Annotated in this window: 51 protein-coding genes and 2 pseudogenes (1 of these 53 running past the window's edge); 27 read left to right on the forward strand and 26 right to left on the reverse strand. The window is 69.5% G+C overall.

What is annotated here, in order from left to right; translation table 11 throughout:
* Positions 1-301 precede the first annotated feature (301 nt).
* Positions 302-2,395 (forward strand): M23 family metallopeptidase, encoded by a 2,094-nt coding sequence (locus MSPGM_RS04525; protein WP_003605295.1) that lies wholly within the window; start codon positions 302-304, stop codon positions 2,393-2,395.
* A 22-nt stretch (positions 2,396-2,417) separates the two neighbouring features.
* Here MSPGM_RS04525 and MSPGM_RS04530 read toward each other — a convergent pair whose 3' ends face one another.
* Genes MSPGM_RS04530 through MSPGM_RS04540 form a run of 3 tightly spaced genes read right to left on the reverse strand, consistent with a single transcriptional unit; the run spans position 2,418 to position 4,219 of the window.
* Entirely contained in the window at positions 2,418-2,978 is a 561-nt protein-coding gene (locus tag MSPGM_RS04530) for a lysozyme inhibitor LprI family protein (protein WP_261926177.1), read from the reverse strand.
* An 18-nt stretch (positions 2,979-2,996) separates the two neighbouring features.
* Positions 2,997-3,890, reverse strand: a complete 894-nt coding sequence (gluQRS, locus tag MSPGM_RS04535) for a tRNA glutamyl-Q(34) synthetase GluQRS (RefSeq protein ID WP_012752205.1) — start codon at positions 3,888-3,890, stop codon at positions 2,997-2,999.
* A 29-nt stretch (positions 3,891-3,919) separates the two neighbouring features.
* Entirely contained in the window at positions 3,920-4,219 is a 300-nt protein-coding gene (locus MSPGM_RS04540; protein WP_003605292.1) for a hypothetical protein, read from the reverse strand.
* 223 nt (positions 4,220-4,442) lie between these two features.
* Between MSPGM_RS04540 and MSPGM_RS04545 the strand changes: the two genes are divergently transcribed.
* Positions 4,443-4,661 carry a hypothetical protein gene (locus tag MSPGM_RS04545; RefSeq protein ID WP_003605291.1) on the forward strand — a complete coding sequence of 73 codons (219 nt, stop codon included), beginning with the start codon at positions 4,443-4,445 and terminating at the stop codon, positions 4,659-4,661.
* 22 nt (positions 4,662-4,683) lie between these two features.
* Here MSPGM_RS04545 and htpG read toward each other — a convergent pair whose 3' ends face one another.
* On the reverse strand, positions 4,684-6,564 hold the full coding sequence (htpG, locus tag MSPGM_RS04550; protein WP_003605290.1) for a molecular chaperone HtpG: 1,881 nt from the start codon (positions 6,562-6,564) through the stop codon (positions 4,684-4,686).
* 154 nt (positions 6,565-6,718) lie between these two features.
* Positions 6,719-7,033, reverse strand: coding sequence for a hypothetical protein (locus MSPGM_RS04555; RefSeq protein ID WP_003605289.1), 315 nt, complete (start codon positions 7,031-7,033; stop codon positions 6,719-6,721).
* A gap of 315 nt (positions 7,034-7,348) precedes the next feature.
* Here MSPGM_RS04555 and MSPGM_RS04560 point away from each other — a divergent pair, with 315 nt between their 5' ends.
* The 7 genes from MSPGM_RS04560 to MSPGM_RS04590 all read left to right on the forward strand — a co-directional run bounded on the left by MSPGM_RS04560 (position 7,349) and on the right by MSPGM_RS04590 (position 15,827).
* Positions 7,349-8,944: a gamma-glutamyltransferase family protein gene (locus MSPGM_RS04560; protein ID WP_012752207.1), complete on the forward strand. Its 1,596-nt coding sequence runs from the start codon at positions 7,349-7,351 to the stop codon at positions 8,942-8,944.
* A 102-nt stretch (positions 8,945-9,046) separates the two neighbouring features.
* Positions 9,047-10,684: a dihydroxyacetone kinase subunit DhaK gene (locus MSPGM_RS04565; RefSeq protein WP_012752208.1), complete on the forward strand. Its 1,638-nt coding sequence runs from the start codon at positions 9,047-9,049 to the stop codon at positions 10,682-10,684.
* An 8-nt stretch (positions 10,685-10,692) separates the two neighbouring features.
* Positions 10,693-11,541, forward strand: coding sequence for a class I SAM-dependent methyltransferase (locus MSPGM_RS04570; RefSeq protein ID WP_012752209.1), 849 nt, complete (start codon positions 10,693-10,695; stop codon positions 11,539-11,541).
* A 55-nt stretch (positions 11,542-11,596) separates the two neighbouring features.
* The gene (gene oxlT, locus MSPGM_RS04575; RefSeq protein ID WP_003607325.1) at positions 11,597-12,889 is read left to right on the forward strand and encodes an oxalate/formate MFS antiporter; all 1,293 of its coding nucleotides are present in this window, start codon (positions 11,597-11,599) and stop codon (positions 12,887-12,889) included.
* A gap of 119 nt (positions 12,890-13,008) precedes the next feature.
* Positions 13,009-14,244, forward strand: a complete 1,236-nt coding sequence (locus MSPGM_RS04580; protein ID WP_012752211.1) for a bifunctional cobalt-precorrin-7 (C(5))-methyltransferase/cobalt-precorrin-6B (C(15))-methyltransferase — start codon at positions 13,009-13,011, stop codon at positions 14,242-14,244.
* Positions 14,223-14,648 carry a cobalamin biosynthesis protein gene (locus MSPGM_RS04585; RefSeq protein WP_012752212.1) on the forward strand — a complete coding sequence of 142 codons (426 nt, stop codon included), beginning with the start codon at positions 14,223-14,225 and terminating at the stop codon, positions 14,646-14,648. Before MSPGM_RS04580 ends, MSPGM_RS04585 begins: the two co-directional genes overlap by 22 nt.
* 87 nt (positions 14,649-14,735) lie before the next feature.
* Positions 14,736-15,827, forward strand: a complete 1,092-nt coding sequence (locus MSPGM_RS04590) for a GGDEF domain-containing protein (RefSeq protein WP_003600438.1) — start codon at positions 14,736-14,738, stop codon at positions 15,825-15,827.
* 74 nt (positions 15,828-15,901) lie between these two features.
* Here MSPGM_RS04590 and MSPGM_RS04595 read toward each other — a convergent pair whose 3' ends face one another.
* Positions 15,902-16,810: a LysR family transcriptional regulator gene (locus MSPGM_RS04595; protein WP_003600439.1), complete on the reverse strand. Its 909-nt coding sequence runs from the start codon at positions 16,808-16,810 to the stop codon at positions 15,902-15,904.
* 109 nt (positions 16,811-16,919) lie between these two features.
* Between MSPGM_RS04595 and MSPGM_RS04600 the strand changes: the two genes are divergently transcribed.
* The 3 genes from MSPGM_RS04600 to MSPGM_RS04610 all read left to right on the forward strand — a co-directional run bounded on the left by MSPGM_RS04600 (position 16,920) and on the right by MSPGM_RS04610 (position 19,566).
* Positions 16,920-17,363: a PACE efflux transporter gene (locus tag MSPGM_RS04600; protein WP_003600440.1), complete on the forward strand. Its 444-nt coding sequence runs from the start codon at positions 16,920-16,922 to the stop codon at positions 17,361-17,363.
* 80 nt (positions 17,364-17,443) lie between these two features.
* Complete coding sequence (gene cobM / locus MSPGM_RS04605) at positions 17,444-18,244, forward strand: precorrin-4 C(11)-methyltransferase (RefSeq protein ID WP_003600441.1); 801 nt, start codon at positions 17,444-17,446, stop codon at positions 18,242-18,244.
* Complete coding sequence (locus MSPGM_RS04610) at positions 18,241-19,566, forward strand: cobyrinate a,c-diamide synthase (protein WP_003600442.1); 1,326 nt, start codon at positions 18,241-18,243, stop codon at positions 19,564-19,566. Before cobM ends, MSPGM_RS04610 begins: the two co-directional genes overlap by 4 nt.
* 265 nt (positions 19,567-19,831) lie before the next feature.
* Here MSPGM_RS04610 and MSPGM_RS04615 read toward each other — a convergent pair whose 3' ends face one another.
* Positions 19,832-20,260 (reverse strand): helix-turn-helix domain-containing protein, encoded by a 429-nt coding sequence (locus MSPGM_RS04615; protein ID WP_261926178.1) that lies wholly within the window; start codon positions 20,258-20,260, stop codon positions 19,832-19,834.
* Between the two features lie 450 nt (positions 20,261-20,710).
* On the opposite strand from MSPGM_RS04615, the gene MSPGM_RS04620 reads away from it, so the two are divergent.
* Positions 20,711-21,046, forward strand: a complete 336-nt coding sequence (locus MSPGM_RS04620; RefSeq protein ID WP_003600446.1) for an antibiotic biosynthesis monooxygenase family protein — start codon at positions 20,711-20,713, stop codon at positions 21,044-21,046.
* A gap of 163 nt (positions 21,047-21,209) precedes the next feature.
* Here the strand turns inward: MSPGM_RS04620 and MSPGM_RS04625 are convergent, their stop codons facing one another.
* Entirely contained in the window at positions 21,210-22,457 is a 1,248-nt protein-coding gene (locus MSPGM_RS04625) for an MFS transporter (RefSeq protein WP_003600447.1), read from the reverse strand.
* 430 nt (positions 22,458-22,887) lie between these two features.
* Between MSPGM_RS04625 and MSPGM_RS04630 the strand changes: the two genes are divergently transcribed.
* Entirely contained in the window at positions 22,888-24,393 is a 1,506-nt protein-coding gene (locus MSPGM_RS04630; protein WP_012752213.1) for a sugar transferase, read from the forward strand.
* 3 nt (positions 24,394-24,396) lie between these two features.
* On the opposite strand, the gene MSPGM_RS04635 is transcribed toward MSPGM_RS04630, so the two are convergent.
* The gene (locus MSPGM_RS04635) at positions 24,397-24,990 is read right to left on the reverse strand and encodes a Fur family transcriptional regulator (RefSeq protein ID WP_003600449.1); all 594 of its coding nucleotides are present in this window, start codon (positions 24,988-24,990) and stop codon (positions 24,397-24,399) included.
* A gap of 219 nt (positions 24,991-25,209) precedes the next feature.
* On the opposite strand from MSPGM_RS04635, the gene MSPGM_RS04640 reads away from it, so the two are divergent.
* From MSPGM_RS04640 to MSPGM_RS04660, 5 genes are all read left to right on the forward strand, one after another.
* Entirely contained in the window at positions 25,210-25,341 is a 132-nt protein-coding gene (locus MSPGM_RS04640; RefSeq protein ID WP_003600450.1) for a hypothetical protein, read from the forward strand.
* Complete coding sequence (locus MSPGM_RS04645; RefSeq protein WP_003600451.1) at positions 25,338-26,237, forward strand: metal ABC transporter ATP-binding protein; 900 nt, start codon at positions 25,338-25,340, stop codon at positions 26,235-26,237. Before MSPGM_RS04640 ends, MSPGM_RS04645 begins: the two co-directional genes overlap by 4 nt.
* The gene (locus MSPGM_RS04650; RefSeq protein WP_003600452.1) at positions 26,234-27,121 is read left to right on the forward strand and encodes a metal ABC transporter permease; all 888 of its coding nucleotides are present in this window, start codon (positions 26,234-26,236) and stop codon (positions 27,119-27,121) included. The genes MSPGM_RS04645 and MSPGM_RS04650 overlap by 4 nt, the downstream gene beginning before the upstream one ends.
* 555 nt (positions 27,122-27,676) lie before the next feature.
* Positions 27,677-31,198: a DNA polymerase III subunit alpha gene (dnaE, locus tag MSPGM_RS04655; protein WP_003600454.1), complete on the forward strand. Its 3,522-nt coding sequence runs from the start codon at positions 27,677-27,679 to the stop codon at positions 31,196-31,198.
* A gap of 322 nt (positions 31,199-31,520) precedes the next feature.
* Complete coding sequence (locus MSPGM_RS04660) at positions 31,521-32,306, forward strand: lytic transglycosylase domain-containing protein (RefSeq protein WP_043707287.1); 786 nt, start codon at positions 31,521-31,523, stop codon at positions 32,304-32,306.
* A 118-nt stretch (positions 32,307-32,424) separates the two neighbouring features.
* On the opposite strand, the gene MSPGM_RS04665 is transcribed toward MSPGM_RS04660, so the two are convergent.
* The gene (locus MSPGM_RS04665; protein ID WP_003600459.1) at positions 32,425-33,120 is read right to left on the reverse strand and encodes a gamma-glutamylcyclotransferase; all 696 of its coding nucleotides are present in this window, start codon (positions 33,118-33,120) and stop codon (positions 32,425-32,427) included.
* A gap of 244 nt (positions 33,121-33,364) precedes the next feature.
* The gene (locus MSPGM_RS04670; protein ID WP_003600460.1) at positions 33,365-33,757 is read right to left on the reverse strand and encodes a hypothetical protein; all 393 of its coding nucleotides are present in this window, start codon (positions 33,755-33,757) and stop codon (positions 33,365-33,367) included.
* 128 nt (positions 33,758-33,885) lie between these two features.
* Here MSPGM_RS04670 and recO point away from each other — a divergent pair, with 128 nt between their 5' ends.
* Both recO and parC read left to right on the forward strand, forming a co-directional pair.
* Positions 33,886-34,626 carry a DNA repair protein RecO gene (recO, locus tag MSPGM_RS04675; RefSeq protein ID WP_003600461.1) on the forward strand — a complete coding sequence of 247 codons (741 nt, stop codon included), beginning with the start codon at positions 33,886-33,888 and terminating at the stop codon, positions 34,624-34,626.
* A 121-nt stretch (positions 34,627-34,747) separates the two neighbouring features.
* Complete coding sequence (parC, locus tag MSPGM_RS04680; protein ID WP_003600462.1) at positions 34,748-36,994, forward strand: DNA topoisomerase IV subunit A; 2,247 nt, start codon at positions 34,748-34,750, stop codon at positions 36,992-36,994.
* A 76-nt stretch (positions 36,995-37,070) separates the two neighbouring features.
* Here parC and infA read toward each other — a convergent pair whose 3' ends face one another.
* The gene (gene infA / locus MSPGM_RS04685; RefSeq protein ID WP_003600463.1) at positions 37,071-37,346 is read right to left on the reverse strand and encodes a translation initiation factor IF-1; all 276 of its coding nucleotides are present in this window, start codon (positions 37,344-37,346) and stop codon (positions 37,071-37,073) included.
* Positions 37,347-37,663: 317 nt separating this feature from the next.
* Positions 37,664-38,776, reverse strand: coding sequence for a branched-chain amino acid ABC transporter substrate-binding protein (locus MSPGM_RS04690; protein ID WP_003600464.1), 1,113 nt, complete (start codon positions 38,774-38,776; stop codon positions 37,664-37,666).
* Between the two features lie 169 nt (positions 38,777-38,945).
* Here MSPGM_RS04690 and MSPGM_RS04695 point away from each other — a divergent pair, with 169 nt between their 5' ends.
* The 4 genes from MSPGM_RS04695 (at position 38,946) to MSPGM_RS04710 (ending at position 41,659) form a co-directional block, all read left to right on the forward strand.
* Positions 38,946-39,269, forward strand: a complete 324-nt coding sequence (locus tag MSPGM_RS04695) for an XdhC family protein (protein ID WP_261926179.1) — start codon at positions 38,946-38,948, stop codon at positions 39,267-39,269.
* A gap of 66 nt (positions 39,270-39,335) precedes the next feature.
* Entirely contained in the window at positions 39,336-40,064 is a 729-nt protein-coding gene (locus tag MSPGM_RS04700; protein ID WP_003600466.1) for an XdhC family protein, read from the forward strand.
* A gap of 4 nt (positions 40,065-40,068) precedes the next feature.
* Entirely contained in the window at positions 40,069-41,079 is a 1,011-nt protein-coding gene (locus MSPGM_RS04705) for a molybdopterin-binding protein (protein ID WP_012752219.1), read from the forward strand.
* Complete coding sequence (locus MSPGM_RS04710) at positions 41,066-41,659, forward strand: NTP transferase domain-containing protein (RefSeq protein ID WP_209687950.1); 594 nt, start codon at positions 41,066-41,068, stop codon at positions 41,657-41,659. The genes MSPGM_RS04705 and MSPGM_RS04710 overlap by 14 nt, the downstream gene beginning before the upstream one ends.
* Before the next feature lie 21 nt (positions 41,660-41,680).
* Here MSPGM_RS04710 and MSPGM_RS04715 read toward each other — a convergent pair whose 3' ends face one another.
* On the reverse strand, positions 41,681-41,842 hold the full coding sequence (locus tag MSPGM_RS04715; RefSeq protein ID WP_003598158.1) for a DUF2256 domain-containing protein: 162 nt from the start codon (positions 41,840-41,842) through the stop codon (positions 41,681-41,683).
* Between the two features lie 4 nt (positions 41,843-41,846).
* Positions 41,847-42,713: a methionyl-tRNA formyltransferase gene (locus tag MSPGM_RS04720; protein ID WP_003598159.1), complete on the reverse strand. Its 867-nt coding sequence runs from the start codon at positions 42,711-42,713 to the stop codon at positions 41,847-41,849.
* 164 nt (positions 42,714-42,877) lie between these two features.
* Here MSPGM_RS04720 and MSPGM_RS04725 point away from each other — a divergent pair.
* Positions 42,878-43,578: pseudogene (locus tag MSPGM_RS04725) on the forward strand (SDR family NAD(P)-dependent oxidoreductase).
* 52 nt (positions 43,579-43,630) lie between these two features.
* Here the strand turns inward: MSPGM_RS04725 and bcsS are convergent.
* On the reverse strand, positions 43,631-44,392 hold the full coding sequence (bcsS, locus tag MSPGM_RS04730) for a cellulose biosynthesis protein BcsS (RefSeq protein ID WP_261926180.1): 762 nt from the start codon (positions 44,390-44,392) through the stop codon (positions 43,631-43,633).
* Positions 44,393-44,643: 251 nt separating this feature from the next.
* On the opposite strand from bcsS, the gene MSPGM_RS04735 reads away from it, so the two are divergent.
* The gene (locus MSPGM_RS04735; RefSeq protein WP_256371270.1) at positions 44,644-45,276 is read left to right on the forward strand and encodes an exopolysaccharide biosynthesis protein; all 633 of its coding nucleotides are present in this window, start codon (positions 44,644-44,646) and stop codon (positions 45,274-45,276) included.
* 203 nt (positions 45,277-45,479) lie between these two features.
* Here the strand turns inward: MSPGM_RS04735 and MSPGM_RS04740 are convergent, their stop codons facing one another.
* From MSPGM_RS04740 to nuoL, 10 genes and pseudogenes are all read right to left on the reverse strand, one after another.
* Positions 45,480-46,190, reverse strand: coding sequence for an ABC transporter ATP-binding protein (locus tag MSPGM_RS04740; RefSeq protein ID WP_003598168.1), 711 nt, complete (start codon positions 46,188-46,190; stop codon positions 45,480-45,482).
* Between the two features lie 15 nt (positions 46,191-46,205).
* Positions 46,206-47,525 (reverse strand): lipoprotein-releasing ABC transporter permease subunit, encoded by a 1,320-nt coding sequence (locus tag MSPGM_RS04745; protein WP_003598170.1) that lies wholly within the window; start codon positions 47,523-47,525, stop codon positions 46,206-46,208.
* 12 nt (positions 47,526-47,537) lie between these two features.
* Positions 47,538-48,863 (reverse strand): proline--tRNA ligase, encoded by a 1,326-nt coding sequence (gene proS / locus MSPGM_RS04750; RefSeq protein ID WP_003598172.1) that lies wholly within the window; start codon positions 48,861-48,863, stop codon positions 47,538-47,540.
* 475 nt (positions 48,864-49,338) lie between these two features.
* Positions 49,339-49,680 (reverse strand): DUF1467 family protein, encoded by a 342-nt coding sequence (locus tag MSPGM_RS04755; protein ID WP_012752224.1) that lies wholly within the window; start codon positions 49,678-49,680, stop codon positions 49,339-49,341.
* A gap of 65 nt (positions 49,681-49,745) precedes the next feature.
* Positions 49,746-50,150 carry a methylmalonyl-CoA epimerase gene (gene mce, locus MSPGM_RS04760; RefSeq protein WP_003598176.1) on the reverse strand — a complete coding sequence of 135 codons (405 nt, stop codon included), beginning with the start codon at positions 50,148-50,150 and terminating at the stop codon, positions 49,746-49,748.
* A 150-nt stretch (positions 50,151-50,300) separates the two neighbouring features.
* Positions 50,301-51,974, reverse strand: a complete 1,674-nt coding sequence (locus MSPGM_RS04765; protein ID WP_261926181.1) for a ribonuclease J — start codon at positions 51,972-51,974, stop codon at positions 50,301-50,303.
* A 19-nt stretch (positions 51,975-51,993) separates the two neighbouring features.
* The gene (locus MSPGM_RS04770; RefSeq protein ID WP_003598178.1) at positions 51,994-52,833 is read right to left on the reverse strand and encodes a biotin--[acetyl-CoA-carboxylase] ligase; all 840 of its coding nucleotides are present in this window, start codon (positions 52,831-52,833) and stop codon (positions 51,994-51,996) included.
* A gap of 19 nt (positions 52,834-52,852) precedes the next feature.
* A complete protein-coding gene (gene nuoN / locus MSPGM_RS04775) occupies positions 52,853-54,292 on the reverse strand; it encodes an NADH-quinone oxidoreductase subunit NuoN (RefSeq protein ID WP_003598179.1) in 1,440 nt (479 codons plus the stop codon).
* Positions 54,289-55,872 carry an NADH-quinone oxidoreductase subunit M gene (locus tag MSPGM_RS04780; RefSeq protein WP_003598180.1) on the reverse strand — a complete coding sequence of 528 codons (1,584 nt, stop codon included), beginning with the start codon at positions 55,870-55,872 and terminating at the stop codon, positions 54,289-54,291. The genes nuoN and MSPGM_RS04780 overlap by 4 nt, the downstream gene beginning before the upstream one ends.
* 7 nt (positions 55,873-55,879) lie before the next feature.
* Positions 55,880-55,947 (reverse strand): annotated as a pseudogene (nuoL, locus tag MSPGM_RS04785) (NADH-quinone oxidoreductase subunit L); its annotated part runs 2,035 nt beyond the window's last position; the annotation flags it as partial.

Here is a 55,947-nt window from a genome sequence, read left to right on the forward strand (position 1 = left end):
CCAACCGGTGGACCGCGGCGCCCCTTCGGTGAGGCAGCTTCTATGGGGTGACCGATCCGGCGTCAACGGCCAAATTGAGAAAAGTTCCGCATCCCATCACGCGGGCATTACAGCCGTACGACAGCATCCTCGGGACGCATCTGCGGCGAGGGTCCGGCCGCCTCAATCTGGACATGCTGGCCCCGGACATCGGTCGCGTCGGCTAAGCGTCGTACCGCGAAGTCCCATGTCGCTCGCCCAGTGCGAGTCTGGTAGGACAGAGCGGGAGAACCGGTCCGAAGCGCCGACGCAGAGGAAGTCCGTGACGCGCGAGCGACTGAAGATCGGGGGAACGGCGGCGACGGCGAAGCCACGCCCGCCGACTCTGCCGCGCGGTGTCGAGCCGCCGCTCAACCTCCTGGGTGCGGATGCCCGGCAGATCGACCGGCGCGACGTCAACCTGCGCTGGCTCTGCGCCAGCGCGCTCACCGGCATTACCGGCGCGCTGCTAATGGGCGCGGCCATCCATGTCTCTCTTCAGGGGGATGCCTCGCTCGCGGCTGTCTCGGATCGGCCGAACCTCGGACCCCGTCCGCAGACGCAGGCCCCCGCCATCGAGGAGCCCGGCATCGCCTCCGCGCATAAGGGCGACCGCCTCGTCCGCAATCTGATGATCGCTTCGGCCAAGCAGAGCTATCGCACCCCGGTTACGGTGCGTCTCGGCGACCGTGAGATCATCAAGGTCCGGCCCTTCGTCCGGATTTCGTCCAACCTGTCGATGTCGACAGGCGTGTTCGCCAGCGACATTCCGCGCTTCGATCCGATGAAGTTCGTCTCCGACGAGCCGCAGGAGCGCGCGCCTGATCCCGGCGCGGCGGACGCGCCGGGCGCCGAGGTCACGGTGGTGAAACGCGATCTTGCCGAGATCGCCGTCGATCCCGGCGCACCAGCGCTCTCGGACGAGGACGTGACGGCGCAGATCGAGGAGGAGCGGCGCCTCGCGGCGGAAGCCGGGCGCCGCACCGCCCTACCGCTGGCGCCCCAGATCCTGCTCTCGCGCACCCTGCAGCAGGGCTCGGCCTTCGCCGGGTTCGGCGAGGGTGCCGGCCAGGGGAAGGGCAAGCTCGGCGAGGACACCAGCCCGTTCAAGTCGATCGAGGTGCTCGTCGTCCCCGAGAACGTGACGAAGCTCGCCAAGGTGGAGCTGCGCCCCGGCGAGGCACCGCTGGTCGAGGAACGCGACCTTGCGCTCAAGCGCGGCGAAACCCTCGACGGCGCCCTCAAGGCGACCGGGCAGGCCTCCGATCCGGCGATCGCGGGCATCGTCGCAGCGCTCGGCGGGAAGGCCAAGGTCGCGGCCCTGTCGGAGGGTCAGCAGTTCCGCGTGCAGTTCGCGCCCGGCCCGAAACCCGGCGACGGGCGGCAGGTGACCCGCGTGGTGCTGTTCGGCGAGACCGGCGTCCAGGCGATCGCGGCGATCAACGATCACGGGGCGTTCGTGCCCGTGGCGCCGCCGGTGGACGAGACGCGGGGGCGCAACCGGGAGCAGGCCCAGGCCGAGACGCCGGACGATGATGAGGAGGACGAGGGCAGCGGTCCGCGGCTCTACCAGAGCCTCTACGAGACCGGAGCGCGCCACGACGTGCCGCGCCCGACGATCGAGGATATCATCCGGATCTTCAGCTACGACATCGACTTCCAACGCCGGATCTCTTCGGGCGACGGGATCGATCTGTTCTACACCTACGACGAGGAAGCCGGCCCCGCCGCCGCCGAGCGGCCGGAACTGCTCTACGCCGCGCTCAATCTCGGCGGCGAGTCGCGCAAGGTCTACCGCTTCCAGTCACCGGATGACGGCTCGATCGATTATCTCGACGAGCAGGGCCGCTCGCTGAAGAAGTTCCTGATCCGCAAACCTATCGCCGACGGCATCATGCGTTCGGGCTTCGGCTACCGGCGTCACCCGATCCTCGGCTATGCCAAGCTCCATACCGGCGTCGATTGGGCCAACCCGATCGGTACGCCGATCGTGGCCGCCGGCAACGGCACGGTGATCAAGGCCGAGTGGGATTCGGGCTATGGCCGCCGCGTCGAGGTCCAGCACATCAACGGCTACGTCACGACCTACAACCACATGTCCCGCTTCGCCCGCGGGGTCAGCGCGGGCAGCCGCGTCCGGCAGGGGCAGGTGATCGGCTATGTCGGCTCGACCGGCCTCTCCACCGGCGCGCACCTGCACTACGAGGTGATCATCAACGGGCACTTCGTCGATCCGATGAAGATCCGCGTACCGCGCGGTCGCGAGCTCGACGGCCGGCTGCTCGCCGAGTTCAAGCGCCAGCGCGACCAGACCGAGGCGACGATGCAGAAATCGAAGACTGCCACGGCGATGGCGCAGCGCGACGCGATGCGGTGAGGCCGGACAACGGCCCGCATCCTTACCTCTGCTCGAGCGAATCCCGGATCGTCATGAGATCGAGCGCCCGCAGAGCCGTCTGATCCATGATGCACTCAGCCGAAAGCGGACCGCCGATGGTGCCGCCTGGGTAGACCCGCCCCGGCCATTCGCAGGCCTGCGCGCGAAACTTCAGCCAGGTCTGCTGGACGCCCTTGAGGTCAGTTTTGCCGGCCTCGTCGAAGCCGGCCATGGCCTCGCGGTAGGCGCGGTTCAGGAGCGTATCCCAAACCGTGTGCTCCCGGTCGAAGCAGGTCATCATCCCCACCGTACTGGAGCCGTCGGGCGTCTCCTGGCAGGGCCCCGACACCCGGCCGATGCAGGTGCGCCGTTGGGCGGACGTCTCCTTGCCCGTGAGGCACGCCTCGATCACCGCCGCATCCTTCGCAGGCGAGGCGGGGCGATCCGTTTCCTGCGCGAGGGAGGGTGCGGCGAGCGCCCAGGCCGACAAAATCAGGATCGCGCGAAACGATCGCATCGTGCCCAGCCCCCTCATGGTCGCTCGCCGCTCCTCACGAATTCCCGATGGGTCGCTGCGGCACAAGCCCCGTGAGACGCAGGATCAACACAACCGTGAGAACCCAAGCCGCGCCCGCACATCTTCAGCGGTAACGCCACGGGCGCGCAGATCGGCGAGCGACTCGGAGTCCTTCGACTTAGCAAGCTTCTCGCCGTCCTCCGCCCGGATCAACCCGTGATGGTGATAGGCCGGCATGGGACAGTGGAGGAGGCGCTGGAGCAGGGCGTGCAGGTCGGTCGCCGCCTCCAGATCCTGCCCGCGCACGACATGCGTGATCCCCTGCACCGCGTCGTCGCAGACCACGGAGAGGTGGTAGCTCGTCGGCACGTCGCGTCGCACGATCACCGCATCGCCCCAGCGGGCCGGATCGGCACTGACCGTCTCCTCGGCGCCGTCATCGGGCGAGAAGCGGCGGATGAGGAGGGGATCGGCCAGCGTTCGGAGCGCGGCGGGCATGTCGAGGCGCCAGCTATGCGGCTCGCCTTGCCCGATGCGGGCGCGTCGCGCGTCGGCGGATAGAGCGCGACAGGTGCCGGGATAGAGCGGAGCGCCGTCGGGATCGCGCGAAACCGGTGCGCCGCGCGCCTGACGGGCCGCGACCTCGGCCGCGATCTGCCCCCGTGAGCAGAAGCAGGGATAGATCAGGTCCCTCGCCGCCAACGCATCGCGCGCCGCGGCGTAATCCGCAAAATGCTCGGATTGGCGGCGGACCGGTCCATCGAAGCGGAGACCGAGCCAATCGAGGTCGGCCAGGATGCCCGCCACGAATTCGGGCCGGGCGCGGCCGAGATCGATATCCTCGATCCGCAAGAGCAGCTGTCCGCCGAGGGTCCGGGCGATGCGGGCGTTCAGCAGGGTGGAGTAGGCGTGACCGAGATGCAGGCGGCCGTTCGGGCTCGGGGCGAAGCGGAACCTCGGTTCTGGAGCTTGCATCATGTGTCCAGACACGTCAGGCGCGCCTTCGCCTAAGGCTCTCCGGCGCCGCGCAGGCAGGTCACGGGTCCGGGCGTGCAGGCGATGCCCGGCAGCGAACAGGCGGTCTCCTCGCCGATCCGGCGGCAGACCTTGCAGCCGTCGCCCCACTCGCCGCAGCTCTGATTCTGGGCCGGGTCCGATGCCGGAACGGCGGTCGGCGCGGGTTGATGGGCCGCACGCGGCGCCAGGGCTCCGATCAGCACGGTTGCCGCCACGAGAGCGATCACGCTCCATGTCACCGTGCGGTCGAGACGGGCGGATTGCGGATCGGTCGAGAGTTCTGCGGCCATGGCCCGGTGTTGGCGCGGATGCGGCGGGACTGTCAACGCCGCGGCGTCAGACGGGTGAGCGGTCCGGTTTCAGGAGCCCGGCCAAGCTTGAAACGCAGGGGTGGCCGACGCTCCGTGCAACTAGAGTGGGAACATTCGGCACGCTCATTGCGATGCCGCTGGCAGGAACATGAAGAAGCGGCCCTGGGGAGGAGAGATCGACGCCAGCACGGAGCCTCCACGCATGCTCTACGGCCTCTACTTCCTGACCTGCATGGTTGCGAACCCGACCCATTGCGTCATGCGGGTTCACCGCTTCAACGAAGACATCGTCACCCCGCAGCAATGCCTGTCGGTCGCCCAGCCGCAGATGGCGGCGTGGCAGAACGCCCACGGCGACCGCTGGCGCGTCGCCCGCTTCCGCTGCGGCTCGCCCCCGCGGGATGACGGGACGCGGATCTGATCACCCGCATCCCGCCCTTTCCTCAGGCAGACTCGGTCGGCTTTGCGGCGGTGCCCGCCAGCGCCGCCGCGACGGCACGGGCGAAGGCCACGGGATCGCGCGGCGTGTCGCCGTCCTGAACCCGGGCGAGGTCGAGCAGTGTGCCGGCCTCGGCCTTTAGATCCTCGCCGGCCTCGGCTCGCTCGTTGAGCGACCGGATCAGGGCATGGCGCGGGTTGATCTCCAGGATGGGCGCGGAACCACCGAAGCCGCGGCCGGCCCGGCGCAGCAGGCGCTGCATCTGGAGGCCCGGCCCCATGCCGGAGGTGGCGAGCACCACGGCGCTGTCCACGAGGCGGTCGGTGGTCCGCACGTCGGACACGTCTGGCTCCAGCGCGAGCTTGAGGGCGGCGACGAGCGTGTCGAGCGCGGGCGCCGCCTCGGCCGTCTCACCCTCGGGCTTGAGCTTGGCGAGGTCGGCCGAGCCCTGCGTGACCGAGCGCAGGGGCTTGTCCTCGAACTTGCCCAACTGCTCCGGCCAGAACGCATCGACGTGGTCGGACAGCAGCAGAACCTCGACGCCGCGGGCGCGGAAACCTTCGAGCTGGGCGGAGTTCTTCAGCGCCTCCACGTCGTCGGCGACGAGATAGTAGATCGCCTCCTGCTCGGGCTTCATCCGCGCCACGTATTCCGGCAGCGAGGTCCAGCCACCTTCCGTCGAGGAACGGAAGCGCAGGAGCGGCGCGATCTCGGCGCGGCGCTCGAAATCCTCGTAGATGCCTTCCTTCAGCACCGGCCCGAAATTCTCGAAGAATTTTTGATATTCCTCGGCCTTCTCGGTGTTCTTCGAGCGGTTCGACAGCTCGTTGATGACGCGGGTGGTCACGGCGCGGCGGATCTTCTGCAGCGTCGGCGTCGATTGCAGCATCTCGCGGGAGACGTTGAGCGGCAGGTCGTCGGTATCGACCACACCGTGGACGAAGCGCAGCCAGTTCGGCAGCAGCTCGGCCTCGTCGGTGATGAACATGCGCCGCACGTGCAGCCGCACCTTGGAGCGGCGGTCATCTTCCATCGGCATGAACGGCTTCATGCTCGGCACGAACAGGAGGCCGGTAAATTCGAGCGCGCCCTCTGCCCGCCAATGCAGGGTCGCCCAGGGCTCGTCGAAGCCGTGGCTGACGGTGCGGTAGAACTCCTTGTACTGCTCTTCCGTGATCTCGGATTTGGGCTTGCGCCAGAGCGCGGTGCCGCGATTGGCGGCTTCCTCCTTGCCCTCCGCATCGCGGATGGCGATCGGCACGGCGATGTTGTCGGCCCATTTGCGCACGACGTGATCGAGCCGGTAGCTCTCCAGATACTCGTCGGCGTCCTCTTTCATGTGCAGCACGATGTCGGTGCCGGGCTGCTCCCGGCTCGCCGGCTCCAGGGTGTAGCTGCCCTTGCCGTCGGAGGCCCAGGTCCAGGCCTCCTCGCTGCCCGCCCGGCGCGAGGTGACGGTGACGCGGTCGGCGACCATGAAGGCGGAGTAGAAGCCGACGCCGAACTGGCCGATCAGGCTCGGGCGCTGGTCCTCACCGCCCTCCGCCGCCCGCTCGCCGAGCGCCTGCGAGAAGGCACGGGTGCCCGAACGGGCGATGGTGCCGAGGTTCTGCGCCAGATCCTCCTTGCTCATGCCGATCCCGGCATCGGAGATCGTGAGCGTGCGCGCCGCCTTGTCGGGGGCGATCAGCACCCGGGCGTCGGAGGGGAGCGCCAGGGCCTCGTTGGTCAGCGCCTCGAAGCGGCGCCGGTCGGTCGCGTCGGCGGCGTTGGCCACCAATTCGCGCAGGAAGATTTCGCGGTCGGAATAGAGCGCGTGGACAACGAGGTCCAAAAGGCGCCCGACCTCGGCACCGAATTCGTGCCGCTCTACCGTCTCGCTCAAAGGCCACTCTCCCCGTCTGGCGTGCCGCACCGGAACACCCGCGCCGATGCGGCGGGTGTTCGGAGGAACACGCGAAAAAGCGGGGGCGATATGCCCATGGCGCGACGGCAATTCAATCGCCGCGGGCGTGTGCCAGCGACGAAATTGTCGCGTTTCAGGCTGCCAAAGCCGTCGGCGATACCGCGCTCACGACCGGCGCGGCCTCGATGCGTTGGTGCACGGTGTCGAACGCGGTGCGGATGGCCACCACCGCATCCTCGACGGCGACCAGGGCAGCGAGTTGCATATTGCCCGGCACCTCGCCGACGCGGCGCGTCGCGACGACAAGGGAATGCTCGAGCCTCAACAGTTCTTCCTCGGCACTCGCACCGGAAAGATGAGCCAACCGCTGTAGCGCGGCCTCCAAAGCATGGCGCAAGACAAGTGTTCTCACGCGATCCTGAAGGATCGCCCGTTCGTTTTGCTTCATGTGCGGAGATACCTGCCGATTCGCCAAGACGATCATGTCATCCCGCCCGCACCGGCGCAGTTCCTTTTCTGCAACATTTGCAAAAAGGCAGAGGCGCCACCCGGAACCATTTCGGCTTGTGGGAAATCCGCACGTCTCCGACGCATCCTGAGCGCGCATCCAGGCCCCTCTGCGATCCTGCGGGAGCCGGTCGCGCGATCGCGGAATGCCGGGGGTGCGTGGTGGCGGGGAGCACGGCAGTTGCCCTTCGCGTCGACGCGTGGTCCTGATCCTGCCTCTCGGCCCGTCCGATCTCAGGTTTCGTCAGAGTCCGTCATGCCCGACACGCCCGTCTTCGCCCATGCGGCCGTTGCCGCCCCCCACGCGCTGGCGGCTTCGGCCGGGCAGAACGTACTGGCGCAGGGCGGCAACGCCATCGAGGCGATGGTCGCGATGGCCGCCGCCATCGCGGTGGTCTACCCGCATATGAACAGCATCGGCGGCGACGGCTTCTGGCTGATCCGCGAGCGGAACGGCCGCGTGCGCGGCATCGAAGCCTGCGGACCGGCCGGGCAGCTCGCGACCCGCGCCCGCTACCGGGAGAAGGAGCTCGACGCGATCCCCTCGCGCGGCCCCGACGCGGCAGTGACGGTGGCGGGCACCGTCGGCGGCTGGCGCCTCGCGCTGGACATGGCGCGCGCCTTCGGCGGCCGGCTCCCCCTCGATGCAATTCTGGCCGACGCCATCCGCCACGCCCGCGCCGGCTGCCCGGTCTCGGCCTCGGAGGCGCGCTACGTGCCGAAGGAACTCGACACGCTGCACGACGCGCCGAATTTCTCCGCGACCTATCTCGATGACGGCAAGCCCTACGCGGTGGGCGCGATCCGAGCGCAGCCCAAGCTCGCCGACACCCTGGCCCAGCTCGCCCATGCCGGGCTCGACGACTTCTACCGCGGCGATATCGGCCGCGAGATCGCCAGCGACCTGGAACGTCTCGGCGCCCCCGTGACCCGCGCCGACCTCACCGCCTACGCGGCCAAGGAGCGGGCACCGCTGACCCTGCGGCGGCGCGACGCCACGCTCTACAACTTCCCGCCGCCGACCCAGGGCCTCGCGGCGCTGATCATCCTCGGGATCTTCGACCGGCTGCACATCGCCGAGCCGGAGAGCACCGCGCATTATCACGGGCTGATCGAGGCGACGAAGCGTGCCTTCGCCATCCGCGACCGCTTCGTCACCGACTTCGACCGCCTGAAGGGCGACCCCGCCGCCTTCCTCGATCCGAAGCGCCTCGACCGTGAGGCGGCGCTGATCGACATGCGGCGTGCCGCGAGCATCCCGGTCCGCTCGGGCGAGGGTGACACCGTGTGGATGGGCGCGATCGACAACGACGGCATGGCCGTCTCCTTCATCCAGTCGGTCTACTGGGAGTACGGCTCCGGCACGGTGCTGCCGGGAACCGGTATCTGCTGGCAGAACCGCGGCATGTCGTTCTCGCTCGACGCGAACGCGGTGAACCCGCTGGAGCCGGGCCGGCGCCCGTTCCACACCCTGATCCCGGCGCTGGCCGCCTTCGATGACGGCCGGGTGATGTCCTACGGCTCCATGGGCGGTGACGGGCAGCCGCAGTTCCAGGCGCAGATCTTCACCCGCTACGCCGATTACGGGATGTCGGTGGCCGATGCCGTGGACGCGCCGCGCCTGCTCTACGGCCGCACCTGGGGCGCCGAGTCGCTGAGCGTAAAGGTCGAGGACCGCTTCGATCCGGCCTGCATCGCGGCGCTCCGGCGCCTGGGCCACGAAATCGAGGAGCTGGGCGGCGCCTATATCGACTCTCTGGGCCATGCCGGCATGCTGGTGCGCCATGTCAAAGACGGGCGGATCGAAGCGACGCACGATCCGCGCTCCGATGGCGGCGCGGCGGGGCTTTGAACTGAAACGCGGCTTGCCCCGCGCCGAGTGGGCGGTACCCTTCGCGCAAAACTCGTCCGATCGGCGGGCGCGACCGGAGGAGTGATACGGGAGGAGATATCCTTGGCTCACTTCATCAACGACCGCGCCAGCCTCGTCACCGACGCCATCGACGGGCTCGTCGCGGGCAGCGGCGGGGCGCTGGCACGGCTCGACGGCTACCCCGAGATCCGCGTCGTGCTGCGGGCCGAGCTCGAGCCGGACAAGGTCGCCGTCGTCTCCGGCGGCGGCTCTGGGCACGAGCCGGCCCATGCCGGTTTCGTCGGGCCGGGGCTGCTCACGGCGGCGGTGTGCGGCGACGTGTTCGCCTCGCCCTCCGTCGATGCCGTGCTCGCCGGCATCCTGGCGGTGACGGGCGAGGCCGGCTGCGTCCTCATCGTGAAGAACTATGCCGGCGACCGCCTGAATTTCGGCCTCGCCGCCGAGCGCGCCCGGGCGCTCGGCCGCCGGGTCGAGACCGTGCTGGTCGCCGACGACATCGCCCTGCCCGACGCGGCCCGGCCGCGCGGGCTCGCCGGCACGCTCTTCGTCCATAAGGCCGCGGGCCACGCCGCCGCCGCCGGCGCGCCGCTCGCCGAGGTGGCGGCACTGGCCCGGCGCACGGCCGCCGCGGTGCGCACCCTCGGCATCGCCGTCTCCACCGCGACGATCCCCGGCTCGAAACCGGAGCCGCGCCTGCACGAAGGCGAGGCGGAACTCGGCCTCGGCATCCACGGCGAGCCTGGCATCGAACGCATTGACCTGCCCCGCGCCGACGCGCTCGCCGAGCGCATGGCCGCGCGCTTCCCGGCGCCCATCGCAGGCGCCGACAGGCTCGCGCTCCTCGTCAACAATCTCGGCTCGACCACGGCCCTGGAGATGGCGGTGCTGACGAAGGCCGTGCTCGCGACCGACCTCGGGCGGCGGGTGCGGCTTCTGCTCGGCCCCTCCCCGGTCATGACCGCGCTGGACATGCACGGCGCCTCCCTCAGCTTCCTGGCACTGGACGATGTCCTCGAGGCAGCACTTCTCTCCGAGACACCAGTCACCGCCTGGCCGCGCGCGCGGATCCTGCGCGAATCGATCGTCCGACCGCTGCCGGAGGGGGTCGCCGGCGGGCCGGCACCGGCGCCCTCGCGGGATGCGGTCGTCGCCGCACGGATCGAGGCCGTGGGCCGGGCGCTGATCGCAGCGGAAGCCTCGCTCAACGCCCTCGACGCACGGGTCGGCGACGGCGACACCGGCTCGACCTTCGCCGAAGGTGCTCGCGCCGTACTGGCCGATCTCGACCGGCTGCCCCAGGCCGATCCCGCCGCCCTGTGCCGGGCACTGGGCGAGCGCCTCGAACGCGCGACGGGCGGATCGAGCGGCGTGCTGCTCTCGATCTTCTTCGCCGCCACTGGCGCGGCACTCGCCGGGGGTGCGGACTGGCCGGCCGCCTGCGCCGCCGGCGTCGCTCGGGTGCGCGAAATCGGCGGCGCGGGCCCCGGCGACCGCACCATGCTCGACGCGGCGATTCCGGCGGTCGAGGCGCTGGCGACATCCGGCCTCGGCGCGGCGGCGCAGGCTGCCCGCGCGGGCGCCGAGGCAACCGCCGGGATGGAGCGGGCCGGGACCGGCCGCTCCAGCTATCTCGCCGGCAAAGACCTGAAGGGCCATCCCGATCCCGGCGCGGTTGCGGTGGCGACCGCCTTTGAGGCACTGGCCTTGGGATCGAAGTGAGTGGATCGATGACGAGCACCCTGAACCAGGACCAGAGCGACTACTGGAACGGCGAAGTCGGGCAGCGCTGGGCCCTCTACCACGAAGCCCTCGACACGGCCTTCGCGCCCTTCACCGAAGCCCTGTTCGCCCGCGCCGCGCTCCCACCCGGCGCCCGCGTGCTCGATATCGGCTGCGGGGCGGGCGACACGGCGCTCCGCGCCGCGCGGCAGGTCGGGAGCGGCGGCCACGTCACCGCCGCCGACCTGTCGGAACCGCTGCTGGCCGTCGGCCGCGAGCGGGCGGCGCGGGAGGCGCCGGGTGCCGCCCCGATCGAGTGGCTTCGGGCCGACGCCCAGGATCACGCCTTCGGCGCCCGCTTCGATCACGCTCTCTCCCGCTTCGGCGTGATGTTCTTCGAGGATTCCACCGCGGCCTTCGCCAACATCCGCCGCTCCCTCGTGGCGGGCGGGCGGATGAGCTTCCTGTGCTGGCGGAACATGGCGGAAAACGCCTGGGTCACGCTGGCGCGGGACGCGGTGCTGCCGATCCTGCCCGAGGCTGAAGCACCGCAGCCGGGCGCGCCGGGACCCTTCCGTTTTGCTGCGCCGGAGACGCTCCTGCCTATTCTTGAGGCAGCCGGTTTTCACGCCATCGAATGTGAGCCCGTGGATCGGATGATGCGGGTGGGCGATACGCCCGAGGCGGCGGCCGACTTCGTAGCGACCCGCGGCCCCATCGCCCGCCTGCTGCGCGAGCGAGAGCCGGACGTGAAGGACGCTGCCTTAAAAATCATCACGGCGTTGTTCCGAGACCGCTTCGGGTCCGGCCCGGTGGAACTCGGCGCCGCCTGCTGGCTCGTCACCGCTCGAACCTGAGGCTTCACCCCTGGCACGCCCCTTGCTCAGGCCCGACGCCGCAAGGGAGTGAATGATGCATACAATTTCTGATCGGACGCGGTGGATCCAGCTCGGCCTTGGTCTCCTCGTCATGATGACGATCTCCAGTCCGCAATACGTCTGGACCCTGTTCGTGAAGCCGTTCCAGGCGACCACCGGCGCGAGTCTCGCTGCCGTGCAGGTCGCCTTCACGATGCTGATCGTGCTCCAGACCTTCTTCTCGCCGGTGCAGGGCTGGCTGATCGAGCGCTTCAGCGCCAAGGCGATGATCGCCCTCGGCGCCGCCCTGTCGGGGCTGGGCTGGGTCGCGGCCTCCTACACCGACACCCTCTGGGGCCTCTACGCGACCTACGGTCTGCTCTGCGGCCTCGGCACCGGCATCGTCTATGTCGGCGTGGTCGGGCTGATGGTGCGCTGGTTCCCCGAGCGGCGCGGCTTCGCGGCCGGCGTCGTGGCGGCGGGCTACGGCATGGGCGCCATCGCCACCACCTTCCCCATCACCGACATGATCGCGGCCTCGGGCTACCGCCACACGCTGTTCGTGTTCGGTGCGGTCATGGCCGTGATCGGCGTCGCCGCAGCGCTCGGCCTGCGCACGCCGAAGGCCGGTGAAACCCCCGCCATCCCCGCCGACAAGGTGGCGAGCGCCGCCCGCGACGTGGCCCCGGCTCAGATGCTGAAGACCCCGCTGTTCTGGCTGATGTTCGCGATGATGGCGATGATGTCGACCGGCGGCCTGATGGTGGTTGCGCAGTTCTCCGCCTTCGCCAAGGAGTTCGGCGTCGCCGACGCCATGGTGTTCGGCTTTGTCGCACTCCCCTTCGCGCTCACCTTCGACCGCATCACCAACGGCCTGACGCGCCCCTTCTTCGGCTGGGTCTCGGACCATGTCGGCCGCGAGAACACCATGGCGGTGGCCTTCGCGCTCGAAGCGGTGGCCATCGGCCTGCTGCTGATGTTCCGTGAGAACGCCTACGCCTTCGCCCTGCTCTCGGGCGTCGTGTTCTTCGCCTGGGGCGAGATCTTCTCGCTGTTCCCCTCGACGCTCACGGACACCTTCGGCACCAAGCACGCCACCACCAACTACGGCTTCCTCTACATGGCTCAGGGCGTGGGCTCGCTGCTCGGCGGCCCCGTCGCCGCGCTGATCCACGACGCGGTCGGAAGTTGGGTGCCGGTCTTCGGCATCGCTATCGGCCTCGACCTCGTGGTGGCAGCGCTCGCGTGGTTCGTGCTCAAGCCCGCCCGCCGCGCCTATCTCGGCGTGCCCGGACCGGCCGTGCCGGAGATGGCCGCGCCTCTGGCCGTCCGCCCGGCGGTCGGCTGAGGCGCAGGCCGAGCCCAGCCCCTGGCCGTTCCGGCCGGGGGCGCGTAACGAAGTCCGCGAGACGGCTCCCGTCATCGCGGACTTTTTTGCATGCAATCGACCCTGCGGCAGCCGCTGCCATGACGGCGCCGTCACTTGTGCCTGATCACGCCCCGTGGCTCGCCATCGTCGGCATCGGCGAGGACGGGCGGGTGGGCCTCTCGCCCGCCGCGGCTGCCGCCCTCGATGCGGCGGAGGTGGTCTATGGCGGGCGCCGCCACCTCGCCCTGGCGGCGCCGCTGGCCACCGAGACCCGGCCCTGGCCGAGCCCGATTGACACGGCCTATCCCGGCATCCTGGCCCGGCGCGGGCGGCCGACCTGCATCCTCGCCACCGGCGACCCGTTCCATTACGGCATCGGCGCCGAACTCGCCCGGCTGGTGCCGGCGCACGAGATCCGCGCCTTCCCGCAGCCCTCCGCTTTCAGCCTCGCCGCGGCCCGGCTCGGCTGGTCGCTGCCCGAGACCGCCTGCCTCACCCTGCACGGGCGCGACCTGTTCGGCATCGTGCCGCATCTCCAGCCCGGCGCCCGCATCCTCGCCCTGTCCTGGGACGGCGCGACGCCCGCGGCCGTCGCCGCGCTGCTTACCGAGCGCGGCTTCAGCGGTTCGCGACTGACCGTGCTCGAAGCCATGGGCGGCCCGAACGAACGGGTTCGCGAGGCGCGCGCGGAAAACTTCGACTTGAGCGAGATCGCCGCTCTCAACACCCTCGCGGTTGCGGTGGAAGCAGCGCCCGGCGCCCGGATCGTCCCGCTGAGCCCCGGCCTCGACGATGCGTGGTTCGAGAACGACGGCCAGCTCACCAAGGCCGAAATCCGCGCGGTGACGCTCGCGGCCCTGCGCCCGCGGGCCGGCGAAACCCTGTGGGATCTCGGGGCCGGCGCCGGCTCGATCTCGATCGAATGGTGCCTGCGCCATCCCGCCAACCGCGCCGTCGCGGTGGAGCGCCGGCCGGACCGGGCGGAGCGGATCGCCCGCAACGCTCGGGCGCTCGGGGTCGCGCCCCGTGTGCAGGTCGTCGTCGGCGGCTCGCTCGCGGCTTTGTCCGCCCTCCCCTCCCCCGGGGCGGTCTTCGTCGGCGGCGGTGTCGCCGAGCCCAGCCTGCTCGCCGCCTGTCGCGACGCGCTCCCGCACGATGGCCGCTGTGTCGCCAACGCCGTCACCTTGGAGGGTGAGGCGGCCCTGCTCGCGGCCTTCAGTGAGGCCGGCGGCGCCCTGCGCCGGCTCTCGGTCGCCCACGCGGTGCCGGTCGGCGGCCTCACCGGCTGGCGCCCGGCCATGCCGATCACGCAATGGGTCTGGACGAAGCCGTGACCCCGCCCTGCGTCTTTGCCGGCATCGGTTTTCGCCGGGCCACGACCGCCGCGGAGATCGTCGCGCTGCTGAACCGGGCGTTGGCCGAGGCCAGGCTCGCATCGGGACAGCTTGCCGCCATCGCCACCGCCGCGGACCGGGCCGGTGAACCGGCGGTCTGCGACGCCGCCGCCGTTTTCGGCCTCGCGCCGACTGCGCTCGATGCGGCGGCCCTGACGGCGGTGGATGCGCGGGTCGTGACCCGGTCGCACCGAATCGAGGCGAGCCGCGGCGTCGGCTCGGTGGCGGAGGCGGCGGCGTTGGCCTGCGCCGGCCCGGCGGCGCGCCTCGTCCTGCCCCGCATCGCCAGCGCGGGCGCCACCTGCGCCCTCGCCGTTGCGGACCGGGCGTCAAGCCTTCCTTAACCGAGACCGCGAAGAGGCAGGCCAGCGAAGGGAACCTTTCACGCGATACGGCGAGGATGGCCGCGTGAAGCAGGGAGGGGCGGGGCGGTGACGGACTTGTCGGTTCCCACCCTGCAATTCACCGATTTCCTGGTGTTCGGCGCCTGCGCCGCGATTTTCCTCTGCGCGTGGCTGCTGCACCGGCAGAAGACCTACTTCCTTTGCTTTGGAGCCAGCTACGCCGTCTGCGCGACCATGGCCGTGTGGTTCGTGGATTTCGGCTATTACGGCAGCATCTGGTCGCCGTTCGGCTGGTCGCTCGCCGGGGCGACCTTCTGGATCGGGCTCCGGCTCTTCGACGGGCGCCCGGCGGTGGCGGGGCCGATGATCGGCCTGTTCCTGCTCCCCACGGCGACGCATCTCGGGCTCACGCTCGCGGGCGGTAACGCCGTCGCGATCAATGCCGGCAGCACGATCGCCTATGCCGTCCACGAGGCTGCGGCGGCCGTTTATGTCTTCCGAACCTCAACGCGGCGTTCCCCGCTGCGGCACCTGATCGCCGGGGCCCTCCTCGCGATCGCGCTGGTGATCTGCCTGCCCCTGCTGCCGGTTTCCGAGGCGTCGGTCCGGCTCTCCGTCATCGCGATTTTCATCGTCGATCACGTCACTTCCATCCTCCTGACCACGGCGATTCTCGCCCTGGAGGCGGAGCGGGGCTATGCCGCCGTCGCGCGGATGGCGCGGACGGACGCGTTGACGGGCGCGTTGAACCGGCAGGGCCTGGCGGCCGAGACCGGCGGCGTGACGGAGGCCGGCATCATCGTCGCGGACCTCGACCATTTCAAAGCGATCAACGACCGGTTCGGGCATGCTGCGGGGGACGCGGTGCTGCGCGACTTCGCCGCGCGGGCGGCCGCGCTCCTGCCCGAGGGCGGCCATCTCGCGCGGCTGGGCGGCGAGGAGTTCGGGATCGTGCTGCCCGGGCGCGATCACAACGCGACGACTTATCTCGCCGAACGCCTGCGCCGCGCGGTCGGCGGCTCGCCGGTCTCCTGGAAAGGATCGGCCGTTCCGATCACGGTGAGCCTCGGCGTCGCGATGCTCCGAGCCGGCGAAGCGCTGAGCGAGAGCCTGGAGCGCGCCGACAAGGCCCTCTACGACGCCAAGACCGACGGCCGGAACCGCGTCCGGGTCGCGTAAGCGCGTCGTTCCGAAAGCAGGGGTGAGTGGCCACCGCGGCGCCGTCCACGGCCAGCTTCCGCGAAGCCCATCCCTCAATCCGCCCGGTCGCCGCCTGACACGCTGCCGATCCGCTCCGCCGCGAAGCGCTCGCGCAGCCATGAAGCGGCGGGGCCGCAGGGCCGCTGCTTGTGCCAGACCAGTTCCAGGGCGATGGGCCAGTCGCCCTTGTCGAACTGCAGGTCCGGCGTGACGAGATCCGGTGCGGTGAGGGACGAGGCGATGACGTGATCGGTGACGAAGGCCCAGCCGATCCCGTGTTTCACCATCTCCAAGATCACCCAGTGGCTCTCCACCCACCACACCTCGGCCGCCACCCGCAGACGGCGCTTCTCCGGCCCGTCGCTGCGCGCGGCGACAAGGATCTGGCGATGGCGTTTCAGTTCCTCCCACTCCACCCGCGCCTTGGCGAGCGGATGGTCGCGTCCGCAGACGAGCTTGAGCGGCACCCAGCCGATGGTCTGGAAGCCGAGTTCCGTCGGTAGGATCTCCTGGCGCCACATCACGCCGAGGTCGGCGGCGCCCGACTGCACCATGCGGCTGACATCCTCCATCAACGGGAAGAGCAGTTCCAGTTCCACGAAGGGGAAGGCCTGAGCGAAATCGGCGAAGAGCGCGCCGAGCGCGTGCTCGGGGTAGAGCTCATCGATGGCGACGACCAGCCGGTTCTCCACCCGCTGCTCCAGGCTGCTCGCCACGCCGATCAGGTGCTCGCGCCGGTCGAGCACCACGCGCGCCTCCGACAGCAGCCGCTCCCCCGCCGGGGTGAGCACCGGGTTCCGGCCCGTTCGGCTGAACAGCGCCAGCCCCAGATCGGCCTCGAGGTTGGCCACCTGCGTGCTGACGGCCGATTGCGCCTTCCGCAGCACGCGGGCGGCGCCCGAGAACGACCCGGCCTCGGCCGCCGCCACGAAGGCTTGGAGTTGGTCGAGCGAAACGGCCATCTATCTGATTTCCGGATACATACCAACTTGGCAGCGTGGGTATCGCAGATAGAAGACGGCGGACCAAGCCCGACCTTTCCGGGCCAATCCCGTTTTTCCGAGCTAGTTCATGCGCACCACACGCGACCGTATCCGTCATGCCCTCTTGTTCGAGATGTTCGGCCTCGCGCTCATCATCCCGTTCGGAACGGTGCTGTTCGGGCTGCACGCCTCCGAGATGGGGGTGATCGGCGTGGGCAGTGCCATCACCGCGGCTGCCTGGAACTACGTCTACAATCTCGGCTTCGATCGCGTGATGCAGCGGTGGACCGGGCACACGCGCAAGAGCCTCGTCCTGCGGGTGGCTCACGCCGTGCTGTTCGAGGCCGGGCTGCTCCTGATCCTGATGCCGCCGATCGCATGGTATCTCGGCATCGGCCTCGTCGAGGCCTTCGTCATGGATCTCGCGATCGCGGCCTTCTACGTGGCCTACGCCTTCGTCTTCAATCTGGCCTACGACCGGGCCTTCCCGCTGCCGGGCTGGGGCGAGGTCGCGGCGGAGCCGTCGCGCTGAGCCGTTCTCCCTCGGTTCCTTGCCGCAACCTCGGCCATCGTCTCTCCCCAACGGGCGTCCCGATGCTGTAAGCGGGCATCATGACCGTCCATTTCATCGGCGCCGGGCCGGGCGCCGCCGACCTCATCACCGTGCGCGGCCGCGACCGGATCGCCGCCTGCCCCGTCTGCCTGTATGCGGGCTCGCTGGTGGCGCCCGAGATCCTGTCGTGGTGCCCCGACGGCGCACGCATCGTCGACACCGCGCCGCTCGATCTCGATGCGATCATGGACGAGATCGAGCGGGCGCACGCCGCCGGCCAGGACGTGGCGCGGCTGCATTCCGGCGACCTCTCGGTCTGGAGCGCGCTGGCCGAGCAGACCCGCCGGCTCGACGCGCTGGGCATTCCCTACACCGTCACGCCGGGCGTCCCCTCCTTCGCCGCCGCCGCCGCCCTGCTGCGGCGCGAGTTGACGGTGCCGGGGCTGACGCAATCGGTGGTGCTCACCCGCACCTCGGGCCGGGCGAGCCCTATGCCGGAGCGCGAACAGCTCTCGGCCTTCGCGGCCACCGGCGCGACCCTGGCGCTGCATCTCTCGATCCACGTGGTCGAGCCGACCTGCGCCGGTCTCGTCCCGTTCTACGGGCCGGATTGTCCCGCCGCGGTGGTGTTCCGCGCGACCTGGCCCGACGAGCGGGTGCTGACCGGGACGCTGACGACCCTCCCTGCCTGCGTCCAAGCCGAGAAGATCGAGCGCACCGCCCTGATCCTGGTGGGGCCGGCGCTCGACCCGTCGGATTTCCGCGAGAGCGCGCTCTACGCCCCCGATTACGACCGCCGCTTCCGCCCCCGCGGCGCTGTCGGTGCCCCTGGCGCACCATCGGACGAGGCCGCATCGTGACCCCCGCCCCCGGCCTCCTCGTCGCGGCGCCGCGCTCCGGCTCCGGCAAGACCACGGTGACGCTCGCGCTGATGCGAGCCTTGCGCCGCCGCGGCGTGGCGATCCGCGGCGCGAAATGCGGGCCGGACTACATCGACCCCGCCTTCCACGAGGCGGCGACGGGCCTGCCCAGCCTCAACCTCGACAGCTTTGCCATGCCCGACGCGCTGCTCGACGCCTGCGCCGGACTGAGTGCGGGCGAGGCCGATCTCGTCATCGCCGAAGGCTCGATGGGCCTGCATGACGGCATCGTCGCGGGCGAGGGCCGCACCGGCGCCAACGCCGACATCGCCGCGCGCTACGGCTGGCCGGTGGTTCTGGTGCTCGACGTGTCGGGTGCCGCGCAATCGGCGGCGGCCGTGGCGCTCGGCTGCGCGGCCTACGATTCGCGGATCCGGATCGCGGGCGTGATTCTGAACAAGGTCGCGAGCCCGCGCCACCGCCGCCTCGTCGAGGCAGGGCTGTCGCGAGTGGGCCTGCCGGTGCTCGGCGCCTTCCCGCGCGAGGCGAGCCTCGTCCTGCCCGAGCGCCATCTCGGCCTCGTCCAGGCCGGCGAGACCGCCGATCTCTACGCCCGCCTCGACCGGCTCGCCGATCTCGCGGAAACCGCCCTCGACCTCGACGCGATTCTTGCCGTGGCCGGCGGGCACGCCCCCGTTGCCACCGACGGCCTGCCGAAGCCGCCGGCGCAGCGGATCGCGGTGGCGCGGGATGCCGCCTTCTCGTTCCTCTATCCGCACATGCTGGCCGGCTGGCGCGCGGCCGGCGCCGAGATCGTGCCGTTCTCGCCGCTGGCCGATGAGGCGCCGGGGGCCGATTGCGACGCTTGCTGGCTGCCCGGCGGCTACCCCGAACTGCATGCGGGCCGGCTCGCAGCAGCGCAAAGCTTCCTCAGCGGCTTACGCGACTTCGCGCAGACGCGGCCGGTCCATGGCGAGTGCGGCGGCTACATGGTTCTGGGCGAGAGCCTGGAGGATGCGGACGGGCTCACCCATCCGATGTGCGGGCTGCTGCCGGTCGCGACCTCGTATCGGCGGCGCAAGCTCCATCTCGGCTACCGTGTCGCGCATCTCCTCGACGACGGGCTGCTCGGCACCGCCGGCACGCGCCTCGTCGGGCACGAGTTCCACTATGCGAGCGAACTCACGCCGGCCCCGGGTGATGAAATTGCGCTGGCGCGGGTGACGGATGCGGAAGGGGTGCCGCTCGGCCTTGCCGGCCATCGCCGGGGCCGCGTCACGGGCAGCTTCTTCCACCTGATCGCCGGGACGGCCGAAGCGTGATGCGCCTCTCGGCCCTCGTTTCGACCCGCATTCTTTCGACGAACCGGTGACCCCGTCGTCGGAAAGCGCTCAAGCGGCGATGCCGGCATCGCCGCCCCGTCGAAGCATGGATCGCACGGAACCCGTATCATCCCGTCCGAACGTCGGCAGAGAGCGCTTGGGGTGATGCGCTCTTCGACGTCGAGGCGATGCCGGTTCGGCGAGGGAGGGCACAGGGCAAGCCATGTCCGCGGCAAACCGTCCGCGACAGGCCGCCCCGATGCCTTCAGGTCGGACGCGTCTCGATGGCGTCGACGACGACTTCCGGGTCTTTCTTACGGCCGAGGCGGGCGGCGCTGCGCACGATCGCCAGAACCTCGCGGCGCATCTGATCGTCCTCGATCGTCGCGAAGGCCCGCAGCAGATCGACGGCCCCGTGCGCGCGCAGGAAGCCGAACACCTCGGTCTGCTCCTGGGCGGCGGCGCCATCGCCTTCCTCGAAGAAGGCGGAGACCGGGACCTCGAGCAGCCGGGCGATCTCGCGCAGGCGCCCGGCGCCAACGCGATTCTGGCCCTTCTCGTATTTCTGAACCTGCTGGAAGGTCACACCCACCGCGGTCCCGAGCGCGGTCTGGCTCAAGCCGCGTGCCTTGCGCAGCGCGGTGATCCGGAGCCCGACGAGGCGGTCGACATCGGTTGTCTGTTTCGGCATCATCTTACGGCACGGTCCCTGTTCGATGTCGCGGACCGACCCAAGGACCTTAGGTCGGCAGCGCTTGAGCCTTTGCCAGCGTCTTCGGTCATCTCGAAACGCTTCTACTACCGGGTCAGGTCAGACAGATGCGTTTTAGAGGCAGCCGTATCGCAGTGGTTTAGCCTAGCTGCAGCATCACCATGAAGTGCATACACAATGCAAGAGCCTACCTGTTGCCAGATGAAAGTTTTCGGTTTTCCGGCAAGTTTCTGTTCACCGAACGTTCCTGCGGCAAAAACGGCAACTCCATCCGGAGTTTGGTGGGATTTCTCACGAATTCGCTGAGGTAGGCCCCTGCAAACCACAGGCGGTGCGGCGGGGCCTGTCTCAGCCTATGAGCGAGACTACGTAGAGTCATCATATTCGAGCGGTCGTGTTGGGCCGGCTCGCTCAGATCGGGAGCGTCACGGCATGTTCATCGCAATGAACCGGTTCAAGGTCGTCAAAGAATCGGCTGAGGATTTCGAGCAGGTCTGGCTCGGACGCGACAGTCATCTCGGCGAGATGGAAGGCTTCGTGGAGTTCCACATGCTCAAGGGGCCGGAGGCCGAGGACCACATCCTCTACGCCTCGCACACGGTCTGGCGCTCGCGTGCCGATTTCGAGGCGTGGACCCGCTCGGAACAGTTCCGCAAGGCGCATGGCCGGGTGCCCGGCACCAAGCCGCTCTATCTCGGCCACCCGCAATTCGAGGGCTTCGAGTCGATCCAGACCCTGGCCCGGCCGCAGAACGAGCAGGCTGCCTGACCGCCTGCCCCGAAAGCCTCGTCCCGGATATCGGATCCCGGGCGAGGCACCCCTGCGTTGCCCTCGTCCGGTGTTCTAACAATCGACCGAGGGCGTCGCGAGGCGATGCCCCGGGCGGATGCGCACGCCCCCAGCCCCGGCCCGGCCCGGCCCGGCTAAGGCGCTACCGCAGCCGCGGCAGGAACACCGCCATCAGCCCGAGCGCGGGGAGGAAGGCGCATAGATCGTAGACCCGCTCGATGCCGACATGATCGGCCATCTCCCCGAGCAGCGCGGCGCCGAGGCCGCCCATGCCGAAGGCGAAGCCGAAGAACAGCCCGCCGACGAGCCCGATCCGGCCCGGCAACAATTCCTGTGCATAGACCAGGATCGCCGGCATGGCGGACGCCAGAATCAGTCCGATCGGCACCGACAGAATCACCGTCCAGAGCAGACTCACGTGCGGCAAGGCGAGCGAGAACGGCAGCACGCCGAGAATCGAGATCCAGATCACGAGCTTGCGCCCGAATCGGTCACCGATGGGGCCGCCGAGAATCGTCCCCGCCGCCACCGCTCCGAGGAAGACGAACAGGTAGACCTGTGCGAGCGCCACCGGCACGCCGAACCGGTGAATCAAGTAGAACGTGTAGTAAGACGAAAAACTCGCCATATAGAAGTATTTGGAGAAGATCAGCCCCAGCAGGATCGCGATCGTCGCCACGATCCGCACCCGGCTGAGGCGGCCGGAGGCGGCGCCCGTGCTTTTCCCTGCGGTTCGCGGCGTCGTGGCGAGCCGCTGCGCGTACCAGCGGCCGACCGTGCCGAGCACGAGGATGCCGGCGAGCGCGGCGAGGCAGAACCACGCGACGCTGCCCTGGCCGCGCGGCACCACGACGAAGGCGGCGAGCAACGGCCCGAGTGCCGTGCCGGCATTGCCGCCGACCTGGAACACCGACTGCGCCAGACCGTAGCGGCCGCCGGAGGCGAGCCGCGCCACCCGGCTCGCCTCAGGATGGAAGATGGCGGAGCCGAGCCCGATCAGCGCCGCGGCGGCGAGCAGGGCCCCGTAGGCCGACGCCACCGACAACAGGGCGAGCCCGGCCAGCGATAGCACCATGCCGATGGCCAGCGAGTAGGGCAGCGGGCGCCGGTCGGTGTAGAGGCCGACCGCCGGCTGGAGCAGCGAAGCCGTGCCCTGGAACACGAAGGTGATGAGGCCGATCTGCCCGAAATCGAGGTGGAAGCCTGCCTTGAGTAGGGGATAGAGCGCCGGCAGAAGCGACTGCACGAGATCGTTGAGGAGATGCGAGAGGCTGAGGCCCAGGAGCACGGCCAGGGCCGGGGAGGCTTGTCCGCGCGTTTGGGACGGTGCCGTCACGGCGACTTCCGGCGGACCGGGCAATCCCGGATTCTCAATCGCTTCGGCTCTCATGCCGCACTCCGTCCGGAGGGCGCTCCGCACCGATGACCGGACGGCCCTCCCGCATTGCTTTGTTCAAGAAATAAGCGCTGATCTTTCAAGGCCTCGCACCGCGATGCCACCGATTCTCTCGTAGAAAACGCGTCTTTCGTTTCACACCGGCCTCCGATCGCATCCAACGGGATCGATCGGGGGCCGGTCTGCGTTCGGCCCGCGCACCGCGACGGGTCCAGCCCGCCGGAGGATCGGTCCAGGGACCGCTCATCCGGAGGGCCGGGCTTTCGTCCGCTGGCTCGTATCTCAGTCCCGTTTGGCCCGAGCAATGGCACCGGCATGCATCCGGTGCGCGGCTTGCGCGGGGAGCCGCAGAACCGGGCGCGGCGGCCGAAAACGTCCCGCGTCGGGACACTTCACCGCCCCAGGGCAGCACAGCGCGGGACATATGTTTCACGAGCGCCCCCCTCAGCAGTACCAGCGGCTGCCCGGCGACGGGGTAAGCCGCTCCGTCTGGGCCTCGCTTCTGCCGAGGCGGCGGCGCATGGCCCTGCGCGTGGGCATCTCGGCCTCGCTGCTGGCGGCCGATCTCGTGGCGATCTTCGCGGTCGGCTTCGCGGCGGACGTGGCCTACCACGCCTATATCGGCGACGGGGAGCTGATCCCGCTCACGAACAGCATGAACCTTCAGACGGCCGGCTTCCTGTCTCTGATCTTCGTGCTGACCAATCTCGCCCGCGGCGAGTACAGCATCGAGCGCTGCCTGTCGCAGACGCCGCATCTGCAGCGCCGGGCGACGCTCTGGCTCATGGCCTGGGCGGTCGCCCTGCTGGTCGGCTTCGCGACGAAGACGACTCAGGACTTCTCCCGCGTCGCCTCGGTCGCCTTCTTCCTCGCCGGCCTGCCCGTGACGATCCTCGTCCGCGCGGGGACGGTGGCCATGGTACGCCGCAGCAGCACCTCCGGCTCGCCCTCCGCCAGCCGCGTCCACCTCGTCGGCTACGAGGAGGACGTGACGAACTTCTACGCCAACAACGATGTCGAGGCGCTGGGATTACGCATCGTCGGGACGAGCTACCTGCGCCGTCCCGAGCCCGCCTCCGGCACCGGGAACGCGGAGACCTTGCTCGCCGAGGATCTCGACCTCGCGGTCTCGGTGGTGCGGTTCCTGCGGCCCGACGACGTGTTCGTGCTGGTGCCGTGGTCGGAGCCCGCCGACATCGAGCGCTGCATCGACGCCTTCCTGCGGGTGCCGGCGGCCCTGCACCTGCGGCCCGGCACGATGATGGACCGCTTCCCCGACCTGCAGGTCGCTCGGGTCGGCCGACTGTCTGGCATCAATATCGGCCGCCGCCCGCTCTCGGTCGGCGAGATCCTGCTCAAGCGCGCCTTCGACGTGACGCTGGCCGGGATCGGGCTGCTGCTGCTCGCGCCGCTCTTCGTCGCGCTCGCCGTGCTGATCAAGCTCGACAGCCCCGGCCCGGTCTTCTTCCGGCAGCGGCGCTACGGCTTCAACCAGGAGGCCTTCGGCGTCTTCAAGTTCCGCAGCATGAAGGCTGCCCCCGACGCCCCCTTCCGGCAGGCCTCGCGCAACGACGAGCGCATCACCCGGATCGGCGCCCTGCTGCGCCGGACCAACCTCGACGAGCTGCCGCAGCTCCTGAACGTGATCCGGGGCGACATGTCGCTCGTCGGCCCCCGCCCGCACGCGCTGGCGCATGACCGCAGCTTCGAGCGCCGCATCGCCCTCTACGCCCGCCGCCACAACGTGAAGCCGGGCATCACCGGCTGGGCGCAGGTGAACGGCTTTCGCGGCGAGACGCTGACCGACGCGGCGATGGAGAGCCGCGTCCAGGCCGATCTGCACTACATCGACAACTGGTCGCTCTGGCTCGACATCACGATCCTGTTCCGGACGATCGCCTCGCCGCGCGCCTACCGCAACGCGTGCTGACCGCTACGCGCGGCTCGCCTCGTCCGGCAGCGCGTCCCCGCGCCCGCGGCAGGCGCCGCACTCCCCCTCGACCTCCAGAATCCGGCTCGTCGGGGTGAAGCCGGCCCCGGCCAGCGTCTGGTCGAGGGCGCTCTCGACCGCCGGGGCGGTCATCTCGTCGATGCCGCCGCAGGTGCGGCAGATCAGGAAGACAAGGCCCACCCCCGCGCCGTGCTCGTGCCCGCACGAGACGAAGGCGTTGCGGCTGGAGATGCGGTGGACGAAGCCCTGCTCGGTGAGGAAATCGAGCGCGCGGTAGACCGACACCGCCGCGACCCGGCGCCCGGGGGCGCTCATCCGCTCGGCGATGTCGTAGGCGCCGAGCGGCTTGTGCTCCGCCGCCACCGCCGCGAGCACGTCCCGCCGCAGCCGCGTGAATTGCAAGGCGCGCGCCTGGCAGAGCCGCTCCGCCCGCTCGATCACGTCCTCGACCGAGACGGCATGCCCACCGCAGGCGGACGCGCCATGACCGTGATGGTCGTGCACGTGCCCGTCGCCGTGGTTGCCGTCGCCTTGGCCCTCGCCTTGGCCGTGCTGCTGCTGCGCGTGACCGCGCATCCCGACCTCCCCGGTCTCGGCGCCCGGTGTCGCCGCTTATCATCGCCGCTTGTATCGACACTCGGCACGGGCCGATTGAACTCGGTCCATGTTACAGTGTATCAGCCCGACCAAGATAGGCGTCCGGCTGCAATCGGGCAACGAGGCGGGCAACGGCGCGGGCCGCGATAGTCCCGGCCTCCGCGACACCGCCCGCGCCGGTCCATCCTCGGAGATCCCATGACCCGTGCCGGCGGGACCGTCCGCCTCCCGCGCCGCTCGCTGTTCCGCAGCGGAGTCGGCCCTCGTCTCGCGGCCGCCCTCATCCTGTCGAGCCTGCTCTGGGCCGTGATCCTGTGGGCCAAATCGTGAGCGGCGAGGCCGCGCGCGCCGGCGCGATCCGATTCCAGGGCCTGACGCTCGGCTACGACCGGCATCCGGCGGTTCACCATCTCGACGGCACCATCGCGCCCGGCGACCTGCTCGCCGTGGTCGGGCCGAACGGCGCGGGCAAGTCGACCCTGCTGAAGGGCATCGTCGGCGAGATCCGCCCGCTCGACGGAAGCGTCGAGGCGGGGCCGCGCTCCGGCGCCATCGCCTACCTGCCGCAGGCCGCCGAGATCGACCGCAGCTTCCCCTTGAGCGTCCTCGACCTCGTGGCGATGGGGCTGTGGCGCCCGCTCGGTGCGTGGCGCAGCCTCATCCGCCAGCGGAGCCGCCTGGTCGAGGCGCTCGCGGCGGTCGGGCTCAATGGCTTCGAGGACCGGCCGATCGGCACCCTTTCCGGCGGCCAGTTCCAACGCGCCCTGTTCGCCCGGCTGATCCTGCAGGATGCACGGATCATCCTGCTCGACGAGCCCTTCACCGGCATCGACGAGCGCACCACCGCCGACCTGCTCACCCTGATCCGCGGCTGGCACCGCGAGGGCCGCACCGTGGTCGCGGCCCTGCACGACCTTGCCCAGGTGCGCGCGCATTTCGCCTCGACCCTCGTTCTCGCCCGCCGGCCCATCGCCTGGGGGCCGACGCGCGAGGTGCTGACGCCGCCGGTGCTGGCCCGTGCGCTGCGCCTGTCGGAGGCCTGGGACGAGGCCGCCGCGATCTGCCGCCATGAGGCGCACGAGCATGACGCGCACGAGGCGCATCACGAGAGCGGCGGCTCCGCGCAGACGCACGGCCATGCCCCGCACGACCACAACCACGATCATCATGAGCCCGGCCATCATGATCACGACCATGGCCGCGCGCATCACGGGGCCGTCTCGTGACGTTTGCCGATTGTCTTGATTTCCTGATCGGCCCCTTCGTCGAGTTCGGCTTCATGCGCCGGGCGCTGGCCGGGTGCCTCGCGCTGTCGCTGTCGGCGCCGCCGCTCGGCGTCTTCCTGATGCTGCGTCGGATGAGCCTGATGAGCGAGGCGATGAGCCACGCCATCCTCCCCGGCGCCGCCGCCGGCTTCCTCGTCGCCGGGCTGTCGCTGCCGGCGATGACGCTGGGCGGGCTGGTGGCCGGGCTCGCGGTGGCGCTGGCCGCCGGGCTCGTCACCCGCTCGACCGTGCTGAAGGAGGATGCGAGTCTGGCCGCCTTCTACCTGATCTCGCTCGCGGGCGGGGTGTTCCTCGTATCGCTGCGCGGTTCGCAGGTCGATCTGCTGCACATTCTGTTCGGCACCGTGCTGGCGCTCGACGACGACGCGCTCACGCTGCTCGGCGGCATTGCGAGCCTGACGCTGGTCGCGCTCGCCCTGCTCTACCGCCCGCTGGTGATCGAGTGCGTCGATCCGCTGTTCCTGCGCACGGTCAGCCGCGCCGGCGGCCCGGTGCACTCGGCCTTCCTCGCGCTCGTGGTGGTCAACCTCGTCGGCGGCTTCCAGGCGCTCGGCACGCTGCTGGCGGTCGGCCTGATGCTGCTGCCGGCGATCACCGCCCGGTTCTGGGCCGCCGACCTGTCGGGCCTGATCCCCGTGGCGATGCTGGTCTCGATGATCTCCAGCGTGACCGGCCTGCTGGTTTCCTACCACGCCGGCATCCGGCTCCCGACGGGACCGGCGATCGTGCTGGCGGCGGGCGCGCTCTACCTCGTCTCGATGCTGATCGGCCCCCGCGGCGGCCTGATCCACCGCCTCGTCCGGCGGCGTCACCTGGAGGCGTGAGGCGAAACGCTTCGGGGTGCCGAGCTGTTCGGCGAGGTCGCGGCCTTGGATCGATTCCGCCTCACCTCGACGGAAGGATGTGCCCCGCAGCGCGAAGCCATCGACGGGATGCGTGACCGGGCTTGAACGGGCTACCGTGGCGCCGGCAACACATCGTTCACCATTCCAACGCGTGGGTCGATCCCGAGGCTTTACACAGAACAAAACAGGAACAAAGATCACTCCATCAACAGGGAGTGGAAGCGATGACCAAGCGTGTGCTCTTCACCAGCCTCGTCGAGTTCACCGCCTTTGGCCTGCTCTTCGGAGCGGTCGCGCTCTGGGCGGTAGCCTTGGCGCCGATCCATTAAAGGTCCGCGCTCGAACGCGGTTTGTTCCGGCGTCGGCTGCGTTGCTCACAGGAAAAGGTGGCGGACAGGCGGTTTCCGCCCGCCTCGCCCATCCGTTCGGCGTCAAACTCGAAGAACGGTGGATATCGCCTGCGGTGCGGCGCCTTGGTGACAGACTCGGAAGGCATGGAGCGGCGATCTTAGCGGGCTCCGAGCAGGGTCCTCCATGGCGCGCACACTCAAAGAGGTCGGCTTCGTCCACCTCCATGTCCACTCGTCCTACTCGCTGCTCGAAGGCGGCGTGAAGGCGGGTGATCTCGTCAAGGCGGCCGCGGCCGACCGGCAGCCCGCGCTCGCGCTCACCGACACCAACAACCTGTTCGGGGCGCTGGAATTCTCCGAATACGCCGCCAAGGCGGGGATCCAGCCGATCGCGGGCCTGCAGCTCACGATCTGCTTCGAGGCGCCGGACCCGATGGCGCGCCTGCCCCAGGCCGGCTGCGCCAACATCGTGCTGCTCGCTCAAGACGAGACCGGCTACGGCAACCTTCTGCGTCTGGGCAGCCGGGCGCATTTCGATGGTCCGCTCGGCGCCGCGCCCAACCTCGCCGTCTCGGCGCTGGAGGGCAACGTCGAGGGGCTGATCGGTCTCACCGGCGGGCTCTCGGGGCCGCTCGATACCAGCCTACGTGCCGGCCGCGTCGATCAGGCCGCGCGCCGCCTGGAGATCCTGAAAGGGGCGTTCGGCGAGGAGCACCTCTACGTCGAGATCCAGCGCCACGGCCTCGACGACGAGCGCGCCGTCGAGCGCGAATTGCTGCGGCTCGCTGATACGAACGGTCTCGGCATCGTCGCCACCAACGAGCCGTTCTTCGCCAAGCCCGGCGATTACGACGCGCACGACGCGCTGCTCGCCATCGCGGAGGGCCGCCTCGTCTCCGACGAGCGCCGCCGCCGGCTCACCCCGCGCCACGCCTTCACCACGCGCGCCGCGATGATGGAGCTGTTCCGCGATCTGCCGGACGCGCTCTCGGCCTCCGTCGAGATCGCCATGCGCTGTTCTTACCGGGCGCGCACCCGCAAACCCATTCTGCCGAACTTCGCCAGCGTCGCCGCGGGCGAGGCGCCGCCCATGGCCGACGCACTGGCCGAGGCCGCCGAGACGCCGGTTCAGGCGGTGGCCGCCGACGAGCCGACCGAGCTGTGCCGGCAGGCCGAGGCCGGGCTGGAGCTGCGCTTGAAGCAGCACGGCACCGCGCCGGGCTTCACGGAGGAGGATTATCGCGCGCGGCTGAAGTTCGAGCTCGACGTCATCGTCAAGATGAAGTTCCCGGGCTACTTCCTGATCGTCTCGGACTTCATCAAGTGGGCCAAGGACCACGACATCCCCGTGGGACCGGGCCGCGGCTCGGGCGCAGGCTCGCTGGTGGCGTGGTCGCTCCTCATCACCGACCTCGACCCGCTGCGCTTCGGTCTGCTGTTCGAGCGCTTCCTCAACCCCGAACGCGTCTCGATGCCGGACTTCGACATCGACTTCTGCGTCGAGGGCCGCGAACGGGTGATCCGCTACGTGCAGCAGCGCTACGGCGAGCGGCAGGTCGGGCAGATCATCACCTTCGGTACGTTGCTCGCCCGCGGCGTGCTGCGCGACGTCGGCCGCGTGCTGGAAATGCCCTACGGGCAGGTCGACAAGCTGACCAAGCTCGTACCGCAGAACCCGGCCAACCCCGTGACGCTGGCGCAAGCCATCGAGGGCGAGCCCAAGCTGCAGCAGGCGATCGAAGAGGAGCCGATCGTCGCCCGCCTCATCGAGATCTCGAAGAAGCTGGAGGGCCTGCACCGCCACGCCTCGACCCACGCCGCCGGCGTGGTGATCGGCGACCGGCCGCTCGAAGAACTGGTGCCGCTCTACCGAGACCCGAAGACGGGCATGCGGGTGACCCAGTTCAATATGAAGTGGGTCGAGCAGGCCGGCCTGGTGAAGTTCGACTTCCTCGGCCTCAAGACCCTGACGATGCTGCGGTGCTGCACGGATCTGCTCAAGCAGCGCGGCATCGAGGTCGATCTCGCTCAGATCCCGCTCGACGACAAGAAGACCTACGAGCCGATGGGCCGCGGCGAGACCGTCGCGGTGTTCCAGGTGGAATCCGCCGGCATGCGCAAGGCGCTCTGCGAGATGCAGGCCGACCGCCTGGAGGACATCATCGCGCTGGTGGCGCTCTACCGGCCGGGCCCGATGGCCAACATCCCGGTCTATTGCGAGCGCAAGCTCGGGCGTGACGCCGGCAACGAGGCGAGCTGGTACTCGCACCCGATGCTGGAGCCGATCCTGAAGGAGACCTTCGGGATCATCGTCTACCAAGAGCAGGTGATGGAGGTCGCCAAGGTTCTCGCCGGCTACACGCTGGGCGAGGCCGACATGCTCCGCCGCGCCATGGGTAAGAAGATTAAGGCGGAGATGGACGCCCAGCGCGACCGCTTCGTGAAGGGCTGCACCGAAAACGGCCTAACCAAGGCCAAGGCCGACGAGATCTTCGACCTGCTCGCCAAGTTCGCGGACTACGGCTTCAACAAGTCCCACGCGGCCGCCTACGCGCTGGTGACCTACCAGACCGCCTATCTGAAGGCGAACCATCCGGTCGAGTTCCTGGCCGCGGCCATGACGCTCGACATCGACAACACCGACAAGCTCGCCGAATTCCGCCAGGACGCGCAGCGCCTGAAGATCACGGTCGAGCCGCCGTCCGTGAACACCTCGGGCGTGGTGTTCGACGTGCGGGAGGGGCGCATCCTCTACGCGCTCGCCGCGATCAAGGGCGTCGGCCGCTCGGCGGTGGAGTCGATCGTCGCCGCGCGCGGCGACAAGCCGTTCAAGGACCTCGCCTGCTTCGCCCGGCGCTTGAACCCGCGCCACGTCAACAAGCGCACGCTGGAAAACCTGATTGCGGCCGGCGCGCTGGACTGCATCGAACCGGACCGGGCACGCGCCTGGGCCGCGGTCGAGCCGATGATGAAGATGGCCCAGGGCGCGGCCGAGGCCGAGACCTCGGGCATCACCGACATGTTCGGCGGCGTCGCCTCGGTGGATGTGGCTCTACGCATCCCGCCGCACGAGTTCTGGACCCACACCGACAAGCTCAAGCGCGAATGCGACGCCATCGGCTTCTTCCTCTCGGGCCATCCGCTCGACGAGTACGGGCCGATCCTCGAAAAGCTGCGAGTCCAGTCCTGGGCCGATTTCTGCCGGGCGGTGCGGGCGGGCACGGCCAGCGTCGGGCGGATCGCCGCCTCGGTGCTCGACCGCTCGGAGCGGCGCACCAAGAGCGGCAACAAGCTCGGCATCGTCATCCTCTCGGACCAGACCGGCCACTTCGAGGCGATCATCTTCTCCGAGGGGCTGAACCAGTACCGCGACATCCTCGAGCCCGGCCGGCCGCTGGTGCTGACGATCCAGGCCAACCTGGAGGGCGAGGACGTGCGCGCCCGCATCACCACCGCCGAGCCCCTCGATCAGGCGGCCGCCCGCCACCAGAAGGGCATGCGCATCTTCCTGCGCGACGACCGCGCCTTGAGTTCGGTGCAGCAGCGCCTGACCCTGCGCGGCGAAGGCGAGGTCTCGCTGATCCTCATCCTCGACGGCGGCGAGCGCGAGGTCGAGGTGCGGCTGAAGGATCGCTACCAGGCGACCCCGCAGGTCGCGGGTGCGCTGCGTGCCGTGCCGGGGGTGGTGCAGGTGGAGGTGAACTGAGTGTCTCTCACAAGACGCCCGCTGCACCGCCCTGCCCCGAGGGAAGACGATCGGTGATCGGGCGTTTCGTGAGGCATTCCGAGCGGGATCGGCTGCAATCTGCCGGTAACCAATCCAATGATGTCCGCCGGATAGTGGCGTTGCAGGGCCTTTCGTGCCTCACCGCCGCCACAGCTCGGTGATTCTGCCAAGGTATGGTTCGTCCGAACTCAAGGTAACGGGCGTGGGCTCCGATGGTTGGGGCTCGCCCGGTGCCGCGCAACGGCCGAAGCCCTGTAATTGCCGCGGCGCCGCGTGAGGCCGCCGCCTGATGGAGTGTGGAATGACCGGACACGGTTTGAGAATGGTCGCCGCCGCCGCCCTGATGGGGCTGGCCGGCACGGCGCAGGCGGCGCAGTGCGGCAACAATGCCGCCGGCTTCGAAGCCTGGAAGGACGAGTTCGCCGCCGAGGCCAAGGGCCGGGCGAGCCCGGCCTCGCTCGCGGCGCTCGCCAACACCTCTTATTCCACCGCGACCATCTCGGCAGATCGCGGCCAGAAGAGCTTCAAGCTCTCGCTCGACCAGTTCCTGGCCAAGCGCGGCGGCAACACCATCGTCTCCCGCGGGCGCGCCCTCAAAGCGCAGAACGCGGCGCTCTTCGCCTCGATCGAGCAGCGCTACGGCGTGCCGCCGGGCCCGCTGCTGGCGATCTGGGGCATGGAGACCGGCTTCGGTGCGGTGAAGGGCAACGTCAACACCCTCTCGGCGGTGGCCACGCTGGCCTACGATTGCCGCCGCTCGGCCTACTTCACCGATCAGCTCTACGCGGCGCTCAAGCTGGTCGATAGCGGCGTCCTGACCCCGGCGACCCGGGGTGCTGCCCATGGCGAAGTCGGCCACACCCAGTTCCTGCCCAAGAACGTCCTGACCTACGGCGTCGGCGGCAGCCTCGACAGCGCGCCGGTCGCGCTGAACTCCACCGCCAACTTCCTGAAGGGCCACGGTTGGCAGCGCGGTGCGGGCTACCAGCCCGGCGAGCCGAACTTCGCCGCGATCCAGGGCTGGAACGCGGCCGGCGTCTACCAGCGCGCCATCGCGCTCCTCGGCGCGCGGATCGACGGGCAGTAGTCCGCTTCGCAGTTCCGTCAGGGCGAGCGGAGCGAAGCCGTCCAGCCGCGGCGTGCCCGATCCGGCACGCTCGCGCCATGGATTGCTTACACCTCGCCTCGCAATGACGGAGGAGAGACTACGCGCAGGCCGCGCGCCGCTCCCGCAGGCGCTCGGCCACGAGCGCCTGGAGCGACCACAGGTGCCGGTCGTGGATGCCGAGCCGGGCGCAGGCCTCCACGGTGCGCAACAGATACTCGGCGCTCGGGCCGAGATGCCCGCAGGCCGTTGCGATCTTGTCCGCGATCTCCGCATCCGAGAGGCGGCCGGTGTAGCGGTCGCTCTGCCGGTTCACCATGAAGGTCAGCGCCGTGACCGGCCCGGCTTCCGTCTCCACCGTGACCCAGCGGCCCTCGTAGCCCTTGCCCTTCATCTCCCGCCGCCAGACCGGCATCAGGATGGCGTGCGGGTCGGCATCGTCCAGGCGGAAGGCGACGCCGCGGCAGATCCCGCCCCGGTCGAGCCCCAGCACGAAGCCAGGATTCTCCGGCGTGCCGCGAAAGCGCCGCTGCAACAGGCAGAACCGGCGGTGCCAGCCCCGCAGCGTGCCGAGCCGCTGCTCGGTGAAGGCGAATTCCGGGTTCCACAGCAGCGAGCCGTAGGCGAACACCCACAGCCCGCCCTCGGGGGAAGCGCGGCGCGCCAGCATCGCCGCGAGTTCGGGCGCAAGGTCAGCGTCCGAGAGCAGCGTCAGTGCGGTCTCATCATCGGGGACGGTGTCGGGATGGGCACGGGCGATGAGGTCGCGGGAAAGCGACAGGGGACGGGAAGCCATTGCGCTTGAGCGGATCACTTTTGGGGGCGTGAGCGCAACCCCGGTGCCACCGCCTGTTCGGTCGTCTCCCAACGGCCCTCATGCTGAGGTGCCGCGCCAGCAGCCTCGAAGCACGCCGCGACGCTTCAGCTGAACCGGCTCCGTGGGATCGGCCGTTCCGGCATGCTTTGAGGCCGAGCTGTCGCTCGGCACCTCGGCAGGAGGCGCGATGAGTTCGCCCATGCGGCACAGGTTGACAATCGTCTCAGCTGACGGGCGAATCCAGCTCCGCAAACGGCTCGCTACGGTGCCCCTCGCAGGTCTCCTCCTCGTCGCGCAGGACGGTGAGCGCCCCGGCCTCCTCCCGCAGCACGAGCTTGGGCCGCTCCGGCTTGCCGAAGGTGCGTCCGCTCATCCGGGTCGAGACGCAGTAGAGCCGACGGCTGCCATCCTCGAACGGGCCGGCGATCCGGCTATGCGCGAACCGCACCGGGATCAGCGAGACCGAGCCGAAGGCGACCTGACGCAGGACCAGCGCGGCGATCCGCTCGCGGACCGTGCCGGTTGAGGCGGCGGGCGAAGGCGGGGCGGCGGTCGCGGTGCAGCCGCCGACCGCGAGGACCATCGCCAGCACCACCCCGCCGCGCCGCCCGACCATCGCCGAATCTCCCTTTGCGGGAAAAGCGTAGCGGTTTCGATCAGGGCGGGAAATGGATTCGCGATCGCCACCCGATTTCGGCGTGCAAAGCAGTCCCGCTCCGGCATCGGAATGATTATCTCTCTCCCATGCAATGGATCGACGATGGCCTGGTGATCGGCCTGCGCAAGCACGGCGAGACTGGGGTCGTGCTCGAACTGATGACGCCGGAGCACGGGCGCCATCTCGGGCTCGTCCATGGCGGGCGCTCGCGGCGGATGCAGCCGATGCTCCAGCCCGGCAACACGCTTCGCGCGACGTGGCGGGCGCGGCTCGACGGGGCGCTCGGGGCCTACGCGGTCGAGCCGCTGACCCTGAACGCCTCGCGCCTGATGGATTCGGGTCTCGCGCTCTACGGTGTCGCGCATCTCTCGGCGCTGCTGCGGCTCCTGCCCGAGCGCGATCCGCATCCGGCGCTCTACGAGGCGGCGCAGATCCTGATCGCCCATCTCGACGATCCCGAGATCGCCCCCGCGCTGATGGTGCGGTTCGAACTGGCGCTGCTCGCCGGGCTCGGCTTCGGCCTCGATCTCTCACATTGCGCCGCGACGGGCGCCAACGACGCCCTGGTCTACGTCTCGCCCAAAAGCGGGCGCGCGGTCAGCGCCTCGGCGGGCGAGCCTTTCCGCGATCGCCTGCTGCCGCTTCCACCCTTCCTGCGCGACCGCGACCAGCCCGGCAGCGGCTGGCGCACGCCTGACACCCACGACGTTCGGGAGGGGTTTACCTTGACGGGGTATTTCCTCGATCAGCATGTCTGGCGCCCGCGGGCGCAAGACACGCCGGAGGAACGCGCACGATTCGTCGCACTCGGCACTGGCCAGAGTTGACCGTGTTCGTGTTATGTTCCGGTGGGTTTCGAGAGGCGCCGTGACCCGTCGGGACGGGGAGCGGTGGCGGACGCCGACGCAGGGTCGGCGCCCGGACTGAACTGACGATGTGGAGTGAGTGATGGGCCAGCCCGTCCTGCCGCCGCCGAGCGACGGCATCGAGAGCGTCGAGCTGAAGACGGCGCTGGAGGAGCGCTACTATGCCTATGCGCTCTCCACGATCATGCAGCGCGCGCTGCCCGATGCCCGCGACGGGCTGAAACCTGTGCACCGGCGCATCCTCTACGGCATGCGCCTGCTGCGGCTCGACCCGACCTCGGCCTTCAAGAAGTGCGCGAAGATCGTCGGCGACGTGATGGGTGACTTCCACCCGCACGGCGACCAAGCGATCTACGACGCGCTGGTGCGCCTCTCCCAGGATTTCGCCCAGCGCTACCCTCTGGTCGATGGCCAGGGCAATTTCGGTAACATCGACGGCGACGGTCCGGCGGCCTACCGCTACACCGAGGCGCGGCTGACGGAAGTCGCCCGCCTGCTGCTCGACGGGATCGACGAGGACACGGTCGATTTCCGCGCCTCCTATAACGGCGAGAAGGAGGAGCCGATCGTCCTGCCGGCGGCCTTCCCGAACCTGCTCGCCAATGGCAGCCAGGGCATCGCGGTCGGCATGGCGACCTCGATCCCGCCGCACAACGCCGCCGAACTCTGCGACGCGGCGCTCTACCTGATCCAGAACCGCGAGGCGACGTCCGAGCAGCTCTGCACCTTCGTGCAAGGGCCGGACTTTCCCACCGGCGGCATCCTGATCGACTCAGCCGAGTCCATCCGAGAGGCCTACCGCACCGGACGCGGCGGGTTCCGCGTGCGGGCGCGCTGGGCCAAGGAGGATCTCGGCCGCGGCACCTGGAACATCGTCGTCACCGAGATTCCCTACGGCGTGCCGAAGGCCCGCCTCATCGAGAAGCTCGCCGACCTGCTCCAAGAGAAGAAGCTGCCGCTGCTCGCCGACGTGCGCGACGAATCGGCGGAGGATGTGCGTGTCGTGCTGGAGCCGCGCTCGCGCTCGGTCGATCCGGTGATGCTGATGGAGTCGCTGTTCCGGCTCTCCGAGCTGGAATCGCGGATTCCGCTGAATCTCAACGTGCTCGTCGGCGGCGTCGTGCCCCGGGTCATCGGTCTCGCCGAGTGCCTGCGCGAGTGGGTCGATCACCGCCGCGTCGTGCTCCAGCGACGCTCGAGCTACCGCCTCGGCCAGATCGAGCGCCGCCTCGAAATCCTCGGCGGCCTGCTCATCGTCTATCTCGACCTCGACGAGGTGATCCGCATCATCCGTGAGGAGGACGAGCCGAAGGCCGCCCTGATGGCGCGGTTCGAACTCACCGAGGTCCAGGCCAACGCGATCCTCGACACCCGCCTGCGCTCCCTGCGCAAGCTCGAAGAGATGGAGCTGAAGCGCGAGTTCGAGGCGCTGACCGCGGAGAAGGAGGGGATCGAGGGATTGCTCGCCTCCGAGAAGCTCCAGTGGACCGAGATCACCAAGCAGATCCGCGCGGTGAAGAAGACCTTCGGGCCCGAGACCAAGCTGGGCCGCCGCCGCACCACCCTTGAGAACCCGCCCGACACCGCCGGCATCGACTTCACCGCCGCCATGGTCGAGCGCGAGCCGATCACGGTGATCCTGTCCGAGAAGGGCTGGATCCGCGCCTTAAAGGGGCACGTCGCCGATCTCTCGGGCGTCACCTTCAAGGGTGACGACACCCTCAAGGTCGCCTTCCTCAGCGAGACCACAGCAAAAATCCTGCTGCTCGCCTCGAACGGCAAGGTCTTCACCATCGAGGCCTCGAAGCTGCCCGGCGGGCGCGGCTTCGGCGATCCGGTGCGGCTGATGGTCGATCTCGACGACGGCACCGAGATCGTCGCGGCGTTGCCCTACAAGCCGGAGAGCAAGCTGCTCGTCGGCGGCTCGGACGGGCGCGGCTTCATCGCGCCCTCCGACGCGCTGGTCGCCAACACCCGGAAGGGCAAGGCGATCCTCGGCCTCGACGAGGGGACGCGCGCGGTGCTGCTGGTGCCGGCCGAGGGCGACCACGTCGCCGTCTGCTCATCCGACAAGCTGATGCTGGTCTTCCCGGCTTCCGAAGTCACAGAACTCGGCCGCGGCAAGGGCGTGCGCCTGCAGCGCTGCCGCCAGAGCCAGCTTGCGGATGCCTGCGTCTTCACGCTGGCGGAAGGTCTGCCCTGGCGCGACGGCTCGGGTCAGGCGCGGCTGGCCAATGCGGGCATGCTGGAGAAGTGGATGGGCCACCGGTCCGATGCCGGCACGCTGATGACCCGTAGCTTCCCGAAGTTCGAGCGGTTCGGGAAGTAGTTTTTGGGACTTTCGGGCGGTGCCCTATGGGGCGCCGCTCGGCAAGCTCGATCGAACCGAAAGTGGTTCGACGCCGTTAGCGGCGACGGAACTGCTGGCCGCCGCGCTGGGGCGGACGCGGACCGGAACGCTCGTCCTTGTGACGGAACACGAGGCGGCCCTTCTCTAGATCGTAGGGCGACATCTCGACGGTGACGCGGTCGCCGGCCAGGGTCTTGATGCGGTTCTTCTTCATCTTGCCGGCCGTGTAGGCGACGATCTCGTGACCCTGGTCGAGCTGCACGCGGTAGCGCGCGTCCGGCAGGATCTCGACGACCAAGCCGTCGAACTGCATCAATTCCTCTTTTGCCATACATCTATCTCCGGCCGGGCTGCCTGCACGGGGCGCTCCGGCAAAATCAAAAAATCGGTCTATCGTGCGAAACGCGCGGCGCTGCGGGTCCGATCCGCTCGGGACGAGAGGCGTCAGCGATGCCGGGCGTCGGGTGCCTTTCGCGAAACTCCCGGATCGGGGAGTCCTCCCTCCGGCCGGACAAGCGGCACGACGGGTGTTTCGCGAAGGGCACCAATCCTGCGACTTAAGCGTCGGACGCGGTTTGTGCAAGAATATCCGCCACGCAAGGTCCGCTTAACCTCAACGCCGGGTGGAATTTTGCGGCCTCCGCCGGCTCATGGCGTGACGTCGTTGCCGGCAAAGTCGAGCCGTCCGTCGGGAAGCCGGCGCCATGCGCTGACCGAGAACGGCGGCTTCACGAGATCGCCGCCTGCGTCGAACGCCACCTCGCCGAGCACCGTACGCACGGTGGCGCCGCCATGCAGGAAGGCCGCGACCTTGGCCGGCTTGTCCGAGCGCGCGCCCTCGATCCCCTGCCGCACGACCTCGACCGCCGCGTAGGCCGCGCCTGCGAACATCTCGGCCTCCGCACTCCGCGGCGTCTTGGCGCCCCTCGGCTCGGGCAGGCGGGGCGGCGCGGGCGCCACCGTCATCAGCGTGCCCTCGGCGCCGGGAACCTGCGAAAAGTCCCTGTCGAGCAGCCCGTCGCTGCCGATCACCTGCGTCGACAGGCCAGCCTCGCGCATCGCCCGGATCAGCGCTCCGGCCGGGGCCGACAGACCGCCGAAATAGATCGCCTCGATCTCGAGCGCCCGCAGCTTGGCGACGAGCGCCGCGACCTCGCGGTCGTCGCGCGAGACGCCCTCGAACAGGCGCTCCTGCCCGCCGCGGGCCTTGAGGGCGCGGGCGGCCTCGTCGGCGAGCCCGCGACCAAAGCTGGTCTTGTCGTGGACGATGGCGACCGGCTTGCCGCGGAACCGCTCGGCGAGCAGCGTGCCGCCGAGCACGCCCTGCTGCGCGTCGCTGCCCGCGAGGCGGAACAGCAGGCCGGCGCCGCGGCGGGTCAGCGGGGCCCAAGTCGCACCAGGGGTGATCGAGACGACGCCGGCCTCCTCGTAGACCGAACTGGCCGCGGCGGCGGCGCCCGAGGTCAGCGGGCCGATGACGAAGCGCACGCCGCTGCCGGCGAACTTGCGCGCGACCGCCACCGCCTGTTTCGGGTCGGCGGCATCGTCCTGCACCACGAGCTGGAGCTTGCGCCCCATCACCCCGCCGGCGCGATTGATCTCGGCGACCGCCTGCTCGGCGCCGAGCCGCGCGCCCTGGCCGAACCCGGCATCCGGCCCGCTCAACGGCGCGGCGAGCCCGATTTTCAGCGGCTCGGCAGCGCCGACGGGGCCTGCGAGCGTCAGGGCGAGAAAGGTTGCCAACGCGCTCCGCTTCGACACACCAAGCTCCCATCCGGCCGCTGGAAAATCCTCGGACCTTGATGAAGTCCGCCCGATGGCGTTGCAAGCGCCACGGTTGGCCGCATTGCGGAACGCGCTGACAGGCCTACCTCTCCCATGACGGAACGGTCGGGGGCGGCGGAACCGGTATTTTCAGGACGTGAACCCCATGCTCTCCACCGAGGACAACATCCTGCGCGCCGCCGAGGGCTGGCGACGTGAGGGCCGCGCGGTCGTGCTCGCCACCGTGATCGAGACCTGGGGCTCGGCGCCGCGCCCGGTCGGCAGCCATCTCGTCATCGACGGTGACAGCCGCTTCCTCGGCTCGGTCTCCGGCGGCTGCGTAGAGGGCGAGGTCATCACCGAAGCGCTCGACGTGATCGAGGACGGGCGCCCGCGCACCCTGGAATTCGGCGTCGCCGATGAGACCGCGTGGCGGGCCGGCCTCTCCTGCGGCGGCCGCATCCGCGTCTTCGTCGAACGCATCGACTGATTTTCTTCAAACCTCCGCCGCTCCCATCAAGAGCGGCGGCCCGTTTCGCATCGAGCGACCAATTCCATGCGCCTCGACACCCTGTCGGCCCTCAACGCGGAGCGCGCGGCGCGCCGCCCGGCCCTGATCGTCACCAATCCCGCGGATGGAGGCCAGCGCCTCGTGCGCGCGGCCGAGATCGACGCCGACCCGCTTGCCCCCCTGCTGCGCGAGCGCCTGCGCAGCGGCCGCAGCGGCCTCGATGAGGGGCCGGACGGGCGCCCGGTCTTCGTCGCCGTCCACGCCCCGCCGGTGCGCTTCGTCGTCATCGGCGCCGTGCACATTTCTCAGGCGCTGGTGCCGCTCGCGAGCCAGCTCGGTCTCGACCTCACGGTGATCGATCCACGCACGGCCTTCGCCAGCCCGGAGCGGTTCCCCGGCGTGCGCCTGATCGCCGAATGGCCGGACAAGGCGCTCGACGAGATCGGTCCCCTCGACGCCTATACGGCTTTGGCCGCGCTCACCCACGATCCGAAGATCGACGATCCCGCCCTCGTCGCGGCCCTGCGGGCGGACTGCGCCTATATCGGCGCGCTGGGCTCGCGAAAGACCCATGCCCGTCGCGTCGAGCGGCTGCAGGCGGCGGGGTTCGACGCGGCGGCGATCGGCCGGATCCACGCGCCGATCGGGCTCGACATCGGCGCAGTCTCGCCCGCCGAGATCGCGCTGTCGATCCTCGCCCAGGTCGTCGCGACACTGCGCCAGGATCGCATCAAAGACCCCATCAAGGGCCCCGACGCGGCGGCGGGACGCTGAGCCCATGCAGTTCGGACCTGTAGCGACCCGCGACAGCGCGGGGCTCATCGCCGCCCATACCGTGCGCGCCGAGGGCGCGAGCCTGAAGAAGGGCCGGCCGATCCCCGCCGAGGAGGCCCTGCGGCTCGCTGAATCCGGCATCCCCGAGATTCTGGCCGTCCGGCTCGATCCCGGCGATGTCGGCGAGGATGCGGCAGCAGCTCGCCTCGCCCAGCATCTCGCCGGGGCGGGCCTGCGCGCTGAGGCTCCGTTCACCGGGCGCTGCAATTTGTTCGCGCAAGCCGCGGGCCTGTTCGTGGTCGAGCCGGCCGGAATCGACGCCGTCAACGCCGTAGACGAGGCGATCACGGTGGCGACCCTGCCGGCCTTCCGGCCGGTGGCGGCGGGCGAGATGGTCGCGACGGTGAAGATCATCCCCTACGCGGTCGCCGCCGCGCCGCTGGAGCGGGCCCTCGCCGCCGCCGACGCGCCGCCGATGCGGCTCGCGCCCTATCGTCTTGAGCGGGTCGGCGTCGTCTCGACCCTGCTGCCCGGCCTGAAGCCGGCAACCGTCGCCAAGACCCTGCGCGTTCTCGCCGACCGGCTCGCACCGACGGGGGCGCGGATCGTCGCCGAGACCCGCGTGCGGCACGAGGCCGGCGCGGTCGCGGGCGCCATCGCCGGGGCGGCGGCGGAGGGGGCGGAGCTGGTCGTGGTGTTCGGCGCCTCGGCCATCGCCGATCGGCGCGATGTGATCCCCGCCGGGCTGGAGGCGGCGGGCGGCCGGGTCGAGCAGTTCGGCATGCCGGTCGATCCCGGCAACCTGCTGCTGCTCGGCGCCCTTGGCGCCGTGCCGGTGATCGGCGCGCCGGGCTGTGCCCGCTCGCCCAAGGAGAACGGCTTCGACTTCGTCCTACACCGCCTGCTCGCGGGCCTCCCCGTGACCCGGGCCGATATCGTGCGCCTCGGCGTCGGCGGCCTGCTCACCGAGATCCCCCTGCGCGGCCAACCGAGATCGGGCGGTGACGGGGTCTGAGCCGCGCATCGGCGCGGTGATCCTCGCCGCCGGCCTCGGCTCCCGCTTCGGGCAGGCCGCGAAGATGCTCGCGCCCTATGCAGGCCGGCCGATGGTGCGCCGTGCTGCCGAAGCCGCCCTGGCCTCGCGCGCCGGGCCGGTCGTCGCGGTGCTCGGCGCCCATGCCGAGGCGGTGCGGGCCGCCCTGGCCAGGCTCGAATTGAGGCTGGTCGAGAACCCCGACCCCGCCGCCGGCCTCTCGACCTCGCTGCGTCTCGGCCTCGCCGCCCTGCCGCCGAAGACCGAGGCGGCGGTGGTGCTGCTCGGCGACATGCCGCGGATCGGGCCGGCGCATATCGATGCGCTGATCGCAGCCTATACCGAAGCGACGCCACGCCCCTCGGCCGTGGTGCCGGTGAGCGATGGGCGCCGCGGCAACCCGGTGCTGCTCGACCTTGCCCGCCTCGGTGCCGACCTCGCCGCGCTGACCGGCGACCACGGCGCGGGGCCGATCCTGAAGCGGCGCGGCGACGTACTGGAGCTGCCGGCCGATCCGGCGGTGATCTTCGACGTCGACACCCCGGAGGCATTGGGAGGCTGAGGCCTCAGCTCTTCTCTCATCTCAGCTCTTGCGCGCCTCGCGCTTCGCCTCCGTCCGGCAGCGGTCGGAGCAGTAGCGCACCTCGTCCCAGACCCGCTCCCACTTCTTGCGCCACGCGAAGGGACGGCCGCACTGGACGCACATCTTCTGAGGGAGATCGCCCTTACGGCGCATCGGCGGCATCGAGTCAGCGCCCGATCTGCCCGGCCTCGTTGAGCGGCACCTGGCTCCAGCGGGTGAACTGCACGTAGCCGTCGCGGGCGGCCACCACGACCTGGCGGCGGTAGCGGTGCACCACGGTACCGGGGGCGTGGCGGTGGGCCTCCTGCCAGCCGTCGGCGGCGGCGACGAAGATGCGGGCGTTGCCGAGCCGGGCGATGGTCTCGATCGTGCCGAAGGCGCGCACGCGGCGCAGCACCGCGGCGACGTCCTTGTGGAAGTCGAGGGTGCGGTCGGCGTCGTTCACCCGCGGCCAATAGGAACCGTCGCCCTGCGGTTCCGCCTTGCGCCAGCGCTCGGCCAGATCCTTCCCGATCGGCCCGAGGGCGAGGCGGCGGGCCGCCATCTGGCACTTGGTGAGCAGCGTCTCGTGGGTCTCGTCACCGTCGAGGGGGAAGACGTCCTGGGCAAGGATGTCGCCGGTGTCGAAGCCCTGCTCGGCGAGCACGTGGGCGGTGACGCCCCAGTTCTCGTAGCCATCGAGAACCGCCTTGAAGAGCGGATAGGGGCCCCGTCCCGTCGGCAGCGGCGAGGGGTGGAGGTTCAGGGCATAGCGCACGCGCCCGTGCCAGCCCCGCACGAGCCAGGGATAACCGGAGACGACGAGGACCACGTCGCGGCCGTGCTCGTGCGCGAGCCGCTCGATGTCGTCGGGCAGCATTCGCGAGAGCTGGATCGGGATGCGGTGGCGCCGGGCCTGGGCCACCACGAGCTCGTTGTGATCGTAGATGCCGTCGCAGGGCCGGGTGAACAGCTTCACCGGCGTCCAGCCGGCTTCGATCAGCCCGTCGAACACGCCGCCGAGGAAGTCGATGCCGGCAAAGGCGAATTTCATGGGCAGAGGCGTCCCGTGGCTGGCCGCCCTGCGACGTTCGGCGCAAGGCGCGGCGGCTTTGATCGGCTCCACGCCGACCGGCTCCGCCTTAGCTAGTGGATTTCAGGCACCGGCGAAATCTTTGGGCGAAATCGTCGGGTGGACGCCGCCCGACAGGGGGCTTCATGGAACGGGTCGTGATCTACGGCGGAACCGGCGGCATCGGCCTTGCCACGGCGCGGGCCCTGCGCGGACGGGGGGCGGCCCTCCACCTCGTCGGCCGCGATCCGGAGCGCCTGGAGCGGGCGGCCTCCGAACTCGGCGAGACCGGTTTCCGCGCGTCGCCTCGGAGGCGGGCCCGCGCCTCGGCGGCCTCGTCTACGCGGTCGGCACGATCCAGCTCGCGCCTTTGGCCAAGCTCGACCCAGCGCGCATCGAGTCTGATTTCCGCATCAACGCGCTCGGTGCCTTTCTGGCGGTGCAGGCAGCGGCCCCCGCGCTCAAGGCCGGAGCGGGAGAGGCAAGCGCGGGCGTGGTGCTGTTCTCCACCGTCGCCGTCGCGCAGGGCTTCTCGCACCATGCCTCGGTCGCCATGGCCAAGGGGGCGGTCGAGGGGCTCGCCCTCTCGCTGGCGGCGGAACTCGCGCCCGCGATCCGGGTGAACGTCGTCGCCCCCTCGCTGACCCGTACGCCGCTCGCCGAGGCCATCACCCGCAACGCGACGCTGGCCTCCGGCATCGCGTCGATGCACGCGCTCCAGCGCCTCGGCGAGCCCGAGGATGTCGCCGCACTCGCCGCCTTCCTCGTCGGCCCGGAGGCGGGCTACGTCACGGGGCAGGTGATCGGCGTCGATGGCGGGCGCTCCTCACTGCGGACCAAGGGGTAAGCCGGCCTCAAGCATCGTCCCGAACCGTGGCGGCGGCTTTCGGTATGATGCCTCAAAGCGCGCTCCAGACGGCGAGGGAGACGTAGGGGTTCCACTGGTTGAGCCGCGTCTCGAGTTGGCCTCCGGCGGAGAGGCGGAAGCGGTAGCCGCCCATCGCGTAGTCGGTGACATGCAGCCCGACGCTCCATTTCCGGTAATCGGTCTGGTCGCCGTAGAAGGCCGCCTCCGGGCCGAGATACGCGCCGAACAGCGCGGTGCCCCAGGACAGCCGGGCATAGGCGTCGCCGCGGGCGGAGCCGAGGATCACCGTCGCGGTCATCAGGGTCGTCTCGGTCGGTCGTGCCCAGACCTCGCCGTGCAGGCGAAAACCCGCCCGCAGGGGCAGCGCCTGCACGAAGCCGGGGCCGGACAGCGCCTCCCAGGAGGCTTCCGGGCCGGCGAACACCGTCACCGCCCCCCATTCCCGGATGAACTGGTAGCCGCCGAGCGCTGCCCCGAGCGCGGTGAAGCGCGTCAGGACCGGCATGCCGCCTCCGCCCTCCAGCCGCACGCCGCCCCCGGCCGTCACCAGGGCGACGGGGCCATCGCGGTCGAACCGATCGAAGACGAGCTTCGCTCCGGCTGCGGAAAACGCGGAAGCGCCGGCATCCATGCTGCCGAACAGGACCGTCCGAAGGGTCGCATCGTCAGCGCGGGCCGGGTCACAAGCGAGGGTGACGAACGGGGCGAGGACAGCGAGGGCGAGACGGCTTGCGGCCCGCCGGGACGGAGCCGGGTGGCGCAGGCCATCACGGGAGGATGCGCGTTTCGACATTGGAGGTCGCGCAGTCGTCGGCGGAACGACCAATGGTTGTCACAGCAACCGGCTATAGTTAAGAGAAATTTACAACTTAAGATAAGTTAACGGTGTGGATTTACTTGAAATAACTACACCGGCGATTTCAACAACCTGAGCGTGGAAAGGCCCCGTGTGGCACGGCACGCGCGCGCCGGTCGGAGCGCTTGGCGGATGGGCTGGGTTGGGCTAGAGCCGCGCTTACCGAAAAATCGAACGGCCGAGCCGGTTTGTCCTCCGCTGCGCGCACTTCCGACGTTCTCACGATGCTTGCGAGCCAGGAGAGCGAGCGTCTGACCGTCGGCGACATCATCGCCGTGCTGCGGGACCGCGCTTTCGCGCTGCTCGTGGTTCTGCTCGGCCTGCCCAACTGCCTGCCGATGCCGCCGCCGATCCCGCTGGTCTGCGGTCTGGTCCTGCTCGTCATCGCCATTCAGATCGTGGCCGGCATGTCCGCCCCATGGCTGCCGCGTCGGCTGCTCGATCAATCGATCGCCCGCGAAACGGTGGCGAAGGCGGTGAAGCGGGCGGTGCCCCTGCTGCGCCGGCTGGAGCGCTGGTCGCGCCCGCGCCTGAGCGTGTTCGACGGCGCCGTCGGCATGCGCGGCATGGGCGTGCTGATCCTGGCGCTGGCGCTGGCGCTCATCGTGGCCCCGCCCTTCTTCGGCCAGATCCCGCTCGGACTCGCGGTCTCGCTGATCGGCCTCGGACTGGTGGAGCGCGACGGGTTCGTGGTGCTGATCGGCCTGTTGATCGGCGGCGTCGGCGTCGGGATCTCGATCGGCTTCGTCTACACTCTGTTCGCCAGCATCATGGGCGCCTTCGCCTGGCTCTCGCAGGCGATCCCCGGCCTCGGGCTGTAGCGCCTCTCCAAGCCGCCGAACGACCCCTCTCCTGAACGGGACCGCTTTGCCGGCAGGGGCCGCGTGCCCTCGATCGGGGCGGCGCCGCTCGGCGTGATCCGCGAGTGTCGGCGAAGCGATGAATGCGGTCGCCCAGGGCGGATCGCCGGAAACGGGATCGCCCCCGCCGATGGGTCCGCTGCGCTGACGCTTTCGACGATCCCCTATGCCAACTGCTCGATCATCCCGTCGCGGATCGTCACGCGGCGGTCCATGCGGGCGGCAAGATCCATGTTGTGGGTCGCGATCAGCGCCGCGAGGCCGGAGGCGCGCACGAGCTGGAGCAGGATGCTGAAGACCCGGCCTGCGGTCTGGGGATCGAGGTTGCCGGTCGGCTCGTCGGCAAGCAGCAGGCGGGGCCCGTTGGCGACCGCGCGGGCAATGGCGACGCGCTGCTGCTCGCCGCCCGACAGTTCGGCCGGGCGATGCGGCAGCCGCTCCTTCAGGCCGAGGAAGCCGAGCAGTTCGGCAGCGCGCGCCTCCGCCTCCTTGCGGGCCAGCCCGCGGATGAGCTGCGGCAGCACCACGTTCTCCAGCGCCGAGAACTCCGGCAGTAGATGGTGGAACTGGTAGACAAAGCCCATCTCCTCGCGCCGCAGGCGGGTGCGCTCGCCATCCGACATGCCGGCCGTGGGCTGGCCGCCGATATAGACCTCGCCGCCGTCCGGACGCTCCAACAGGCCGGCCACGTGGAGCAGGGTCGATTTGCCCGCGCCCGAGGGCGCGACCAGGGCGACGAGTTCGCCCGGCCAGATCGCGAGATCGGTGCCGCGCAGGATTTCGAGCGTCCCCTCGCCCTGGTGGTAGCGGCGCTGGACGCCGGCGAAGAACAGGGCCGGCACGGGCTGGGCGCCGCCGGCATTCGTCTGAGCCATATCGGGGGCGTTCCGTCAGCCGTAGCGCAGGGCCTGCACCGGATCGAGCCGGGCGGCGCGCCAGGAGGGATAGAGGGTCGCCGCCAGCGACAGCAGCACCGAGGTGATCACAATGATGACGACCTCGCTCGTGTTCATCTCGGCCGGGATCTCGGCGAGGAAGCGCACGGTCGGGTCCCAGGCGGTGGGAAACAGAGTGCGCTGGATCGGCTTGATGTTGAGGGTGAACAGCACCCCGCCGATCAGCCCGATCGCCGTGCCGACGAGGCCGATCAGCGCCCCGTTGATGAGGAAGACCCGCATGATCGTGCCCGGCGTCGCCCCCATGGTGCGCAGGATCGCGATGTCCGAGGACTTGTCCCGCACGAGCAGGATGAGCCCCGAGATGATGTTGAGGGTCGCCACGATCACGATGAGGTTGAGGATCAGGAACATCACGTTCCGCTCCACCTCCAGCGCGCCGAAGAAGGTGCGGTTGGTCTGGCGCCAGTCGGTCAGCAGCACCGGGCGCTCGGCCGCCATCTCCAGGGGCTCGCGCATCTCGCCCACCGCGTCGGCATTGTCGAGATAGATCTCGATCACGCTGACATCGCCGTCGCGGTTGAAGAAGGCCTGCGCCTCGGCCAGCGGCATGAAGGCCATGGTGGTGTCGAAATCGGTCACGCCGATCTCGAAGATCGCCTTGACGGCGTAGGTCTTGGTGCGCGGGGCGGTGCCGAACGGCGTGCTTGCGCCCTTCGGCGTCGAGAGCGTCACCTGATCGCCTGCCTGGAGGCCGAGGGCGTCGGCGAGCCGCTTGCCGAGCGCCACCCCCTGGCCGTCGTCGAAGCCTTCGAGCGTCCCGCCTTTGATCGCACCGGAGACGGCGGGGATCTTCGGCAGGTCGGCCTCGCGCACGCCGCGGACCAGCACGCCGGAGCCGCCATAGGGCGAGGAGGCGAAGGCCTGCCCCTGCACCATCGGCACCACGGCGCGCACGCCCGCGACCTTTTCCAGCCGGTCGGACAGATCGACGTAGTCGGTGAACAGCCGGTCGATCGGCGCGGCGAAGACGTGGCCGTTGAGCCCGATGATCTTGGAGCGCAGTTCCGAGCGGAAGCCGTTCATCACCGAGAGCACGATGATGAGGGTGGCCACCCCCACCGCGATGCCGAGCACGGAGAACAGGGCCACCACCGAGACGCCGCCGCCCCGGCGGCGCGCCCGCAGGTAGCGCCCGGCGATGATCCACTCGAACCCCGCGAAGGGCGGCGTGGAGGCGCTCGCGCGGGCGTTCTTCAGCCGCGCGAGAATGCCCTTCAAGGAGACACCGGCCTTACCCAACGCAAGCGCCATCGCGGCCGGTCCTCAGAGGCGCCGGATGCGAGCGGGGAGATCGACGGGATCGAGGGTCTCGCGCTCCCCGCTGGCGCGGCGCTTCAGCTCGATCTTCCCCTCGGCCAGACCCTTCGGGCCGACGATCACCTGCCAGGGCAGGCCGATCAGGTCCGCGGTGGCGAACTTGGCGCCCGGCCGCTCGTCGCGGTCGTCGTAGAGAACCGACAGGCCCGCCGTCTCTAGGGCCGCCTGGATCTCGGCGCAGGCCGTGTCGCAGGCGCCATCCCCGACCTTGAGGTTGATCAGCGCCACGTCGAAGGGGGCGATCGCGTCCGGCCAGATGATGCCGGCCTCGTCGTGGCTCGCCTCGATGGTCGCCGCCACGAGCCGGCTCGGGCCGATGCCGTAGGAGCCCATATGGACCGGCCGCTCGCTTCCGTCGGGGCCGGTGACGACCGCCTTCATCGGGGTCGAGTACTTGGTGCCGAAATAGAAGATATGGCCGACCTCGATGCCGCGGGCGGAGAGACGCGAGGCCTCCGGCACCTCGGCGAAGACCGCCTCGTCGTGCATCTCGTCGGTGGCGGCGTAGTGCGAGGTCCAGGCATCGACCACGCCCTGCAGCCCGGCCACGTCGTCGAAATCGACGGACGGGGGCGGCACCGGCATGTCGAGATAGGCCTGATCGCAGAAGACTTCGCTCTCACCGGTCTTGGCCAGGATGATGAACTCGTGGCTGAGATCGCCGCCGATGGGGCCGGTATCGGCGCGCATCGGGATCGCCCGCAGGCCGAGCCTCTCGAAGGTCCGGAGGTAGGAAACGAAGACCTTGTTGTAGGAGTGGCGCGCCGCGGCCTGATCGATGTCGAAGGAGTAGCCGTCCTTCATTAGGAATTCGCGCGAGCGCATAGTGCCGAAACGCGGGCGCACCTCGTCGCGGAACTTCCACGAGATCTGGTAGAGGTTCTTCGGCAGATCCTTGTAGGAGCGGGTGCTGGCCCGGAAGATCTCGGTGACGACCTCCTCAGCGGTCGGCCCGTAGAGCAGTTCGCGCTCGTGGCGGTCCTTCAGGCGCAGCATCTCCTTGCCGTAGGCCTCGTACCGGCCGGATTCGCGCCAGAGGTCAGCGGCCTGGATCGTCGGCATCAGGATCTCGATGGCGCCCGCGCGGTCTTGCTCGGCGCGGACGACGTCGCAGACCTTATTCAGAACGCGCAGACCCAGCGGCAACCACGCATAGATGCCGGCTGCCTCCTGGCGGATCATGCCGGCGCGCAGCATCAGGCGGTGCGAAACGATCTCCGCTTCCTTCGGCGTCTCGCGCAGGATCGGCAGGAAGTAGCGGGAGAGACGCATCATTCGACCTTGGAAGCGGGCGGGCGCAGCCGGAGAGGAGCTAGGCCAGCGTGCGGAGGCACACAACACATTGCCCCCGCAAAACACAAGCGCCCTGCGAACACAGGGTCGGCCGGCAATGCGGCGGAACGAAGCCGGCGAAGCAGCCGGGCGCAGCGTTCGCGAGGGCCGGTGAAGGCGGTTTGACGCGTCGTTTGCAAAAAAGCGCCGCGAACCGTCTCTACCCTGATGACAAAGGGAAATGTTCTTCCTATAAGCAGCGCCGTGATGGTCGCAGCCCACAAGGCAGCGCACGGTCCGGGTCTTGGGAGGAACAATCAGCCAACGCGCCGCAAGCAATGCGCGACATAAATCAGGCTGAAAAATACTTCGGTTATCCAAAGCAAGGCCTCGTGCCTTGCTTTTTGTTTTTGGACCGAGCCTCTTCTTCGGCGCAGTGGACGTCTACTCGGGAGGCGGAGCGCCCCGTCGCCCTTTACAGGCGGGCGAGCGGGAAGATCAGCAACGCCGCGAAGAACGCGATGGCGGCCAGGAGCGTCGTCAGCAAAGCCTTCTCACGCAGGCGCGGGCTCGCGGGCGCTCCCGGATCCTGGCCGGGCACCAGCCGCTGCGGATCGGCCTCGGCAGCATTCCCCAGCGGCAGGATCGCGAACAGGAAGGTCCACCACAGCACGAAGTAGAGCGCCAGCGCGCCGAACACCGTCAGCTCGAACCCCTTCACGGCCACCGTCGCGAACAAAGCGGTCAGCGCCAGCACGGTCAGAAGGGTCAGCGGGGTCGAGGCGGTCAGGGTGCGAAGGGACAAGCGGGTCATCATTTTCAAACGATATGAAACGGCCGGGCCCGTGCCCGACCGATCGAGTGGGACTGAAGAACGGTCCCTCAGACCTGCTCCAGCTCCACCAGCGTTCCCAGGAAGTCCTTGGGGTGGAGGAAGATCACCGGCTTGCCATGGGCGCCGATCCTCGGCTCGCCGGTGCCGAGCACGCGGGCTCCGGCCGCCTTCATCTGGTCGCGGGCGGCGATGATGTCCTCGACCTCGTAGCAGACATGGTGGATGCCGCCGGCCGGGTTCTTGTCGACGAAGCCCTGGATGGTCGAGTTCTCGCCGAGCGGCGACATCAGCTCGACCTTGCTGTTGGGCAGTTCCACGAACACCACCGTCACGCCGTGCTCCGGCTGCGGCAGCGGCTCGGTCACCTTGGCGCCGAGCGTGTCGCGGTAGACCGCCGTCGCCGCATCGAGATCCTTCACCGCGATGGCGACGTGATTGAGCCGTCCGATCATTGCTGCCTCCCTCCCTTGTTGTCTCGAACGTCGTGCCCAGCCATCCGCGCCGGGCTTGATGGATGCGATCCCGCGCGCCTCTCTCTCCGGAAAGGTCGCGCATTCACGCGGCGCGCGCCCGCTTGCCGTGGCGAAGCGGGCGCGACGCCATCACACCTCCACCACCTGCACGTGGCAGGCGGGCTTCTTGCCCCAGGCCTCATTGACGGCGGAGCGCACGGCGCGATCGACCGCGTTCTCGACGGCCTCCGAATCCTTCATCTTGCCGCGCGGCAGACCGTTGAGGGTGCGGTTGACCGTATCGACCACAGTGTCGAGCAGCGGTTCGCCGGTCCGGCCGCGATTGGGCAGGCCCATGATGTCGACCGCCGGATCGCCGATCACCTCACCGCGCTCGTCGATGGCGATGGCCACCGAGACGATGCCGGTCTGCGAGAGCTTGCGCCGCTCGGGGATCGCCCGGTCCTTGGAGTCGATGAGGACGTTGCCGTCCTTGTAGAGCCGCCCGGCGCGGACGTGCTCGACCACCTCCGGCTTGCCCGGCGCGAGGCGGACCACCGCGCCGTTGCGGGCCTTCACTACCGACTCGACGCCCTGCGAACGGGCAAAGCGCGCATGCTCGTCGAGATGCAGCGCCTCGCCGTGCACCGGAACGACCGCCTTCGGCCGTGTCCAGGAATACATCGTCACCATCTCCTCGCGGCGGGGATGGCCGGAGACGTGGACGAGTTCGGTACGGTCGGTGATGACCTCGATGCCGTCCTCGATCAGGTCGTTGATGATGGAGCCGACATCGCGCTCGTTGCCGGGGATGGCGCGCGACGAGAAGATCACCCGGTCGCCGGCCGTGAGCGAGATCGCCGGATGGTCGTGGCGCGAGACCCGCGACATCGCCGCCCGCGGCTCGCCCTGCGAGCCGGTGAGCAGGCAGACCACCTTGTCGCGCGGGATGTGGGAGTAGGACTCGGCCGCGAGGAAATCCGGCAGCCCGTCGAGGTAGCCGCACTCGCGGGCGACATCGATCACCCGATCCATGGCGCGGCCGACGGCAATCACCTGACGCCCGCAGGCCTGCGCGGCTTCCGCCACGGCACGGATACGCGCGACGTTGCTGGCGAAGGTCGTCACCGCCACGCGGTGGGGCGCGTTCTCGATCAGCTTGTGCAGGGTCGCGGAGACCTCGGACTCGCTCGGCGAGCGGCCCTCGCGCAGCACGTTGGTGGAGTCACAGATGAGCGCGAGGATGCCCTCGTCGCCCAAAGCCGTGAACGCCTCGGGGGACGTCGAGTCGCCGGCCACCGGGGTGTCGTCGAGCTTCCAGTCGCCGGTGTGGAGCACAAGGCCGTGCTCGGTGCGGATCGCCACCGCGTTCGATTCCGGGATCGAGTGGGCCACGGGCACGAACTCGATCTCGAACGGCCCGACGGTCACCCGACGGCCCGGCTTGATCTCGCGGAGATCCACCTTCGGCGCGCCGGGCTCGGAGAGACGGCGGGTCTCGAGCAAGTTCTTGGCGAACCGCGTGGCGTAGACCGGCGCCTTGATGCGCGGCCACAGCTCGGAGATCGCGCCGATATGGTCCTCGTGCGCGTGGGTGATGAAGATGGCGAGAAGGTCCTTCTTGCGCTCCTCGATGAAGGTGAGATCGGGGAACATCAGGTCGATGCCGGGCAATCCCTCTTCGCCGGCAAAGCCCATTCCGCAATCGACCATGATCCATTTGCGCTGCTTCTCGGGTCCGATCCCGTAGAGGCCCGCATTCATGCCGATCTCGCCCACGCCGCCGAGCGGCACGAAGACGAGTTCGTCCTGCCGTGTCGTCATCTTGTTCGTCTATCCAGTCTCAGGCCGCCGTCGCGGCACTTCCGAAATGCACCTCGCCCGCCGTCACGGTTCGTCGGGTTCCGTCCGGGGCGAGGATCACGAGCCGCCCCCCCTCGTCGATCGTTTCAAAGATGCCCGTCAGCGTGACTTCGGCCATGCGAACCGACACGGGGGCCCCTACCCCCGCCGCGCGCTCCAGCCACCGCCGCCGGATATTCGAGAATCCGCGCCCCTTGTTCCAGATCCGGACGGCTTCGACAAACCGTTCCGACAGGAATTCGAGCAGCATCGGCGCATCCGCCGCGGAAAAAGCCGCAAGCGCCGCCGCCGGATAGGGCAAACCGTCCGGCGCCGCCGCGACGTTGACGCCGAAACCGACCACCACCGCCCGCCGCCCGCCCGGCAGCGTCTCGGCCTCCAGCAGGATGCCGGCGAGTTTTTGGCCGTCGGCGAGGACGTCGTTGGGCCATTTCAGATGGATGGCGGCAGCGCTAGGAGCAATGCCCTGCGGCAGCGGTGCATCCCCCATCTCCGCACGCGGGGAGAGGGCTAAACGGCACGCATCGCGCAGAGCGTCCACCAACGCCACGCCCGCCACGAAGCCCAGCGTGGCCACCATCTCCGGCGCCACGCCGGCCACCGGCATCAGCAGGCTCGCGGCGAGGTTGCCCTCCGGCGAGGTCCAGGCGTTGCCGCGTCGGCCGCGGCCCGCCTCCTGGCGTTGGGTCGTGACCCAGAGCGGGCCCGTCTCGCCGCCCTGGGCGAGGCGCATGGCCTCGCTGTTGGTCGAGTCGAGCCGGTCGTGGCTGTGGAGCCGATGCCCCTCGGACCGGGCCGCCTGACTTAGCCGGAACTGCATCCGCCTCAGGACAGCGACCTCAGAACAGCGACTTGGCAGCGTCGCCCGCCGCCGCGACCAGCGGGGCCGGAACGAGGAAGAACAGCACCACGACCGCGCTCGACACGCCGAGCACGATGGCCGAGCCCGGCGGGATCCGCTCGTAGGGGGCCTTGGCCTCGTCGAAGTACATCACTTTGACGAGGCGCAGGTAGTAGAAGGCGCCGACGACCGAGGTCACCACGCCGACGACGGCGAGCGTCACGAGGCCCGCCTTGATGGCGGCGGCGAAGACGTAGAACTTGGCGAAGAACCCGGCGAGCGGCGGGATGCCGGCGAGCGAGAACATCATCGCGGCAAGGCAGAAGGCCAGCCACGGATGGGTGCGCGAGAGGCCCGAGAGATCGTCGATCGTCTCGAACATCTGGTCCTTGCGGCGCATGGAGAGCAGCACCGCGAAAGCGCCGAGCGTCATCGCGAGATAGATGATCATGTAGATCACCACGCCGCGGATGCCCTCCTCCGAGCCCGCGGCGAGGCCGATCAGGGCGTAGCCGACATTGCCGATGGAGGAATAGGCCATCAGGCGCTTGATGTTGCGCTGGCCGATCGCGGCAAACGAGCCGAGCGCCATCGAGGCGATCGAGACGAAGATGATGATCTGCTGCCAGACCGCCGTGACGTCGGGGAAGGCGCCGATGAAGACGCGCACCGTCATCGCCATGGCCGCGATCTTCGGCGCGGAGCCGAAGAAGGCGGTGACCGGGGTCGGCGAGCCCTCGTAGACGTCCGGCGTCCACATGTGGAACGGCACGGCGGCGAGCTTGAAGGCGACGCCGGCGGCCACGAACACGATGCCGAGCACGATGCCGAAGCTCGACGGACCGTCGAGCGCGGTGACGATGCCGGGGAAAGAAACCGTGCCGGTGAAGCCGTAGACCAGCGAGGCGCCGTAGAGCAGCATGCCCGACGAGAGCGCGCCGAGCACGAAGTACTTCAGGCCGGCTTCCGTGGACTTCACGTCGTCGCGGTGGAAGGCGGCGATGACGTAAGCCGCGAGCGATTGCAGCTCGAGACCGAGATAGAGCGAGATCAAGTCGTTGGCCGAGGCCATCACCAGCATGCCGACGGTGCAGAGCACGATCAGGATCGGGTACTCGAACCGGTCGATGCGCTCGCGCTGAAAATAGTCTCGCGACAGCAGGATGGTCGCCGCCGAGCCGATCAGGATCAGCGCCTTCATGATCCGCGCGAATGGATCGGCGATGAAAGCGCCGTTCAGCGTCGTCACGCTGCCCGACTGGGAGACGACGAGGAAGAAGGTGAAGATCAGCAGAATCAGCGCGCCGACATTGACGCCCTCGGACGAGCGCTCGCCGCGCCACGCCCCGTAGAGCACGAGCAGCAGAGCGCCGACGCTCAGGATGATCTCCGGCAGGACCGGCGTGATCGCCGGCAGGACGGACTGGATCGGGGTCATCGCGCGGCGGCCTCGACGGTTTTCTGGGACTCGAGGGCGGCCGTCTTCTCCGCGGCGGCGGATTTCGCGGCTTTGGCAGCGGCCTCGGCGGTCTGCGTGTTGGCAAGCGCCCCGCGCATGTTCTGCACCAGCGCTTCGGTGGACGGCGCGAAGGTGTCGAGCACGGGCGCCGGGTGGACGCCGTACCAGATCGTCAGCGCGACGAGCGGCGCGATAATGATCTTCTCACGGGTGTCGAGGTCCAGGATGCCCTGGAGGTTGGGCTTGTCGAGCTTCCCGTAGATCACCCGGGCGTAGAGCCACAGCGCGTAGCCCGCCGAGAGGATGATGCCGAAGACCGAGAAGAAGGCGACCGTGGGGTTGGCCTTGAAGGCCCCCATCATCGCCAGGAACTCGCCGACGAAGCCCGAGGTGCCGGGAAGGCCGACATTGGCCATGGTGAAGACCATCATCGCCGCCGCGTAGAGCGGCATCCGCTTCACGAGGCCGCCATAGGCCGCGATCTCGCGGGTATGCATCCGGTCGTAGACGACGCCAACGCAGAGGAAGAGCGCGCCCGAGACGATGCCGTGCGAGATCATCAGGAACAGCGCGCCCTGGATGCCCTGCTCGTTCAGCGTGAACAGGCCGAGCGTCACAAAGCCCATATGCGCCACCGACGAGTAGGCGATCAGCTTCTTGATATCGGTCTGCATCATCGCGGTGAGCGAGGTGAAGATGATCGCGATCACCGACAGCGCGAAGACCAGCGGCGCGAACTGGGCGCTCGCATCCGGCAGCATCGGCAGCGAGATCCGGATGAAGCCGTAGCCACCCATCTTCAGCAGGATGCCCGCCAGTATCACCGAGCCCGCGGTCGGCGCCTCGACGTGGGCGTCGGGGAGCCAGGTATGGACCGGCCACATCGGCATCTTCACCGCGAAGGAGGCGAAGAAGGCGAGCCAGAGCCAGGTCTGCATATGCACGGGGAAGCGGTGCGCCAGCAGCGTCGGGATGTCGGTGGTGCCGGCCTCCCAGTACATCGCCATGATGGCGAGCAGCATCAGCACCGAGCCGAGCAAGGTGTAGAGGAAGAACTTGAAGCTGGCGTAGATGCGCCGCTTGCCGCCCCAGATGCCGATGATGAGGAACATCGGGATCAGGCCGGCCTCGAAGAACAGGTAGAACAGCACCAGATCGAGGGCGCAGAACACGCCGATCATCGTCGTCTCGAGGACGAGGAAGGCGACGAAGTACTCCTTCACCCGGTTCTCGACGGACAGCCACGACGCCCCGATGCAGAACGGCATCAGGAAGGTCGTGAGCAGGATCAGCGGCATCGAGAAGCCGTCGACGCCAAGCTTGAACCGGATCGTCTCGGCGAGCCACGCATGGCTCTCGACCAGCTGGAAGCTCGGGGACGCGATGTCGTAGCGGGCCCAGGCGGCCAGCGAGAGCAGGAAGGTGACGATCGTCGTGATCAGCGCCGCCCAGCGGGCGTTGCGCTTCACCGCCGCCGTCTCCTCACCCAGCGTCAGGATGAAGGCGGCGCCCGCGAGCGGGACGATCAGAAGCCCGGAGAGAATGCCGAGGCCGAGCATCAGTGGGTCCCCCAGGCACGCCGGAGACGAGGTACCACGTGATCAGGCCGGCGACCCCGACGAGCATCACGAAGG

Source organism: Methylorubrum sp. GM97 (assembly GCF_024347855.1).
GTDB classification, from domain to species: Bacteria; Pseudomonadota; Alphaproteobacteria; order Rhizobiales; family Beijerinckiaceae; genus Methylobacterium; species Methylobacterium extorquens.

Coding starts and splice junctions, on each gene's coding strand:
- MSPGM_RS04540 (WP_003605292.1), bottom strand. CDS start 4,219: ATGGCCGCAGAACTCTCGACCGATCCGCAATCCGCCCGTCTCGACCGC.
- MSPGM_RS04755 (WP_012752224.1), bottom strand. CDS start 49,680: ATGATGACCCGCTTGTCCCTTCGCACCCTGACCGCCTCGACCCCGCTG.
- MSPGM_RS04765 (WP_261926181.1), bottom strand. CDS start 51,974: ATGACGACACGGCAGGACGAACTCGTCTTCGTGCCGCTCGGCGGCGTG.
- nuoN (WP_003598179.1), bottom strand. CDS start 54,292: ATGACCCCGATCCAGTCCGTCCTGCCGGCGATCACGCCGGTCCTGCCG.
- dnaE (WP_003600454.1), top strand. CDS start 27,677: ATGGCGCGCACACTCAAAGAGGTCGGCTTCGTCCACCTCCATGTCCAC.
- MSPGM_RS04585 (WP_012752212.1), top strand. CDS start 14,223: ATGGGTCTGGACGAAGCCGTGACCCCGCCCTGCGTCTTTGCCGGCATC.
- MSPGM_RS04640 (WP_003600450.1), top strand. CDS start 25,210: ATGACCCGTGCCGGCGGGACCGTCCGCCTCCCGCGCCGCTCGCTGTTC.
- MSPGM_RS04570 (WP_012752209.1), top strand. CDS start 10,693: ATGACGAGCACCCTGAACCAGGACCAGAGCGACTACTGGAACGGCGAA.
- MSPGM_RS04780 (WP_003598180.1), bottom strand. CDS start 55,872: ATGCTCGGCCTCGGCATTCTCTCCGGGCTTCTGATCGTCCCGCTCGCG.
- recO (WP_003600461.1), top strand. CDS start 33,886: ATGCAATGGATCGACGATGGCCTGGTGATCGGCCTGCGCAAGCACGGC.
- MSPGM_RS04695 (WP_261926179.1), top strand. CDS start 38,946: ATGCTCTCCACCGAGGACAACATCCTGCGCGCCGCCGAGGGCTGGCGA.
- MSPGM_RS04720 (WP_003598159.1), bottom strand. CDS start 42,713: ATGAAATTCGCCTTTGCCGGCATCGACTTCCTCGGCGGCGTGTTCGAC.
- MSPGM_RS04715 (WP_003598158.1), bottom strand. CDS start 41,842: ATGCCGCCGATGCGCCGTAAGGGCGATCTCCCTCAGAAGATGTGCGTC.
- gluQRS (WP_012752205.1), bottom strand. CDS start 3,890: ATGATGCAAGCTCCAGAACCGAGGTTCCGCTTCGCCCCGAGCCCGAAC.
- MSPGM_RS04615 (WP_261926178.1), bottom strand. CDS start 20,260: ATGATGCCGAAACAGACAACCGATGTCGACCGCCTCGTCGGGCTCCGG.
- MSPGM_RS04660 (WP_043707287.1), top strand. CDS start 31,521: ATGACCGGACACGGTTTGAGAATGGTCGCCGCCGCCGCCCTGATGGGG.
- bcsS (WP_261926180.1), bottom strand. CDS start 44,392: ATGTCGAAACGCGCATCCTCCCGTGATGGCCTGCGCCACCCGGCTCCG.
- MSPGM_RS04560 (WP_012752207.1), top strand. CDS start 7,349: ATGCCCGACACGCCCGTCTTCGCCCATGCGGCCGTTGCCGCCCCCCAC.
- MSPGM_RS04595 (WP_003600439.1), bottom strand. CDS start 16,810: ATGGCCGTTTCGCTCGACCAACTCCAAGCCTTCGTGGCGGCGGCCGAG.
- MSPGM_RS04670 (WP_003600460.1), bottom strand. CDS start 33,757: ATGGTCGGGCGGCGCGGCGGGGTGGTGCTGGCGATGGTCCTCGCGGTC.
- MSPGM_RS04600 (WP_003600440.1), top strand. CDS start 16,920: ATGCGCACCACACGCGACCGTATCCGTCATGCCCTCTTGTTCGAGATG.
- MSPGM_RS04630 (WP_012752213.1), top strand. CDS start 22,888: ATGTTTCACGAGCGCCCCCCTCAGCAGTACCAGCGGCTGCCCGGCGAC.
- MSPGM_RS04665 (WP_003600459.1), bottom strand. CDS start 33,120: ATGGCTTCCCGTCCCCTGTCGCTTTCCCGCGACCTCATCGCCCGTGCC.
- MSPGM_RS04580 (WP_012752211.1), top strand. CDS start 13,009: ATGACGGCGCCGTCACTTGTGCCTGATCACGCCCCGTGGCTCGCCATC.
- parC (WP_003600462.1), top strand. CDS start 34,748: ATGGGCCAGCCCGTCCTGCCGCCGCCGAGCGACGGCATCGAGAGCGTC.
- MSPGM_RS04740 (WP_003598168.1), bottom strand. CDS start 46,190: ATGGCTCAGACGAATGCCGGCGGCGCCCAGCCCGTGCCGGCCCTGTTC.
- MSPGM_RS04555 (WP_003605289.1), bottom strand. CDS start 7,033: ATGAAGCAAAACGAACGGGCGATCCTTCAGGATCGCGTGAGAACACTT.
- MSPGM_RS04700 (WP_003600466.1), top strand. CDS start 39,336: ATGCGCCTCGACACCCTGTCGGCCCTCAACGCGGAGCGCGCGGCGCGC.
- MSPGM_RS04635 (WP_003600449.1), bottom strand. CDS start 24,990: ATGCGCGGTCACGCGCAGCAGCAGCACGGCCAAGGCGAGGGCCAAGGC.
- MSPGM_RS04545 (WP_003605291.1), top strand. CDS start 4,443: ATGCTCTACGGCCTCTACTTCCTGACCTGCATGGTTGCGAACCCGACC.
- oxlT (WP_003607325.1), top strand. CDS start 11,597: ATGCATACAATTTCTGATCGGACGCGGTGGATCCAGCTCGGCCTTGGT.
- MSPGM_RS04620 (WP_003600446.1), top strand. CDS start 20,711: ATGTTCATCGCAATGAACCGGTTCAAGGTCGTCAAAGAATCGGCTGAG.
- MSPGM_RS04770 (WP_003598178.1), bottom strand. CDS start 52,833: ATGCAGTTCCGGCTAAGTCAGGCGGCCCGGTCCGAGGGGCATCGGCTC.
- MSPGM_RS04625 (WP_003600447.1), bottom strand. CDS start 22,457: ATGAGAGCCGAAGCGATTGAGAATCCGGGATTGCCCGGTCCGCCGGAA.
- cobM (WP_003600441.1), top strand. CDS start 17,444: ATGACCGTCCATTTCATCGGCGCCGGGCCGGGCGCCGCCGACCTCATC.
- MSPGM_RS04705 (WP_012752219.1), top strand. CDS start 40,069: ATGCAGTTCGGACCTGTAGCGACCCGCGACAGCGCGGGGCTCATCGCC.
- mce (WP_003598176.1), bottom strand. CDS start 50,150: ATGATCGGACGGCTCAATCACGTCGCCATCGCGGTGAAGGATCTCGAT.
- proS (WP_003598172.1), bottom strand. CDS start 48,863: ATGCGTCTCTCCCGCTACTTCCTGCCGATCCTGCGCGAGACGCCGAAG.
- MSPGM_RS04745 (WP_003598170.1), bottom strand. CDS start 47,525: ATGGCGCTTGCGTTGGGTAAGGCCGGTGTCTCCTTGAAGGGCATTCTC.
- infA (WP_003600463.1), bottom strand. CDS start 37,346: ATGGCAAAAGAGGAATTGATGCAGTTCGACGGCTTGGTCGTCGAGATC.